Annotated in this window: 59 protein-coding genes and 2 tRNA genes (2 of these 61 cut by a window edge); 33 read left to right on the forward strand and 28 right to left on the reverse strand. The window is 62.6% G+C overall.

The features are described 5' to 3' along the window. From G6N73_RS01985 to hemE, 8 genes are all read right to left on the reverse strand, one after another. Positions 1 to 310, reverse strand: partial view of a ParB/RepB/Spo0J family partition protein gene (locus tag G6N73_RS01985; RefSeq protein ID WP_165022538.1) — the start only. Its footprint begins 566 nt before the window's first position; only the first 310 of its 876 coding nucleotides appear in the window; its start codon is at positions 308 to 310; its stop codon lies off the left edge, out of view. A gap of 33 nt (positions 311 to 343) precedes the next feature. Next, a complete protein-coding gene (locus G6N73_RS01990) occupies positions 344 to 1141 on the reverse strand; it encodes a ParA family protein (protein WP_165022541.1) in 798 nt (265 codons plus the stop codon). A 17-nt stretch (positions 1142 to 1158) separates the two neighbouring features. After that, entirely contained in the window at positions 1159 to 1815 is a 657-nt protein-coding gene (gene rsmG / locus G6N73_RS01995) for a 16S rRNA (guanine(527)-N(7))-methyltransferase RsmG (protein WP_343044530.1), read from the reverse strand. Then, entirely contained in the window at positions 1812 to 3686 is a 1875-nt protein-coding gene (gene mnmG, locus G6N73_RS02000; protein WP_165022545.1) for a tRNA uridine-5-carboxymethylaminomethyl(34) synthesis enzyme MnmG, read from the reverse strand. Before mnmG ends, rsmG begins: the two co-directional genes overlap by 4 nt. A 142-nt stretch (positions 3687 to 3828) precedes the next feature. Beyond that, positions 3829 to 5151, reverse strand: coding sequence for a tRNA uridine-5-carboxymethylaminomethyl(34) synthesis GTPase MnmE (gene mnmE / locus G6N73_RS02005; protein ID WP_165022548.1), 1323 nt, complete (start codon positions 5149 to 5151; stop codon positions 3829 to 3831). 42 nt (positions 5152 to 5193) lie between these two features. Continuing rightward, the gene (rho, locus tag G6N73_RS02010; protein ID WP_206078591.1) at positions 5194 to 6459 is read right to left on the reverse strand and encodes a transcription termination factor Rho; all 1266 of its coding nucleotides are present in this window, start codon (positions 6457 to 6459) and stop codon (positions 5194 to 5196) included. Positions 6460 to 6618: 159 nt separating this feature from the next. Further along, positions 6619 to 7155, reverse strand: coding sequence for a protoporphyrinogen oxidase HemJ (gene hemJ, locus G6N73_RS02015; protein WP_165022551.1), 537 nt, complete (start codon positions 7153 to 7155; stop codon positions 6619 to 6621). Further along, positions 7152 to 8186, reverse strand: a complete 1035-nt coding sequence (gene hemE / locus G6N73_RS02020; protein ID WP_165022554.1) for a uroporphyrinogen decarboxylase — start codon at positions 8184 to 8186, stop codon at positions 7152 to 7154. Before hemE ends, hemJ begins: the two co-directional genes overlap by 4 nt. A gap of 109 nt (positions 8187 to 8295) precedes the next feature. On the opposite strand from hemE, the gene G6N73_RS02025 reads away from it, so the two are divergent. The 6 genes from G6N73_RS02025 (at position 8296) to dnaQ (ending at position 12253) form a co-directional block, all read left to right on the forward strand. Then, positions 8296 to 8586 (forward strand): hypothetical protein, encoded by a 291-nt coding sequence (locus G6N73_RS02025; protein ID WP_165022557.1) that lies wholly within the window; start codon positions 8296 to 8298, stop codon positions 8584 to 8586. Then, complete coding sequence (locus G6N73_RS02030) at positions 8583 to 9404, forward strand: pyruvate, phosphate dikinase/phosphoenolpyruvate synthase regulator (protein ID WP_165022560.1); 822 nt, start codon at positions 8583 to 8585, stop codon at positions 9402 to 9404. Before G6N73_RS02025 ends, G6N73_RS02030 begins: the two co-directional genes overlap by 4 nt. Positions 9405 to 9432: 28 nt before the next feature. Continuing rightward, on the forward strand, positions 9433 to 10032 hold the full coding sequence (locus G6N73_RS02035) for a Maf-like protein (RefSeq protein WP_165022563.1): 600 nt from the start codon (positions 9433 to 9435) through the stop codon (positions 10030 to 10032). After that, entirely contained in the window at positions 10025 to 10867 is an 843-nt protein-coding gene (locus G6N73_RS02040) for a shikimate dehydrogenase (RefSeq protein ID WP_165022566.1), read from the forward strand. The genes G6N73_RS02035 and G6N73_RS02040 overlap by 8 nt, the downstream gene beginning before the upstream one ends. After that, on the forward strand, positions 10864 to 11460 hold the full coding sequence (gene coaE / locus G6N73_RS02045) for a dephospho-CoA kinase (protein ID WP_165022569.1): 597 nt from the start codon (positions 10864 to 10866) through the stop codon (positions 11458 to 11460). Before G6N73_RS02040 ends, coaE begins: the two co-directional genes overlap by 4 nt. Positions 11461 to 11524: 64 nt before the next feature. Continuing rightward, positions 11525 to 12253 carry a DNA polymerase III subunit epsilon gene (gene dnaQ / locus G6N73_RS02050; RefSeq protein ID WP_165022572.1) on the forward strand — a complete coding sequence of 243 codons (729 nt, stop codon included), beginning with the start codon at positions 11525 to 11527 and terminating at the stop codon, positions 12251 to 12253. Positions 12254 to 12305: 52 nt separating this feature from the next. Here dnaQ and secB read toward each other — a convergent pair whose 3' ends face one another. Both secB and G6N73_RS02060 read right to left on the reverse strand, forming a co-directional pair. Next, complete coding sequence (gene secB, locus G6N73_RS02055) at positions 12306 to 12821, reverse strand: protein-export chaperone SecB (RefSeq protein WP_165022575.1); 516 nt, start codon at positions 12819 to 12821, stop codon at positions 12306 to 12308. Between the two features lie 99 nt (positions 12822 to 12920). After that, the gene (locus G6N73_RS02060) at positions 12921 to 13409 is read right to left on the reverse strand and encodes an FxsA family protein (RefSeq protein ID WP_165022578.1); all 489 of its coding nucleotides are present in this window, start codon (positions 13407 to 13409) and stop codon (positions 12921 to 12923) included. A 199-nt stretch (positions 13410 to 13608) separates the two neighbouring features. Here G6N73_RS02060 and G6N73_RS02065 point away from each other — a divergent pair, with 199 nt between their 5' ends. Genes G6N73_RS02065 through G6N73_RS02080 form a run of 4 tightly spaced genes read left to right on the forward strand, consistent with a single transcriptional unit; the run spans position 13609 to position 16343 of the window. Further along, positions 13609 to 14313 (forward strand): Tim44/TimA family putative adaptor protein, encoded by a 705-nt coding sequence (locus G6N73_RS02065; RefSeq protein WP_165022581.1) that lies wholly within the window; start codon positions 13609 to 13611, stop codon positions 14311 to 14313. A gap of 25 nt (positions 14314 to 14338) precedes the next feature. Next, positions 14339 to 15442 (forward strand): MltA domain-containing protein, encoded by a 1104-nt coding sequence (gene mltA, locus G6N73_RS02070; RefSeq protein ID WP_165022584.1) that lies wholly within the window; start codon positions 14339 to 14341, stop codon positions 15440 to 15442. Continuing rightward, positions 15439 to 15978: a Smr/MutS family protein gene (locus tag G6N73_RS02075; protein ID WP_165022586.1), complete on the forward strand. Its 540-nt coding sequence runs from the start codon at positions 15439 to 15441 to the stop codon at positions 15976 to 15978. The genes mltA and G6N73_RS02075 overlap by 4 nt, the downstream gene beginning before the upstream one ends. Beyond that, on the forward strand, positions 15975 to 16343 hold the full coding sequence (locus G6N73_RS02080) for a helix-turn-helix domain-containing protein (RefSeq protein ID WP_165022589.1): 369 nt from the start codon (positions 15975 to 15977) through the stop codon (positions 16341 to 16343). Before G6N73_RS02075 ends, G6N73_RS02080 begins: the two co-directional genes overlap by 4 nt. Positions 16344 to 16373: 30 nt before the next feature. On the opposite strand, the gene G6N73_RS02085 is transcribed toward G6N73_RS02080, so the two are convergent. The 9 genes from G6N73_RS02085 to G6N73_RS02125 form a co-directional block, all read right to left on the reverse strand. Further along, entirely contained in the window at positions 16374 to 17333 is a 960-nt protein-coding gene (locus tag G6N73_RS02085; protein ID WP_165022592.1) for a DUF1402 family protein, read from the reverse strand. 113 nt (positions 17334 to 17446) lie between these two features. Further along, positions 17447 to 18760, reverse strand: a complete 1314-nt coding sequence (gene hslU, locus G6N73_RS02090) for an ATP-dependent protease ATPase subunit HslU (RefSeq protein WP_165022595.1) — start codon at positions 18758 to 18760, stop codon at positions 17447 to 17449. Positions 18761 to 18781: 21 nt separating this feature from the next. Then, positions 18782 to 19879 carry a hypothetical protein gene (locus G6N73_RS02095; RefSeq protein ID WP_246251563.1) on the reverse strand — a complete coding sequence of 366 codons (1098 nt, stop codon included), beginning with the start codon at positions 19877 to 19879 and terminating at the stop codon, positions 18782 to 18784. 16 nt (positions 19880 to 19895) lie between these two features. After that, positions 19896 to 20501 carry a DUF2585 domain-containing protein gene (locus tag G6N73_RS02100; protein WP_165022601.1) on the reverse strand — a complete coding sequence of 202 codons (606 nt, stop codon included), beginning with the start codon at positions 20499 to 20501 and terminating at the stop codon, positions 19896 to 19898. Next, the gene (locus G6N73_RS02105; protein WP_165022604.1) at positions 20498 to 21016 is read right to left on the reverse strand and encodes a GNAT family N-acetyltransferase; all 519 of its coding nucleotides are present in this window, start codon (positions 21014 to 21016) and stop codon (positions 20498 to 20500) included. The genes G6N73_RS02100 and G6N73_RS02105 overlap by 4 nt, the downstream gene beginning before the upstream one ends. After that, positions 21006 to 21554: an ATP-dependent protease subunit HslV gene (gene hslV / locus G6N73_RS02110; RefSeq protein ID WP_165022607.1), complete on the reverse strand. Its 549-nt coding sequence runs from the start codon at positions 21552 to 21554 to the stop codon at positions 21006 to 21008. The genes G6N73_RS02105 and hslV overlap by 11 nt, the downstream gene beginning before the upstream one ends. 911 nt (positions 21555 to 22465) lie before the next feature. Next, a complete protein-coding gene (locus tag G6N73_RS02115) occupies positions 22466 to 22879 on the reverse strand; it encodes a cupin domain-containing protein (RefSeq protein ID WP_165022610.1) in 414 nt (137 codons plus the stop codon). Next, positions 22876 to 23739 carry a phosphoenolpyruvate hydrolase family protein gene (locus G6N73_RS02120; protein WP_165022613.1) on the reverse strand — a complete coding sequence of 288 codons (864 nt, stop codon included), beginning with the start codon at positions 23737 to 23739 and terminating at the stop codon, positions 22876 to 22878. The genes G6N73_RS02115 and G6N73_RS02120 overlap by 4 nt, the downstream gene beginning before the upstream one ends. An 8-nt stretch (positions 23740 to 23747) precedes the next feature. Beyond that, positions 23748 to 24944: a Tm-1-like ATP-binding domain-containing protein gene (locus G6N73_RS02125; protein WP_165022616.1), complete on the reverse strand. Its 1197-nt coding sequence runs from the start codon at positions 24942 to 24944 to the stop codon at positions 23748 to 23750. A gap of 86 nt (positions 24945 to 25030) precedes the next feature. On the opposite strand from G6N73_RS02125, the gene G6N73_RS02130 reads away from it, so the two are divergent. From G6N73_RS02130 to G6N73_RS02160, 7 genes are all read left to right on the forward strand, one after another. Next, complete coding sequence (locus G6N73_RS02130; RefSeq protein WP_165022619.1) at positions 25031 to 25675, forward strand: TetR/AcrR family transcriptional regulator; 645 nt, start codon at positions 25031 to 25033, stop codon at positions 25673 to 25675. A gap of 359 nt (positions 25676 to 26034) precedes the next feature. After that, positions 26035 to 27345, forward strand: a complete 1311-nt coding sequence (locus tag G6N73_RS02135) for an ABC transporter substrate-binding protein (RefSeq protein WP_165022622.1) — start codon at positions 26035 to 26037, stop codon at positions 27343 to 27345. A 74-nt stretch (positions 27346 to 27419) separates the two neighbouring features. Next, a complete protein-coding gene (locus G6N73_RS02140) occupies positions 27420 to 28325 on the forward strand; it encodes a carbohydrate ABC transporter permease (RefSeq protein ID WP_165022625.1) in 906 nt (301 codons plus the stop codon). 1 nt (position 28326) lies between these two features. After that, on the forward strand, positions 28327 to 29286 hold the full coding sequence (locus G6N73_RS02145; RefSeq protein ID WP_165022628.1) for a carbohydrate ABC transporter permease: 960 nt from the start codon (positions 28327 to 28329) through the stop codon (positions 29284 to 29286). After that, positions 29283 to 29492, forward strand: a complete 210-nt coding sequence (locus G6N73_RS02150) for a hypothetical protein (protein WP_165022631.1) — start codon at positions 29283 to 29285, stop codon at positions 29490 to 29492. Before G6N73_RS02145 ends, G6N73_RS02150 begins: the two co-directional genes overlap by 4 nt. Next, the gene (locus tag G6N73_RS02155; protein ID WP_165022635.1) at positions 29489 to 30595 is read left to right on the forward strand and encodes an ABC transporter ATP-binding protein; all 1107 of its coding nucleotides are present in this window, start codon (positions 29489 to 29491) and stop codon (positions 30593 to 30595) included. The genes G6N73_RS02150 and G6N73_RS02155 overlap by 4 nt, the downstream gene beginning before the upstream one ends. A gap of 195 nt (positions 30596 to 30790) precedes the next feature. Further along, complete coding sequence (locus G6N73_RS02160; protein ID WP_165022638.1) at positions 30791 to 31876, forward strand: ABC transporter ATP-binding protein; 1086 nt, start codon at positions 30791 to 30793, stop codon at positions 31874 to 31876. A gap of 36 nt (positions 31877 to 31912) precedes the next feature. On the opposite strand, the gene G6N73_RS02165 is transcribed toward G6N73_RS02160, so the two are convergent. Beyond that, positions 31913 to 32110: a CsbD family protein gene (locus G6N73_RS02165; RefSeq protein ID WP_165022641.1), complete on the reverse strand. Its 198-nt coding sequence runs from the start codon at positions 32108 to 32110 to the stop codon at positions 31913 to 31915. A 140-nt stretch (positions 32111 to 32250) separates the two neighbouring features. Here G6N73_RS02165 and G6N73_RS02170 point away from each other — a divergent pair, with 140 nt between their 5' ends. The 4 genes from G6N73_RS02170 to G6N73_RS02185 all read left to right on the forward strand — a co-directional run bounded on the left by G6N73_RS02170 (position 32251) and on the right by G6N73_RS02185 (position 35087). Then, the gene (locus tag G6N73_RS02170; RefSeq protein ID WP_165022644.1) at positions 32251 to 32703 is read left to right on the forward strand and encodes a DoxX family protein; all 453 of its coding nucleotides are present in this window, start codon (positions 32251 to 32253) and stop codon (positions 32701 to 32703) included. A gap of 410 nt (positions 32704 to 33113) precedes the next feature. Then, a tRNA-Ile gene (locus G6N73_RS02175) sits at positions 33114 to 33206 on the forward strand. 125 nt (positions 33207 to 33331) lie between these two features. Beyond that, complete coding sequence (locus tag G6N73_RS02180; RefSeq protein WP_165022647.1) at positions 33332 to 34306, forward strand: complex I NDUFA9 subunit family protein; 975 nt, start codon at positions 33332 to 33334, stop codon at positions 34304 to 34306. A gap of 13 nt (positions 34307 to 34319) precedes the next feature. Then, a complete protein-coding gene (locus G6N73_RS02185; RefSeq protein ID WP_165022650.1) occupies positions 34320 to 35087 on the forward strand; it encodes a TSUP family transporter in 768 nt (255 codons plus the stop codon). Positions 35088 to 35089: 2 nt separating this feature from the next. On the opposite strand, the gene G6N73_RS02190 is transcribed toward G6N73_RS02185, so the two are convergent. After that, positions 35090 to 35896 (reverse strand): undecaprenyl-diphosphate phosphatase, encoded by an 807-nt coding sequence (locus G6N73_RS02190; RefSeq protein WP_165022653.1) that lies wholly within the window; start codon positions 35894 to 35896, stop codon positions 35090 to 35092. A gap of 152 nt (positions 35897 to 36048) precedes the next feature. Here G6N73_RS02190 and G6N73_RS02195 point away from each other — a divergent pair, with 152 nt between their 5' ends. The 9 genes from G6N73_RS02195 to G6N73_RS02235 all read left to right on the forward strand — a co-directional run bounded on the left by G6N73_RS02195 (position 36049) and on the right by G6N73_RS02235 (position 44898). After that, on the forward strand, positions 36049 to 36741 hold the full coding sequence (locus G6N73_RS02195; RefSeq protein ID WP_165022656.1) for a glutathione S-transferase family protein: 693 nt from the start codon (positions 36049 to 36051) through the stop codon (positions 36739 to 36741). Continuing rightward, positions 36722 to 37900 carry a tRNA epoxyqueuosine(34) reductase QueG gene (gene queG, locus G6N73_RS02200; protein ID WP_165022659.1) on the forward strand — a complete coding sequence of 393 codons (1179 nt, stop codon included), beginning with the start codon at positions 36722 to 36724 and terminating at the stop codon, positions 37898 to 37900. Before G6N73_RS02195 ends, queG begins: the two co-directional genes overlap by 20 nt. Beyond that, positions 37897 to 38808, forward strand: a complete 912-nt coding sequence (locus G6N73_RS02205) for an SDR family oxidoreductase (protein WP_165022662.1) — start codon at positions 37897 to 37899, stop codon at positions 38806 to 38808. The genes queG and G6N73_RS02205 overlap by 4 nt, the downstream gene beginning before the upstream one ends. Positions 38809 to 38919: 111 nt before the next feature. Next, positions 38920 to 39999: a penicillin-insensitive murein endopeptidase gene (gene mepA, locus G6N73_RS02210; RefSeq protein WP_165022665.1), complete on the forward strand. Its 1080-nt coding sequence runs from the start codon at positions 38920 to 38922 to the stop codon at positions 39997 to 39999. 235 nt (positions 40000 to 40234) lie between these two features. Continuing rightward, a complete protein-coding gene (locus G6N73_RS02215) occupies positions 40235 to 41260 on the forward strand; it encodes a glucokinase (protein WP_206078593.1) in 1026 nt (341 codons plus the stop codon). A gap of 130 nt (positions 41261 to 41390) precedes the next feature. Further along, a complete protein-coding gene (locus G6N73_RS02220) occupies positions 41391 to 43250 on the forward strand; it encodes an ABC transporter ATP-binding protein (protein WP_165022668.1) in 1860 nt (619 codons plus the stop codon). Then, the gene (gene dapB, locus G6N73_RS02225) at positions 43247 to 44059 is read left to right on the forward strand and encodes a 4-hydroxy-tetrahydrodipicolinate reductase (RefSeq protein ID WP_165022671.1); all 813 of its coding nucleotides are present in this window, start codon (positions 43247 to 43249) and stop codon (positions 44057 to 44059) included. The genes G6N73_RS02220 and dapB overlap by 4 nt, the downstream gene beginning before the upstream one ends. A 40-nt stretch (positions 44060 to 44099) precedes the next feature. Continuing rightward, positions 44100 to 44720 (forward strand): 2,3-bisphosphoglycerate-dependent phosphoglycerate mutase, encoded by a 621-nt coding sequence (locus G6N73_RS02230; RefSeq protein WP_165022674.1) that lies wholly within the window; start codon positions 44100 to 44102, stop codon positions 44718 to 44720. 93 nt (positions 44721 to 44813) lie between these two features. Continuing rightward, a tRNA-Leu gene (locus G6N73_RS02235) sits at positions 44814 to 44898 on the forward strand. 94 nt (positions 44899 to 44992) lie between these two features. Here G6N73_RS02235 and G6N73_RS02240 read toward each other — a convergent pair. Both G6N73_RS02240 and G6N73_RS02245 read right to left on the reverse strand, forming a co-directional pair. Beyond that, positions 44993 to 46879 carry a CHASE2 domain-containing protein gene (locus tag G6N73_RS02240; protein ID WP_165022677.1) on the reverse strand — a complete coding sequence of 629 codons (1887 nt, stop codon included), beginning with the start codon at positions 46877 to 46879 and terminating at the stop codon, positions 44993 to 44995. A 3-nt stretch (positions 46880 to 46882) separates the two neighbouring features. Then, on the reverse strand, positions 46883 to 47407 hold the full coding sequence (locus G6N73_RS02245) for a FecR domain-containing protein (protein ID WP_165022829.1): 525 nt from the start codon (positions 47405 to 47407) through the stop codon (positions 46883 to 46885). 410 nt (positions 47408 to 47817) lie between these two features. On the opposite strand from G6N73_RS02245, the gene G6N73_RS02250 reads away from it, so the two are divergent. After that, positions 47818 to 47949, forward strand: coding sequence for a hypothetical protein (locus G6N73_RS02250; RefSeq protein ID WP_343044532.1), 132 nt, complete (start codon positions 47818 to 47820; stop codon positions 47947 to 47949). A gap of 73 nt (positions 47950 to 48022) precedes the next feature. On the opposite strand, the gene G6N73_RS02255 is transcribed toward G6N73_RS02250, so the two are convergent. The 4 genes from G6N73_RS02255 to G6N73_RS02270 form a co-directional block, all read right to left on the reverse strand. Next, entirely contained in the window at positions 48023 to 49057 is a 1035-nt protein-coding gene (locus G6N73_RS02255) for an acyltransferase family protein (protein ID WP_165022679.1), read from the reverse strand. Next, positions 49054 to 50331, reverse strand: a complete 1278-nt coding sequence (locus tag G6N73_RS02260) for an O-antigen ligase family protein (RefSeq protein WP_165022682.1) — start codon at positions 50329 to 50331, stop codon at positions 49054 to 49056. Before G6N73_RS02260 ends, G6N73_RS02255 begins: the two co-directional genes overlap by 4 nt. A 26-nt stretch (positions 50332 to 50357) precedes the next feature. Beyond that, positions 50358 to 51599: a polysaccharide biosynthesis/export family protein gene (locus G6N73_RS02265; RefSeq protein WP_165022685.1), complete on the reverse strand. Its 1242-nt coding sequence runs from the start codon at positions 51597 to 51599 to the stop codon at positions 50358 to 50360. Between the two features lie 66 nt (positions 51600 to 51665). Then, positions 51666 to 52346, reverse strand: coding sequence for a sugar transferase (locus G6N73_RS02270; protein WP_246251564.1), 681 nt, complete (start codon positions 52344 to 52346; stop codon positions 51666 to 51668). 610 nt (positions 52347 to 52956) lie between these two features. Between G6N73_RS02270 and G6N73_RS02275 the strand changes: the two genes are divergently transcribed. Both G6N73_RS02275 and G6N73_RS02280 read left to right on the forward strand, forming a co-directional pair. Then, positions 52957 to 53253 (forward strand): exopolysaccharide production repressor protein, encoded by a 297-nt coding sequence (locus tag G6N73_RS02275; RefSeq protein ID WP_165022835.1) that lies wholly within the window; start codon positions 52957 to 52959, stop codon positions 53251 to 53253. A 160-nt stretch (positions 53254 to 53413) separates the two neighbouring features. Beyond that, on the forward strand, positions 53414 to 54415 hold the full coding sequence (locus G6N73_RS02280) for a glycosyltransferase family 2 protein (protein WP_165022688.1): 1002 nt from the start codon (positions 53414 to 53416) through the stop codon (positions 54413 to 54415). Here G6N73_RS02280 and G6N73_RS02285 read toward each other — a convergent pair. Beyond that, positions 54406 to 55271 carry the 3' portion of a polysaccharide pyruvyl transferase family protein gene (locus G6N73_RS02285; RefSeq protein WP_165022691.1) on the reverse strand. The gene runs 85 nt beyond the window's last position, so 866 of the gene's 951 nt are visible here — the last part of the coding sequence; the start codon falls outside the window, past its right edge; the stop codon is at positions 54406 to 54408. The two genes, G6N73_RS02280 and G6N73_RS02285, sit on opposite strands and share 10 nt — an antisense overlap.

A 55271-nucleotide genomic window follows, 5' to 3' on the forward strand; every position in this document is an offset into this window, starting at 1 on the left:
CCAGACCGGCGCGCTGGGCTGCCCGCCAGCGCCGCTCGCCGGCGATGATCTCGTAGCGCCCGGCTTCGCCCGAGGGCCGAACGACCACCGGCTGCACCACACCGTGTTCTCGAATCGACTGGGCAAGATCGGCGAGATCTGCGTCGCCAAAATTCCGGCGCGGGTTGCGCGGGTTGGGCGCAATGAACTCGATCGGCACTTGGCCGTCGGCCGGCGCCGCATGCGTTTCCACCGCCGCCGGCTTGTCCATTTCGCCGATCAGCGCGGCAAGCCCGCGTCCCAGCCTTCTTCTTGAAGGGTCGTCACTCATGGTCAGTCCAGACTGTTTCGTTCGCGAATCGGTTCATGCGGCGCGTAGTTTGCGTTCCTGGCGGATCACTTCGGATGCGAGCTGCAGATAGGCCTGGCTGCCCGAGCACTTCAAATCATAGAGGATCGCCGGCTTACCGTGCGATGGCGCTTCCGAAACACGGACATTGCGCGGAATGATCGTCTCGTAGACCTTCTCGCCCATATGGGCGCGCACATCCTCGACCACCTGGTTAGCGAGATTGTTGCGGCCGTCATACATGGTTAACACGATGCCCTGGATCGAGAGGTCCGGATTGATCGAGCCGCGCACCTGTTCGACGGTTTCAAGCAGCTGGCTCAGACCTTCGAGCGCGAAGAACTCGCACTGCAGCGGCACCAGCACCGAATCGGCAGCGGCCATCGAGTTGAGCGTGAGGAGATTAAGCGAGGGCGGGCAGTCTATCAGCACGTAGCTGTAGGTATCGGAACGCTGCGAAGAGGCCCGCACCGCGTTGCGCAGCCTGAGCACACGATCCGGCGCGCCTGCTATCTCCATTTCGACGCCTAGGAGGTCGAGCGTGGATGGAACGATTGATAGGCCCGGGACGGCCGTCGGCATGGCCGCGTCCTCCAGCGCCAGGGCCCCGGTCAGCACGTCGTAGGACGAAGAAATCCGATCGCGACGGTCTATCCCAAGTCCGGTGCTGGCATTGCCTTGCGGATCGAGATCGACGATCAGCACGCGCTCGCCGATTGCCGCCAGCGCCGTCGCCAGATTGATCGCGGTGGTGGTCTTGCCGACGCCGCCCTTCTGGTTGGCGACTGTGATGATGCGTGGGCCAGTCTTCATGATCCGATTCAATGCGTTCATTGGTTCAGGCGCGTCACGATTTTGGGAGTTAGGTCGCGAATCTCGAGAATCACGCTTTGCGGGTCGATCATGCTTCGATGTTCTAACAGGTCGAAGCGCCACTGGTGAGCGCTTTCTTCGATCTCATTGCGGTAATCCCGGCCTTTATGAAACAGCCCAGTTGCGCCCGCCGATAGCCAGGGCTCCGCCAGGCCTAGCAGTGAAAATAGCGGCGCCAGCGCACGGGCTGTCACCACATCAGGAGTGCCAAGCGAGGCGTATACGTCGCCAACACGCAGCGCGTGGACGCGCGCCGGAAGGCCAAACTGCCCGATCACCGACTGCAGGAAGGCCGCCTTTTTTCGATTGCTTTCAACGAGATCAACATGCGCGGCCGGACGTTCCGAAAGCAGAATAGCCAATACCAAGCCCGGGAAACCGCCGCCTGATCCGAGGTCGAGCCAGCGCTGCGCCTCAGGAGCAAGGCGAAGCAGTTGGGCGCTGTCAAGAATATGCCGGGACCACACATCGTTCAGTGTGGAAGGCGCGGACAGGTTTATTCGGCGCGCCCATTTCTGGAAGAGGGCCTCGAATGCAACCAGCCGCTCAAATGTTTCACGTGAAACGGGGCCTGCGACGCGGCACAGCTCTTCCCATGCTGTTGTTGTCGTCACGCCACGTCCCTGCTTGGCGCGCGCTCGACATTGCGGATATGCGAAACGATGATCGCCAGCGCAGCGGGCGTCATCCCCTCCATTCGCTCGGCGGCGGCAACGGAACGCGGCCGGCGCTCCCGCATCTTCTGCTTGAGCTCATTGGACAGGCCCGGAACTTTTGAGAAGTCAATGTCGTCGGGGATCAACCGCTGCTCTTCGCGACGCATATGGGCAACGTCCGCCATCTGGCGGTCGAGATAGACTGCATAACGCGCCTCGGTTTCGAGGCTTTCGGCTGCTTTCGGACCAATCGAGCGAAGCTCCGGCCAGATCTCGGCGAGGCGCGCCATATCCATCTCGGGATAGGCCAATAGATCATAGGCCGAGCGGCGTATCCCATCCATATTGACCTCGATGCCGTGGCGCCTGGCCTCGCTTGGCGTCAGCATCTTGGCCTTTGCCAGCTTGCGCGCATCATTCAAGCGCCCGCGGATCTCCGCAAACCGTTCCTGCCGCGCGATGGAAGCCACTCCTAGCCGAGTTGCCATCGGCGTCAGTCGCTCGTCAGCATTGTCGGCGCGCAAGGAGAGCCTGAACTCCGCCCGCGACGTGAACATGCGATAGGGCTCGCTGACGCCGCGGCTCGTCAAATCGTCCACCATCACCCCGATATAGGCTTCCGTCCGGCCGATGACGATCTGGTCATCGCCTGAAGCCCGGCGCGCGGCATTCAACCCCGCCAGCAAACCTTGCGCTGCAGCTTCTTCATAGCCGGTTGTGCCGTTAATCTGGCCAGCGAGGTAGAGGCCCGCAACACGCCTGGTCTCCAGCGTCGGGGCAAGTTCACGCGGATCGATATGGTCGTACTCGATTGCGTAGCCCGGCTGCAGCATGACTGCGTGTTCGAGCCCGGGGATAGTCTTCAGGATCTCCAGCTGCACCTCTTCGGGCAGCGAAGTTGAAATCCCGTTCGGGTAGATTGTGTGGTCGTCCAAACCCTCCGGCTCCAGGAAGATTTGATGGCCTTCACGGTCGCCGAACTTGACAATCTTGTCTTCGATCGACGGGCAGTAGCGCGGACCCACCCCCTCGATCGAGCCGGAATACATGGCCGAACGGCCGAGATTTGCACGGATAACTTCGTGCGTCGACGGCGTTGTCCTGGTGATCGCGCATTCGATCTGCGGGTTGGAAATTCGGTCCGTCATCAGCGAGAAGGGCATCGGCTCGGCATCCGCCGCCTGCTTCTCAAGCGAATCCCAGGCGATTGTCCGGCCATCGAGTCTCGGCGGTGTCCCCGTCTTCAGCCGGCCAAGCTTGAACCCGGCGCGCATCATGCTTTCCGAAAGCTTAAGTGCAACCTTTTCATTCATCCGGCCGGCTGGGATTTTGCGGTCGCCTATATGGATGAGCCCGCGAAGGAAGGTGCCGGTGGTCAGAACGAGCGCACCGCATTTGAGCGTGCGGCCGTCACCAAGTCCCAGCCCGGTAACGCGGTTGTCGCTGACTTCGAGACTGGTCACCTCGGCTTCGATCACGGTCAGCGACTTCTGCTCCCGAATCGCTGATTGCATGGCCTGGCGGTAGAGCTTGCGATCGGCCTGGGTGCGGGGACCTCGCACCGCGGGTCCTTTCTTCCGGTTCAGCAGGCGGAACTGGATGCCGGCCGCATCCGCAATTCGCCCCATGAGGCCATCAAATGCATCGATCTCGCGAACGAGATGGCCCTTGCCAAGACCGCCGATCGCTGGATTGCAGGACATTGCGCCGATCGTGTCGAAGCGAAGCGTGACGAGCGCGGTCCTGGCGCCGGCGCGCGCGGCAGCGCTGGCGGCCTCGCAACCGGCGTGACCTCCCCCGACCACAACGACGTCGTAGCTATCCAGCATGACAAAAGGCTCCGATGGAAGGCGGAGACATGTGCGCAAAGGTCGGCAGTGTCAAGGTGCGCAATAATGTTTCACGTGAAACCAGCGGCTTGTTCCGCGCCGGTGTTCCACGTGAGTCAGGCCGATGCGTGTTTCACGTGAGTCACTTCCCGATACAGAACTGGGAAAATATGACATCAAGGAGGTCTTCGACATCGACAGCGCCAGAAATTCTGCCAATGCGCTCCGAGGCAAGCCGCAGATCTTCCGCTCGCAGCTCGTAACCGGCCTGTTCCGTCGATCGCGCAGACTCTAGGAACTTCAACGCCTCCGAAAGCAACGCAACATGCCGCTCGCGCCAAGGGATCAGATCGACGCTTTCACCCAGCGCGGCTTCGGCTCTGTTCGAGATCTCCTGCAGCAACCTGTCCAGACCATAGCTGGACGCTACCGAAATACAGAGGTCAAATTCAGGATCGGCAGGCTCCGACGGAAGCAGGTCATATTTGGTGCCAACGCGGAGCAACGGAAGCCCGGCGGGCAGCTCCGTCACAAAGTTCGGATTGGTCATGTCCTCTAGAAGCAGAACCAGATCAGCGTTGCGCGCCCGGGCAATCGCCTTTTCGATGCCAATCGCTTCGACCGCTCCGCCGCCCTCGCGCAACCCGGCCGTGTCGGTTACCCGCACCTTTTGTCCATCGAGATCAAGAACAACCTCGATGAGATCGCGTGTCGTCCCCGGTTCATCCGTTACAATAGCTGCATCCCGCTTCGCCAGGGCATTCAACAGACTCGATTTTCCGGCGTTGGGCGCACCTAGAATGACCACGTCGAAGCCATCCCGGATGATTTCCGCTCTGCGGAAGCCGGCGATATGGCGTCGTATCTCACCGCTCATCCGGTCAATGTTGGTCCAAATCTGACCTGCGACAGAACCTGGGACGTCGGCTTCGTCCGAGAAATCCATCTCGGCTTCGATCATTGCCCTCGCGTGAATGAGGCGCTGGCGCCAGCCGGAGTAAAGCTCCTTGTGCCCGCCATGCGAATTGAGAACCGCAAAGCGTCGCTGTGCTTCGGTCTCGGCGCTGACCAGATCGGCGAGCGCCTCAGCCTTCAGGAGATCAACCTTGCCGTTAAGAAATGCCCGCCGGGTGAACTCTCCGGCTTCGGCCAGGCGAACGCCGTCGATAGCGCACAACGCATCCAGCAACGCCGCGACGACCGCCTTGCCGCCGTGAGCGTGCAATTCAGCGGAGTCTTCTCCGGTAAAACTGGCGGGCGCTTGAAAAAACAGCGTTATTCCGGAATCGATATGAGTACCTGCCTTGTCGGCGAAAGCCCCATAGCGAGCAGAGCGAGGTGCCGGGACCGACCCTGTAATCGTTTCGATCACGAATCGAGTCTTGGGTCCACTGATACGCACCACGGCGATGCCGGCCGGAAGCCGGCCGCTCGACAGCGCGACAATGGTGTCTCGTTCAACCATGGTAAACTGCCCGAACCAATCGTTACGGGCGCGAATCGACGATTATGTGTTCATCGAATCGAAGAAGTCGGCGTTTGTCTTAGTCTGCTTCAGCTTGTCGATCAGGAACTCGATCGCATCGGTTGTACCCATCGGCGCCAGGATGCGACGCAGCACGAAAATCTTCTGCAGATCCTGCTTGGGAACGAGCAGATCCTCCTTGCGGGTACCGGACTTGAGGATGTCCATCGCCGGGAAGATGCGCTTGTCGGCCACCTTGCGGTCAAGGACGATTTCGGAGTTGCCGGTGCCCTTGAACTCTTCAAAGATCACCTCATCCATGCGGCTGCCGGTATCGATCAGCGCCGTCGCGATGATGGTGAGCGATCCGCCTTCCTCGATGTTGCGGGCCGCGCCGAAGAAGCGCTTGGGCCGCTGCAATGCATTGGCGTCGACGCCGCCGGTCAGCACCTTGCCGGATGATGGCACGACCGTGTTGTAGGCACGGCCGAGGCGCGTGATCGAATCGAGCAGGATGACCACGTCGCGGCCATGTTCGACCAGGCGCTTGGCCTTCTCGATGACCATTTCCGCGACCTGGACGTGGCGCACGGCCGGCTCATCGAAAGTCGAGGATACGACCTCGCCCTTCACGGAGCGCTGCATGTCCGTCACTTCTTCTGGCCGCTCGTCGATCAGAAGCACGATCAGATAGCATTCCGGGTGGTTGGTCGTCACCGAATGGGCGATGTTCTGCAGAAGCACCGTCTTGCCGGTGCGCGGCTGCGCCACGATCAGGCCGCGCTGGCCCTTGCCGATCGGCGCCACCAGGTCGATGACGCGCGCCGAGATGTCCTTGCCGGTCGGGTTGTCGACTTCCATCTTCAGCCGCTCGTTCGGATAGAGCGGCGTCAGATTGTCGAAGTGGATCTTGTGGCGGATCTTCTCCGGATCGTCGAAATTGATCGTATTGACCTTGAGAAGGGCAAAATAGCGCTCGCCTTCCTTCGGGCTGCGGATCGGCCCCTCGACAGTGTCGCCGGTCTTCAGCGAAAAGCGCCGGATCTGTGAAGGCGAGATATAGATATCGTCCGGACCCGGCAGATAATTGGCGTTCGCCGAGCGCAAGAAGCCGAAACCATCCTGCAGCACCTCGACCACGCCGTCGCCGATGATCTCGACATCCTGCGCCGCGAGCTTCTTGAGGATCGCAAACATCAACTCCTGCTTGCGCATGACGCTGGCGTTTTCAACCTCGAGCGATTCGGCGAAGGCGATCAGGTCGATCGGCTTCTTGTTCTTGAACTCCTGGAGTTTCATTTCCTGCATGGACGGACTCTGAATGTGAAATGGGAAAGCTATCGGCGAATGCGATGGGCGCCGGATGCGGCCAACTCGAATTTCGGGGCGGCGCTTGGCGGAAGGGAAGACGAGTCTTCTATCGCCAAGCAACTAAAAGAGCAAGGCGGCTTTTCAGTGACGCCGGGCTCAGAACGGCTTTACGACGACAAGGATGACGATGCCGATCATAAGCACCGTCGGCACCTCGTTGACCAGGCGCCAGTGACGCGCCGATCTGTCGTTGCGATCCTCGGCGAATTTGCGCACCGCCCCAGAGAGATAGCCATGCACGCCGGACAATACAACCACCAGTGCGATCTTCGCATGCAGCCATCCTCCTGAAAAGCCGAAACCTTTCCAGGCCAGCCACAGTCCCAACACCCAGGTGACCATCATGGCCGGGTTGATGATGACCCGCAGCAGGCGCTGTTCCATCACCTTGAAGGTTTCCGACTGAACGGAGCCGGGCTCGGCGCCGGTATGGTAGATAAAAAGGCGCGGCAGATAGAGCATGCCGGCCATCCACGAGATCACCGCGATAACGTGGACCGCCTTTATCCAGAGATAGAGATTGTCCGGATCAAGCAAGAAGAGCAGCGCCGTCAGCACGACTAGGATCGCTATCGCGGCGGCCGCCCTTTTCGCCGCGTTGCGTCCAGATTGCTGCGTCTCCGGGATGTTCATCGACCCGATCCATCTCTGATTTGCCTGATCATAGCCTCGACATGCGCAATCGGTGTTTCAGGCGTGATTCCGTGACCGAGGTTGAACACCAGCGGGCCGGAGCCCAGCGCGCGCAAAATGGCGTCCACGCCCTCACGCAGCGCCGCCCCGCCCGCCACCAGCCTGAGTGGATCCAGATTGCCCTGGACGGCGCCTTGAGCCTGCAAGGCACGCGCTTGTGTCAATGGAACGGTCCAGTCGAGGCCAAGCGCGGTAACGCCGGTCTTCCGGCGATAGTCGCCATAGAGGCTGCCCGCGCCCTTCGGAAAGCCGATGATCGGCACGCCGGGATGTACGGCCCGCACTTTGTTGACGATTTCGGCCACCGGCTTGACACAGAACGCGTCGAAACAGGCCTCGTCGAGCACGCCGGACCATGAATCGAATATCTGCACAACATCGGCGCCAGCCTCGATCTGCCGGATGAGATAGTCGGCCGAGTAATCCGCGAGCGTCGCCAGCAGCTTTTTCATTGCCTGTGGCTCGCGGTAGCCAAAAAGCCTGGCCGGGGCCTGGTCCGGAGTGCCGTGACCGGCAATCATATAGGTGGCGATCGTCCATGGCGCGCCGCAAAAGCCGATCAGCGTTGTGCTTTCGGGCAGCTCGGCGCGCAGCCGCCCTACCGTCTCGTAGACCGGCGCCAGGCGATCATGGAAAACCAGGCCGTCGAGCTGTTCGACTTCCCTTGCCCTGATCGGCGTCATCACCGGCCCGCGTCCCTCCTCGAAGCGCAGGTCGCGGCCGAGCGCATGCGGCACGACCAGAATGTCGGAGAACAGGATCGAAGCGTCGAAACCGAAGCGCCTGATGGGCTGGAGGGTCACCTCGACCGCCAAATCGGGATTGTAGCAGAGATCGAGGAAACTTCCCGCCTTCCTCCTCAAATCCCTGTACTCCGGCAGATAGCGCCCAGCCTGCCGCATCATCCATATCGGAGGCGGAAACACGGTCTCGCCTCTCAGGGCGTCCAGCATGACGCGGCTTTTGGCCATCAGGGCACGTTCCTCGCTTCTGTTCTTAAATATAATTTCTATGAAAAGAGTCTTCTGATTCTAAGAGTCTGTTAAAATCGGTAATTGCTGCCTATCCCAGTGAGGCGGCTTGGCGCCAGCCAGCATTTTGTCGCGCAAAGCTGGCTGTGGGCTGGAAAAGTCTGGGGACGACCTGGAAACAGCAATCAAAACCAATAACTTGCAGGACAAGCGAATTGCGGGAGCCGACGACCGCCGGCAAGCCAGGGAGTTTATCCCCATAGTCCTCCAAACCGCATCGGCAATTCCGACAGCGCATCGAATTGTGGACAAGGCCGGTTCTGATACAGTCGCCGGCGCCGCGATGGCCGAACCGGCCAGCTTTTGCACATTTGACCACAGACCCGGGCCGATCCTGTGAACAAACCCCAGAGCTTCTTTCATCTGCACCTGATCTCCGACGCAACCGGCGAGACGCTGCTTGCCGCCGGCCGCGCGGCCTCGGCTCAATACAAGGATGCGCGCGCGATCGAGCACATTTATCCGCTCATTCGCACGGAAAAACAGCTGGCGAAGGTCTTCGAGGACATTGAGGAGGAGCCCGGCATCGTGCTTTACACGGTGGTGGATCAGCACCTCGCCGGCAAGATCGATGCGAAGGCTGCCCAGATGGGGCTGCCCTGCGTCTCGGTGCTCGAGCCGGTTCTGACCGTGTTCCAGTCCTATCTCGGCACGCCGGCCGGCCGCCGGGTGGGCGCGCAGCATGTGCTCGACGCGGAATATTTCCGCCGCATCGACGCGCTGAACTTCACCATGGAGCACGATGACGGCCAGCTGCCTTCCGACATCGAGGAAGCCGACATCGTTCTGATCGGCATATCGCGCACCTCAAAGACGCCGACCAGCATTTATCTCGCCAATCGTGGCATCAAGACCGCCAACATCCCGATCGTCCTCGGCGTGCCGCTGCCCGAGAGTCTGGCGAACGCGAAGAAGCCGCTCATCGTGGGGCTGGTGGCGACGGCGGAGCGGATTTCGCAGGTGCGCCAGAACCGGGTTCTCGGCTCGTCCGCCGGCTATGATGCCAATGGCTATGTCGACCGCGCGGCGATTGCCGAGGAACTGGCCTATGCGCGGCAGATCTGCACGAGGCACAATTGGCCGATGATCGATGTCAGCCGCCGCTCGATCGAAGAAACCGCAGCGGCGATCGTTGCCCTGCGCGGCAGGACGCGGTAGGGGCGCGTTGAAAACAAAGGCCAATCAAATGCCGGAAAAACTGATCCTCGCCTCGGGCAGTCCGTTTCGAAAATCGCTCCTCGCCAATGCCGGGATCGAATTCAGCGCGGTGCCGCCGACCGTCGACGAGCGCGCGCTTGAAGCGCCCTTGGAGGGAAGCGGCGCGACGCCGGAGGAGGTGGCCCAGATCCTGGCCGAGGCCAAGGCCGCCAATGTCAGCGAGAGCCATCCGAGTGCACTGGTTCTCGGCTGCGACCAGACCCTGTCGCTCGGCGATCGGGTGTTTCACAAGCCGCGCGACATGGAAGATGCGCGCCGGCATCTGCTCGCTCTGTCTGGCAGGACGCATCATTTGAACAGCGCCGCGGTCCTGGTGCGCGGTGGCCAGACGCTGTGGCGGCATGTCGGCATAGCGAGCCTCACCATGCGCGAACTGGACCCGGCCTTCATAGGCCGCCATCTGGCGCGGGTTGGCGTCAAAGCGCTGTCGAGCGTCGGGGCCTATCAGATCGAAGGCGAGGGCATCCAGCTGTTCCAGAAGATCGAGGGCGACTATTTCACCATAGTCGGCCTGCCACTGCTGCCCGTGCTCGCCGCTCTTCGCGAATTCGGGGCGATCGATGGCTGAGCCAGTAAAGGCCTTTGTTTGCGGGCACCCTGTCGCGCACTCGCGTTCGCCGGCCATTCACGGCCATTGGCTCGCCCGCTACGGAATCGCCGGCAGCTATATGGCGATCGACGTCGCGCCAGATGATTTCGCAGATTTTGTCCGCCATATCCGCGAAAATGGCTATGCCGGCGGCAATGTCACGATTCCGCACAAGGAAGCCGCCTGCCGGCTGGTTGAGCGTCGAGACCAGGCGGCGGAAGAAATCGGCGCGGTGAACACGCTATGGTTCGAGGCCGGCGTGCTTTGCGGCGGCAACACCGATGCGGTGGGCTTCGCCGCCAACCTTGATGAGCGCGCGCCCGGCTGGGCCGAAAACCGCGGAACCGTGGTGGTGCTCGGAGCAGGCGGAGCCGCCCGCGCCGTGCTCTTTGCGCTCAGGCAGCGCGGCTATCGCGATATCAGGGTCGTTAACCGGACGATGGCGCGCGCCGTCGAACTGGCGGACCAGTTCGGCCCCGGCGTAACGGCTCACGCTCCAGGTGCGGCGACCGAGTTGCTCGGCGATGCGGACCTGCTTGTCAACACAACCGCGCTCGGCATGTACGGCAATGCCGAGATCGCCGTCGACCCGGCAACTTTGCCCGACCGGGCGATTGTGACCGACATCGTTTATGTCCCGCTCGAAACGCCGCTGCTAGCGGCTGCACGCCGGCGCGGGCTGAAGACCGTCGATGGGCTCGGCATGTTGCTGCATCAGGCGGTTCCAGGCTTCGAACACTGGTTCGGCAGGCGACCGGAGGTCGATGCGGAGCTGCGCAGGCTGATCGTCGGCGACCTCGAGACCGCATCATGATCGTGCTCGGCCTTACCGGATCAATCGGGATGGGCAAATCGACCACCGCGAAAATGTTCAGGGAAGCCGGCGTGCCGGTGCACGATTCCGATGAAACGGTGCATCGCCTCTATACCGGCAAGGCAGCGCCGCTGATCGAGGAGGCGTTTCCGGGAACGGTGCGGGGCGGAACGGTCGATCGGGCGCAGCTCGCCGCCCAGGTTCTCGGCAGGCCGGAAGCGATGAAGAAGCTCGAGTCGATCATCCACCCGCTGGTCCGTGCCGATGCCGACGCCTTTGTCACGCGCCACCGCGACGCCAAAACGCCGCTGGTGGTGCTCGATATCCCGCTTCTGTTCGAGACCGGCGGCCGCGGCCGCGTCGAGAAGGTCGTCGTTGTCACCGCCCCGGCCGAGGTCCAGCGCGAGCGCGTACTGGCCCGGCCCGGCATGACCGAGGAAAAGCTCGACGCAATCCTGGCCAGCCAAGTTCCGGACGCCGAAAAGCGCCGGCAGGCTGATTTCATCATCGACAGCAGCCAGGGCCTGGAAGCCGCGCGGGCCGAAGTCGCCCGCATCATCGCCGACTTGACCGGGGACAAACCAACGGGCTAACAGCGCCGCCCTTGCTCAAAAAGCCCGCTGCGGCCAAGCTTGGCCGTGGAGTGATTCGGTACCAATGCGCGAAATCATATTCGATACGGAAACGACCGGGCTCGACGCGCGAGACGACCGTATCATCGAGATCGGCGGCGTCGAGCTCGTCAACCGCTTCCCCACCGGCCGCAATTTCCATGTTTTCATCAATCCGCAAGGCCGCGACGTGCATCCGGACGCGCAGGCCGTGCACGGTATCAGCAATGCCGACCTTAAGGACAAGCCGCCGTTCGCGGAGATCGCCGGCCAGTTCCTCGAATTTGTCGATGGCGCCAAGCTGGTCGCGCACAATGCCGGCTTCGACATGGGCTTCATCAATGCCGAACTGGGGCGGCTCGGCGCGCCGGCGATCGGTCCGGACCGGGTCGTCGACACTCTGGCCCTGGCGCGGCGCAAGCACCCGATGGGGCCGAATTCACTCGACGCGCTCTGCCGGCGCTACGGCATCGACAACAGCCGCCGCACCAAGCATGGCGCGCTGCTCGATTCGGAGCTTCTGGCCGAAGTCTATATCGAGCTGATCGGCGGCAAGCAGGCAGCGCTTATCCTGGACGCGGTCGCGTCAACGCCGGCAGGCGGCGCCGCAATGATTCACGTGGAACTTTCCATCCAGGCGCGGCCGGAGCCGCTGCCCTCGCGGCTGACGGACGATGAACGCGCCAACCATGCCAGGCTGGTCGCCGAGCTGGGCGAAAAGTCGATCTGGGCGCAGCTGCGCCAGGACCGGTCGGACCTGCGGGTTCAGGCGTAAAAAACCCGGCGCGAGGCCGGGTTTTTCATTTCCGTGTCCAGGTCGCCTGACGTCAGCTGACCTTGACCTTGGAGGCCGTCTTGTCCTCCGCCATCTTCTGCTGGAACATCTGCGCGAAGTCGATCGGATCGAGCATCAGCGGCGGGAAACCGCCATTGCGGGTGGCTTCGGCGATGATCTGGCGTGCGAAGGGGAACAGCAGCCGTGGGCACTCGATGAACAGCAGCGGCAGCATGTGCTCCTGCGGGAAACCCTCGATGCGGAATACGCCGCCATAGACGAGCTCGACATTGAACAGCACGTCCTTGTCGAAGGAGGCCTTGGCGTTCAGCGACAGATTGACGTCGAATTCCTTCTCCGACAGCGGATTGGCGTTGACGTTGACGCTGATGTTGATGCCCGGGGCCTTGTCGCGGCCGCGCAGTGAATTAGGCGCGCCGGGGCTCTCGAAGGAAAGATCCTTCACATATTGGGCAAGCACGTTGAGCGAAGCCTGGGTCGTTCCGGCGTTTCCGTTTCCGCTGATCGGCGTTCCGGCCGACTCGTTTTCTTTTTCTTTGCTGGCCATCAGCCACGGTCCTCTTGGTTCAGCCGCGCGGCGGCCCGTTTAAATCGAGCGTTCGCTAGCATGCGCGGCATGCCAAGACAAGGAAAAGGGCTCTTGCCGTCACTCGTCGTCTATCTGTCGCCAGGGCGATCCCGGAGACCCCCCTTTCGAATAGTCGTCGGGATCGAGGTCGATGGTGCGGCCGCGTCCCCTCCGGGCAAAGCCACCGCCCATCGTGGAAAAATCGGTTGCGAAATTGACGCGACTTTTCAGGAACCGCCAGCCGAGGTCGCGCACCTTCGGTACGAACAGCAGTATGCCGAGGATGTCGGTCAGGAAGCCAGGAATGAGCAGGAGGAAACCTGCGAGGAGGATCATGATGCCGTGGGCGAGCTCCCGCCCCGGGTCGCGCCCGGCCTCGATGTCGCGGCGGATGCGCGTCATGACCCCGAAGCCCTGGAAGCGCATCAGCATGGCGCCGGCAATGCCGGTCGCCACGATGAGCCCGAGCGTGGCGAGAACCCCGATCTGACGGCCGACCAGCACGAAGCCTGCTATTTCCAGGAGCGGAAGCACAAGCAGGAAGAGGGGGATGAAGGGAATGCGCACGAAACCGCCAGGGCTGGAGTTGGAATGGGCATGGGCCAGTCAATGCTGGCGCATCGCTCCACAGATAGGTATGCACGGCTTTAATTTGAATGATTGCGGCATGCGTTCTATATGCAGTGATTGAACAGCGCGACGCGGCGCCGGACGGCGATCTCGCCATCCCAAGCCCGCTGGGACACGGGATCGGTTGGCGGAAGACATGGAATTCTTCGATTTCGGCACGATATTTTTTCTGATCGCGGCTGTCGTGATCTTTTTTCAGCTCCGCAACGTGCTGGGCCGCCGGACCGGCAGTGAGCGGCCGCCTTTCGATCCCTATACGGCCGGCCGCGCGCGCACCAAGGATGCGGCGGCAAAACCTGAAAACGTCGTCTCCCTGCCGCGCAAGCGCACGGCTGCCGAAACCGAGGAAAGCTTCGCCGCCATCGACGCTTTCGCCAAGCCCGGAACCGAGCTGAACAAGGGGCTTCGCTCGATCAAGGAAGCCGATCCGTCCTTCGACCCCAAGAATTTCGTCGACGGCGCGAAGATGGCCTATGAGATGATCGTCATGGCCTATGCCGACGGCGACCGCAAAACGCTGAAAAACCTGCTTTCCCGGGAGGTCTATGACGGCTTCGTCGCGGCGATCGCCGACCGCGAGAAGCGCAACGAGAAAATCCAGTCTTCCTTTGTCGGCATAAACAAGGCCGACATCGTCTCGGCCGAGATGAAAAATGGCGAAGCCCACATTACGCTGCGCATTGTCAGCGAGCTGATCTCTGCGACCCGCGACAATGCCGGCGCCGTCATAGACGGCGATCCTGAAACGGTCGCCGAGGTCAAGGATGTCTGGACCTTCGCCCGTGACACGCGGTCGCGCGATCCGAACTGGAAGCTGGTCGCGACCGAAGAGGAAGACTGACGCTCGACGGCCGGGGGTCCGTTCGGTGCCGCTTTCGCCTGCCTTCCAGATTGTCTCCTTTGCCGATCTGCCGGGCTGGATCGCGGACGATCAATCCGGCGCTTTCGAAGCGTTTCGGCGCTCGGCCTTGTATGTCCTGTCGAAGCCGTATCGCTCCGGCGCGCTGGGCGTGGTTTTTTCCAGCTTTGCCGAAGCTTATGAGGCTGCGCGGGCGACGAAATCCCTGACGCATGCGGAGGCGAAAGCCTTTTTCGAGATTTACTTCGTGCCGGCCCGCATCGTGCCGGAAGATTCTGGTTCCGGTCTAGTCACCGGGTTTTACGAGCCCGAGGTCGAGGCGTCGCCGGTCCGTACGGAGCGCTTTTGCGTGCCGCTGCTTTCGCGCCCGGCAGATCTCGTTGATATCGACGATGAAAACCGCCCGGACGGAATGGACCCTTATCTCGCGTTCGCCAGGCAAACCGAAGCTGGGTTGGTCGAATATTTCGACCGCACGGCGATCGAAACCGGCGCGCTTGCCGGGCAGAACCTAGAAATCGCCTGGCTCGAGAGCAAGGTGGACGCCTTCTTCATTCACGTGCAGGGCGCAGCGCGGCTCCATATGCCCGACGGCTCGCTCCGGCGCGTCACTTATGCCGCCAAATCCGGCCAGCGCTTTTCCGGCCCGGGGAAGATGCTCGCCGACCTCGGCGAAATCCCGCTGAGCGAGGTGACCATGCAGTCGATAAGGGCATGGCTCGCGCGAAATCCGGACCGCGTCGATGAGATACTGCAGCGGAACCGCTCCTATATCTTCTTTCGCGAAGCGCCGGTCGACGACCCGGCGCTCGGCCCCATAGCTGCGGCCAAAGTGCCGCTGACGCCCGGCCGATCGATCGCCGTGGACCGGCTGCTGCACACATTCGGTACGCCTTTCTTCATCGACGCACCGTCGCTGACCTCCTTCGGCGGAAAGCCCTTCCGCCGGCTGATGATCGCGCAGGACACCGGATCGGCGATCGTCGGCGCGGCGCGCGGCGACCTTTTTGCCGGCTCCGGCGATGAAGCCGGCGAAATAGCCGGCGTGGTACGCAACGAGGCGGATTTCTTCGCGCTCATCCCCCGCGCTTTGGCCGAGGCAGCGCCATGAGCAGGCCTTCGGACAGGAGCCTGAGTGACGAAGACCGCGTCTTGTGGAATCTCGTCGCCCGCTCGGCAAAACCGCTGAAGGGCAAGCGGGCGGTCGACATTCCCGAGCCTCCTCCGGCGTCGATGGAAGACGCGATGGAAACGGTTGCACCCAAGCCCGCCGTTTCGCCTGCCGCCCGGCCGAAGCAGATCGTCTCGCATTCCCTCGACAGACCGACATACGAGAAGCTGGCGAAGGGCCGGCTGCCGATCGAGGGCCGCGTCGACCTGCACGGCATGAGCCAGGAGCAGGCTTATTCGCTGCTGCTTTCCTTCCTGCACCGGGCCCATGCCGGCGGCGTGCGCTACGTGCTGGTGATCACCGGCAAAGGCTCGTCGTCGGGAGGTGAGGGCGTGTTGCGGCGCGCCGTTCCGGCCTGGCTCTCGACCGCGCCGTTCCGGCCGCTCGTCAGCAGCCATGATCACGCCGCCCGTAACCATGGCGGCGCCGGCGCGCTCTATGTCCGGCTGCGCCGGCATCCTGCGAAAAACCCGTGACGCCGTTCGGGGCGAAGATGCGGGCGCTCAGGCGCGAGCGTGGCGTCAGCCAGAAGGACATGGCCAGGGCGCTGGGTGTCAGCGCCGCCTATTTGTCGGCGCTGGAACATGGCCGCCGCGGCGCGCCGGGATGGGCGCTGGTGCAGAAAATCATCGGCTACTTCAACGTGATCTGGGATGATGCGGAGGAGCTGGAGCGGCTGGCCGAGACGTCGCATCCGCGCGTCATCGTAGACACGTCGGGCTTGTCACCAGTCGCTACCGAACTGGCGAACCTGCTTGCGGCAAGCATAGGCCGGCTTGAACCTGATCAGATCCGCAGCCTGATCGACCAGGTTGAGGCAGCGCTGGAGAAGCGGCGGTAGCGTACGAACGGAGGTTCGGGTCGTGGAAAACTAAAACAGGGCCCTCAGCTCCGGCAGCTTCTCGTTGACGAGCCAGCCATAATAATTCTCTTCCGGAAGCCTAGGCTCTTGCCCTTCCGCGAAGCGCTTCTCGTTCTCGGCCTTGAGCGCGTAGGCGCGGGCTTCCGGATCGCCGACATTATACAGCGTCGCGGTGATGCCGGGATTTTGCGAGATGTCGAAGCCGGCGATCGTCCGGTAGGCGTCAATCGACTTTTTCAGCGTCGCCGCCACATAGGGAAGGGTCAGGTCCGGATCCATGATGGTTTCGTAGACGTGGTTCGGCTGCCCGGCGTCGAGCTTCGGCAGGCCAGAGACCTGATGCACCAGATCGCTCATCTGCAGCGCGGTCAGCGGGTTGAGCTGACCGATGCCGAAGGTCTGCCCGGCATAGAAGGGCTGGAAAAAGGTGGCGCTGAAGCGGTCGTCGGGATAGGAGACGCCGCCCACCGTCCGGCCGCGGAATTCCCGGTTCCAGACGCGCTCGCGGCAGGTCCACACCTTATAGCTGTCCGACAGGTCCGCGCAGGCTGAAAATTCCGGCCGTGCGATGAAATCGACGATGTCTTCCTCACCGTAGCTGAAGGTCAGCTGGCTGCTGAGGTAGGACACCGCCTTGACGTAGTAAGTCTGCAGCCGGTCATAGGCGTCGACATTATAAGTGTGCTCGCCGACGATCGCGCCGGCAATGTGGATGGGGTCGATGCCGTAGGCGTCGGCCGTCGCCCTGATCTTGGAGCGCAACTCCTGGTCGCTCTGCAACAGGGCATAGACTTTGCGGTACTTGGCGTCGAAGCTGGTCTTGCCGGCCTGCGTGCGCTTGGCCGACGCGCCCGGGACGCCGGGCTGTTCCGGGTACCGATTGCCCACGGGCACGATCGTTTGCGCCTGCGCAATACCGGCGCCAAGCGCCAGGATCAGCGCAACCGCCAAGGAAAATGATCTCGTCATGTGCCGCCGCAACCCCATGGCCCCACAGCCGCGCAACCTAGGTAAAGCCCGAATAGGAGTCGAGTCCCTGTTGCCCGGCGTTCTTCGCCGGCCCCCCACCCGGTGCCGGCCCTTTAAAGGATGAATCGCGACAAATCTGTGTTCTTGGACAGGTCGCCGACGTTCTTCTGGACATAGTCGGCGTCGATCGTGATCTCCGAGCCGGAGCGGTCCGGTGCGTTGTAGGAGATGTCGTCGAGCACCCGCTCCATCACCGTCTGCAGGCGGCGCGCGCCGATATTCTCCAGGCTCGCATTGAGGTCGACCGCAATTCCGGCCAGGCTGTCGATAGCGTCCTCGGTAAAGTCCAGCTTCACGCCTTCCGTATCCATCAGGGCGACGTACTGCTTGATCAGGCTTGCTTCCGGTTCGGTGAGAATGCGACGGAAATCGTCTTTTTCCAGCGCCCGCAACTCGACGCGGATGGGCAGCCGGCCCTGCAATTCCGGCAGAAGATCCGACGGCTTCGACACGTGGAAAGCGCCGGAGGCGATGAACAAGATATGGTCTGTCTTGATCGGCCCGTATTTGGTGGCGACCGTGGTGCCTTCGACCAGCGGCAGCAAATCGCGCTGCACACCTTCGCGGCTGACGCCGGCGCCCATGCCGCCGTCGCGCGCCGCGATCTTGTCGATCTCGTCGAGGAAGACGATGCCGTCGTTCTGCGCCGACTGCAGCGCCAACTGCACGACCTGGTCCTGATCGAGAAGCTTGTCGGACTCGTCGTCGATCAGGTGGGAGTAGGACTCCTTCACCGTCGTCTTGCGGGTCTTGGTGCGCTGGCCGCCCATCGCCTTGTTGAGCATGTCGCTGATGTTCATGACGCCGATATTGGCTCCGGGCATGCCGGGTATCTCGAAGCTCGGCAGGCCGCCGGTTCCGGTATCGGCCACCTCGATCTCGATCTCCTTGTCGTCGAGCTCGCCGTCGCGCAGCTTCCTGCGGAAGCTGTCGCGGGTAGCCGGGCTCGCCGTCTTGCCAACCAGCGCTTCCAGCACGCGCTCCTCCGCATTGAGATGCGCCCGAGCCTTGACTTCCTCACGCATCTTTTCACGTACGAGGCCGATGGCGACCTCGACCAGATCGCGGATGATCTGCTCGACATCGCGCCCGACATAACCGACCTCGGTGAACTTGGTCGCCTCGACCTTGATGAAGGGCGCGCCCGCCAGCCGGGCGAGGCGGCGTGAAATCTCGGTCTTGCCGACGCCGGTGGGGCCGATCATCAGGATATTCTTCGGCATCACCTCTTCGCGCATCTCGCCTTCGAGCTGCTGCCGACGCCAGCGGTTGCGCAGCGCGATGGCGACCGCGCGCTTGGCGTCCTTCTGGCCGATAATGTAGCGGTCGAGCTCGGAAACGATTTCGCGGGGGGAAAATGTGGTCATTGTAAATGCTCTTTGACTGACTCAAGTCTGCAGGTGGCGCAGATGGGAACCGGGAAGCCGCAGTGCAATAGTCGGCGGCAGCATGCCAAGCAGCAAGCCTCGCAGGCGGCGCCAGCCGGCGCTTAGAACCAGCACGATTGCGCCGAGCATGAGGATGGTAAGCGGCACGACACCGTCGATAAGCCCGCTCGCGCCGACCAGCGAGGCGAAGGCAATGCCGGCATAGGACAGTCCGGAGACCAGCACGGCGCGCCGATCGACCAGGACCGCGACGACAGCAAGCACGGAGAACACGGCGAGGATGCCCCAGGCCGAAGCCGTGCTGGTCATTTCCGATTCCGGCGCAAAGCCGCGGATCAGGGGATGCACGATCATCGGCGCCGCCAGAAGATGGAGCCAGAACGCGATGTCGGTGCGGCGTGTCACCCGCTGCGGGTCGCTCATGTCGAAGCGCATGGCGAGCGCGAACACGGCGAGACCGCAGATCAGCACGATATAGGTAGACGCATATTCGACGAAGTCCGGCGCCGCCGTGTAAAGCAGGCCAACGACGGCGCCGACAAGCGCCAGCATACCGGCTGCGATCGTAATCGGAACGCGAAAACGCCAGTAGTGCAACCCTGCGCCGGCCACCGTCACCAGCGCGGCGCCTGCGACCGCCAGCGGATCATCGAAGCGCAGTCGACCGAAGCCGAGGCCAGGGAGGAAACCCGCAGTCTGTTCGGTGAGGGTATCGAACGCATGATAGAACGCAAGGAATACCGCGGCGGTGTAGACGATCAGCAGGACGATGCTGGGCAGCGCCATGCGCCGCGCTCGGGTGAAGAATTCGGCCAGGCCCCACGCGGTCACTGCCAGAATGGCGGCTGTTCCGAAAAGGCTGAACGCCTCGTAGGCAAAATAGCTAAGGGCGCCAAGAAAGAGCGCGAGGCCGATCGTCACGAAGATATCGCCAAAGCCGCTGATGAAGCGCAGCTTCTCGTCGTCCTCCGGTTCCGATGCCGCGACCTGCACGACCTCCAGATCGCGAAGGCCCTGTGCCTGTTCGGCCGACAGCAGTCCCTGCGCTACGGCGGCCTGCAGGGTGTTTTCCGAGATGGCGCGGACGGGAATGTTCATTGCAACGGTCATGGCGTCACACAGGCCCAGATTGCCACTGCTTGATGAACTCGAATGGGTGCAGCAGCATGATCACGTTGAGGGTCAGGTTATCGCGGATGACGAGGCCCACGCCTATTTCGAAGGCGAGCGCGAGGGTCACGGTCAACCATATAGGGAGCCGCGCGGCCATGGCAAAGCCCAGCACCATCCACAGCGTGTCGGACACCGAGTTGATGACGCTGTCGCCGAAATAATCGAGCGAGATCGTCGAGTCGCGGTAGCGGTTGATGATGAAGTCGGTGTTTTCCAGAAGCTCCCAGCCAGCCTCGATCACCACGGCGAATGCCAGGCGGACGCCGACATTGACGCGCGGCATGACCAGCCAGAGCAGCCAATAGAACAGGAAGCCGTGGATGATATGCGAGAACGTGTACCAGTCGGCGAGGTGCTGACTGTTCTCGCTGCTCAGCGCCTGGCCGTGCCAGAACTTGACCGTTCCGCATTCGCAGATCGGCGGCTGGCCCATAATGTAGAGCGCGATGCCCTGCGCGGCGATCAGCGCGGCGGCCACGAGTACCCCGGCCAGGAAAATGCGCCTGTGTCCCGCGGCTTGCGGATCTACCGCCTGCGTTACGGTCATGAAAATTCCCCCTCTTCATTGTCGCGCGCCATCATCAGCGCGGGACCATAGACCGATGTGCGCTTGTCGAAGGCCTTGAAGCCGGCCTTTTCGTAGGCTCGAATCGCCCGGAGATTTGCCGGGTCCGGATCGATTATCACGCGCGGCGTCCCCTCCGCGAAGAGTTCTTCGACGAATTGCCGCACGATCGCCGATCCGTGGCCGATGCCGACCAGATCCGGGACGCCGATCGAAAGGTCGATGCCGAGCGTGCCGAAGGGCTGGTCCTGGTAGGGATGGTCGTCTTCCAGATGCGGGTCGTAGCTCTGGAGATAGCCGATCGGCCTGCCGTCGAGCTCGATGATCAGCGGTTCGACGGAGATGCTGTCGATATGCTCGCGGATCGACGCGATTTGTTCATCGGGATCGTCCCACCATTCCGCCACATGCGGTTCGGCGAGCCAGCCGGCGATCATCTCAAGATCGTCGGGCGTCACCGGCCGGAAGCTGTACCGGGGCTTCGACCTATGCGGCATCGAGGGTTTCGATGACGAAATTGCTGTTGGTGTAGACGCAGATCTCCGACGCGATCAGCATCGCCCTGCGGGCGATCTCCTCGGCATCCTTTTCGGTGTCCAGCAGCGCGCGCGCGGCCGCCAGCGCGAAATTGCCGCCGGAGCCGATCGCCATGACGCCCTGTTCGGGCTCCAGCACGTCGCCGGTGCCGGTCAGCGCGAGAGAAACATTCTTGTCGGCGACCAGCATCATCGCTTCGAGCCGCCGCAGATAGCGGTCGGTGCGCCAATCTTTGGCGAGTTCCACGCAGGCGCGCGTCAACTGGTCGGGATATTGCTCAAGCTTGGCCTCGAGGCGCTCGAGCAGGGTGAAGGCGTCGGCGGTCGCACCGGCGAAGCCGGCGATCACGTTGCCCTTGCCGAGGCGGCGCACCTTCTTGGCGTTGCCCTTCATGATGGTCTGGCCAAGGCTGACCTGGCCGTCGCCGGCGATAACGACTTTTCCGCCCTTGCGCACCGTGATGATGGTCGTGGCGTGCATGGTCAGTTCATTCGACATGTTTTGCTCCGATTTCGCGCGATTCCCATGAAGGCGAAGGGCGCGGTACGAGGGATGGTTGCGATCATATGTATGCGACGCCCTGCCGAATGCAATCCGGGGTGTGCGGCACCGTGGCCTCCAGTCCCAGACCGGCAAAGCGGCGGTTGGGGAGAGGGCAAGGTGCGTCCTTCGAGGCTCGCTTCGCTCGCACCTCATCCTTCGACAGGCTCAGGATGAAGGAGGTTGGGCGCCGACCGTCAATCTTGAAGGTTTAGCCGAACACACGATCCTCATCCTGAGGTGCGAGCCCCCGGGTCTTGCCTTTGGCAAGCCCGAGGACAGGCTCCGCGAGCCTCGAAGGACGCACTTCTCCCTTGCCACGCCCGCTCTCGCGTCTGGCCATTGAGGTAGTCGGGAAGACGGGCGGGCAGGAAAGCGCCGCACGAATTCGTAAACAAGAACAGGCACTCCCCATGCCCGCCCGCCAGGTGTCTGTCGCCACGGTCGACCGGTCACGCGCCCCGCTCCATGTTCTTTCCATGGACAATGGCGCGCGGATGATCCGCCTTCCCTCAACAAAGCATTGGCGCTTCGCTCCGGAATGCCGGCCCGTCGGACGCCCTCAGGCCCGTGGGAACCGAATCCACGGGGAGAGGTCACCGCCGCCCTACCGATCCCCGGTCCGGAACCGGTTCCCGCAAGGGCGATGCCGAGGATTATGCGGGAAGGGCAGGATGTGTGAACAAATCCGGTGCGAAGATTCTTCCCGCCGGCTGTTATGCCATTGATCCGCAACAGTTCTTTTTGCGAACGAGCCGAAATGGGGATGGATTCTATCCACAGTTGGGTGGCAGCGCCCCCTCCACCGCCTTCGGCGGTCCCCCTCCCCCGTAAACGGGGGAGGATCAACGGCGTCGTGGAGGTTCCCCTCAAGCGGCCGGCGGCACCAGTCGGAAATCGGGCAGTTCGCGCAGCGCCAGTTCCGGGCCCGCCGGCGAATAGACGACGAAAAGCTGCATCAGCCCGTCGCCGGTGTTCGTCGTCGAATGGAAGCGGCTTTCGGGCACATAGATCGTGCAGCCGGGCCCGACCTTCCGCACTACCGGATTGCCCTCTTCGTCCTCGACCATCTGCTCGCCGGTTCCGGAAATCACGAAGATGATCTCCTCCGCGCCCGGATGGTTGTGCCGGGCATGGCCCTGGCCCTTCTGCAGATCGACCACGCCGCCGGAGAACCGCGCCGCACCATTGACCTCCGGCGCCACCGTCAGCGCCAGCCTGCCCCAGTCGAAGGCGAAGGTGTCGACCTCTTTCGGATAGACGAAATTCCGTTCCCTGGTCATGCGGCTCCTCCCCTGTTTTCCGTCGGCGCCCCGAGCGCCAGCCCCTTGAATGTCTCGGTCTGACTGCGAATGGCGGTTTCGGCAGGCAGCCGCTCCATCGAGCTCGCGCCATAAAAACCGTGGCATCCGGTGCAGCGGTCGAGAATGTATTTTGCATCGCCGGGCATGGAAATCGGCCCGCCATGGCAGAGCACGAAGACGTCCTTGCGCACCGAGCGCGCCGCCTCGGCAATCGCATCGATTTCCGTGACGCAGTCGTCGAGCGACTTGGCCGAGGTTGCTCCGATCGTGCCTCCCGTCGTGACGCCCATATGCGCAACGATAACATCGGCGCCGGCGCGGGTCATGGCGCGGGCCTCTTCCGGGTTGAACACGTATGGCGTGGTCAGCAGATCGAGCTTGTGCGCCTCCGCGATCATGTCGACCTCGAGCGAAAAACCCATGCCGGTTTCCTCGAAGCTTTGCCGCATGGAGCCGTCGAACAGGCCGATGGTGGGAAAATTCTGCACGCCGGAAAAGCCCATCGCCTTCAGCTCGGCCAGCAGCAGCGGCATGATGACGAACGGATCGGTGCCGTTGACGCCGGCCAGCACCGGCGTGTGCTTCACCACCGGCAGCACCTCGTAGGCCATCTCCTTGACGATCTCGTTGGCGTTGCCATAGGCGAGCAGCCCGGCGGCCGAGCCGCGGCCCGCCATGCGGTAGCGGCCGGAATTGTAGATGATGATGAGGTCGATGCCGCCCGCTTCCTCAGCCTTGGCCGAGATGCCGGTGCCGGCGCCGCCGCCGACGATCGGCTGGCCGCGATCCACCATGGCGCGGAATTTTTCGAGAATTTGCTGGCGGGGAATTGCGGGCATTCAGGCTCTCATTGTCTGGCGATTTCACGGAACGCCGCGACAGCGGCCTCGGCGAATTGCGGGTCGTTGATGTGGAGAGGCAGCCGCTCGATCCGGCGCTGCGGCGCCTGCGTGACGGCAGCTTCGATTGCGGTGAAAATCTCTTCGTCGGCCTCCGGATCGAAGAAGGCGCCGCCTTCAATGTCGAGCGCCGAAACGCCCTTTTCGGGGATGAGAAAGCGCACCGGTCCTTCGCAGGCGTTGAGCTTGCGGCCGATCCAGGCGCCGATCTCCCGGCATTCCTCGGCGGTCGTGCGCATCAGCGTGACGTTGGGGTTGTGCTGGTAAAGCAGCCGCGCCTGCCACGGCGCCGGTACGGTTTCGGGCGCCCAGAAATTGACCATGTCGAGTGCTCCCGTCGAGCCGACGTAGGGGATTTTCGTTCGCGCAATCGCGTCGAGCCGGTCCTCGCCGGCGGGCAGCACGCCGCCGAACAGGAGGTCGCAGATCTCCGTCGTGGTGATGTCGATGACGCCCGCGAGCATGCCGGAATCGGCAAGTTTTTCCATCGTCCGCCCGCCGGTTCCGGTGGCGTGGAAGACGAGGCAGTCGTAGTCGGGGCGCAGCGCCTCGCTGATCGCCGTCACGCAGGGCGTGGTGACGCCGAACATGGTCAGGCCGAGCGCCGGCTTGCCGGCCATGACGGGCGGCGGATTGGCCGCCATCGCGACGATCGCCTGCGCCGCATTGTGCAAAATGGCGCGGCTGATGCGGTTGAGCCCGGCCATATCGGTGATCGACGGCACCATGATGATGTCGGAGACGCCGACATAAGGGGCGACGTCGCCGGAGGCGAGCGTCGAGACCATGAGCTTGGGCAGGCCGAGCGGCAGTTCGCGCATGCCGGCGGTCACGATCGAGGTGCCGCCGCCGCCGCCGATGCCGATGATGCCGCTTATGTCGTCGCGGGTTTTTATGAAGCCGGCGAAGGCGGCCGCCATCGCCGCGACGGCTCGGCCGCGATCACCCGATGAGAGATCGGATTTGATGTTGTCGGGAGCGCCGGCCACCACTTCGGCGGCGGAGATATCCGCGGGCCGCGCGGGCGTCGTGATGCCGATGTCGACCCGCAGCGGCATTCCGCCCGCAGCCGCTATCGCGGCTGTCAGGTAGTCGAGCTCTTCGCCCTTGGTGTCGGCCGTGCCGACGACGTAAATGCGCTTCACCGCGCTCCTCCGAGGCTCGTCCCGCCGCGTCGCCTGCGCCCAAAAATGAGCGTTGCAATTTTTTGAGACGCGCGTATCGTATTGATATGGATGTCTCACGTCAACAATCGACAAGCGCTGTGGATGAGGCAGAGCGCGGGCCAAAGGCGCGGACGCGCCGGCTGATGCTGGAGACCGCGACGCGCCTGATGCAGGGCGGTGCGACGCCGTCGGTCAGCGAGGCCGCCGAGGCGGCGGGCGTATCGCGAGCGACGGCCTATCGTTATTTTCCCAGCCAGGCCGCCCTGGTGCAGGCGGTCGTCGACGAGGGTCTCGGGCCTATCCTGACCTGGAGTTCGGAAAAGACCGATCCGGCGGAGCGGGTGGCCGATCTCATCGCCACTTCGCTGCCGCGCATCGAGGAATTCGAAGCCACCTTCAAGGCGGCGCTCAAGCTCTCGCTCGAACAGTGGGCAAAGCGACAGGCAGGGACACTGGGCGCGGAGCCGCAATTCACGCGCGGCCACCGCGTCGATCTGTTGCGCGATGCGCTGGCGCCGCTGCGCGGCTCGCTGCCGCCCAAACAAGTCGATCGCCTGGCGCAGGCGCTTTCACTGGTTTTCGGCGTTGAAGTCCTGATCGTTCTGAAGGACATTTGGGGTCTGGATGGCGAGCAAACGCGCGCGGTGGCCCAATGGGCGGCGGCGACGCTGGTGCGGGGAGCCGCAGGAGAACATGGGAGAGAGCATTAGGCGCTGGCCAAGGAACTGGTTCTACCAGATTGGGCCAGTTGCCAATCTGACATCCGCGGCCGGGCCCGTCAGCCTGGCGGAGTTTGCGGTGGCTTTGAAGCATAAACGAGTGACAATGAAGCCAAATCGAACCGAAAACTGCTTTCCGGCCGGCTCAACCACCGGAAGAAACAGCTTGACGACCGCTTTCGATTGGTAATACCAGATTGGAAGGAGGAGCTTGTCGGGTGTAAGCCCTAAATCGGTTCAAGAGGATGGCCTGGGAGGGTCTGAACCGCAAGCAGCGTTAAGGAGAACTACCAGGCCGGTGCGAAAAACCGGCTTGCCAACGATAGAGTGCACACAGGGAGGAACTTGTAATGCGCAAGACAGTAACCGGCATTCTTGCCGGTATCGGCTTTACTCTCGCCTGCGGAACATCGGCTTTCGCGCAGGAACTGACCATATTCTGGGCCGAATGGGATCCTGCCAACTATCTGCAGGAACTCGTCAACGAGTACGAAGCGGAAACCGGCGTCAAGGTTACCGTCGAGACCACCCCGTGGTCCGATTTCCAGACCAAGGCCTTCACCGAATTCAACGCCAAGGGATCGGCGTACGATATGGTGGTGGGCGACTCCCAGTGGATCGGCGCCGCCTCGGAAGGCGGCCACTATGTCGATCTCACCGAGTTCTTCAACAAGCACAAGCTCACCGAGGTGATGGCCCCGGCGACGGTGAAATACTACGCCGAATATCCGGCCAATTCCGGCAAGTACTGGTCCGTTCCTGCGGAAGGCGACGCCGTCGGCTGGTCCTATCGCAAGGACTGGTTCGAAGACCCGAAGGAAATGGAAGCCTTCAAGGCGAAATACGGCTACGACCTCGGCGTGCCGAAGGACTGGAAGCAGCTTCGCGACATCGCCGAATTCTTCCACCGCCCCGACGAGAAGCGCTACGGCGTCGCCATTTACACCGACAACTCCTATGACGCGCTGGTGATGGGCGTCGAGAACGCCATATTCTCCTTCGGCGGCGAGCTCGGTGACTATGCCACCTACAAAGTCGACGGCGTCGTCAACTCCGAGCAGAACATCAAGGCGCTGGAGGCGTACAAGGAACTCTACGGCTTCACGCCTCCGGGCTGGGCCAAGAGCTTCTTCATCGAGGACAACCAGGCGATCACAGAGAACCTGGCGGCGATGAGCATGAACTACTTCGCCTTCTTCCCGGCTCTCATCAACGAAGCCTCGAACCCGAACGCCAAGGGCACCGGCTTCTTCGCCAACCCGCCCGGACCGAACGGCGATCAGTACGCTGCGCTCGGCGGCCAGGGCATCTCGATCGTATCCTACTCGCAGAACCAGGAGGAGGCGTTCAAATTCCTGGAATGGTTCATCAAGGACGAGACCCAGAAGAAGTGGGCCGAGCTCGGCGGCTACACTGCCCATGCCAAGACGCTGGAATCGGAAGAGTTCCGCAAGGCGACGCCGTATAACGAAGCCTTCTACCAGACCATGTTCAAGGTGAAGGATTTCTGGGCTACGCCGGAATACGCCGAATTGCTGATCGCGATGAACCAGCGCCTCTACCCCTTCATCACCGGGGACCAGGGCACGGCCAAGGAAGCACTCGACGCCCTGGCTGCGGACTGGAACGCGACCTTCAAGAAGTACGGCCGCATGCAGTAACGGACTGAAGTCCCGGAGGGGGCGACCGCGCCCCCTCTTTTTCTTTTCCTGCGGGCTCTCAGAGGAGGAGAGTTTTGGCCACTGCCGTCATGACCACGCTGGATCCGAAATCGCGCGCCGCCTCGCGGGGCTTGAGCGACATCTCGATCCGAAACCTCTTCATCATCCCGACGATCGTTTTCCTGATCGTCTTCAACATCTTCCCGCTGCTCTATTCGCTTGGGTATTCGTTCACCGATTTCCGCGCCTCGACCAACGCGCCGGCGAATTTCGTCGGCCTCGCCAACTACCGGGCGCTGCTCAACGATCCGTTCATCTGGTCGAACTTCGCCATCACCGCGAAATACGTCATCGTCTCGGTCGCCGGACAGGTTCTTGTCGGCTTCGGCGTCGCCATGCTGTTGAACCGGGCGATCCCGTTCAAGGGGCTCATCACGACGCTGCTGCTGCTGCCGATGATGCTTTCCATGGCGGTCGTCGGCCTGTTCTGGAAGCTGCTCTACAACCCCTCCTGGGGCGTCATCAATTACGTGCTCGGCCTCGGCAATTTCGAATGGCTGTCCAACCCGGACATGGCCCTCTACGCCATCGCCATCACCGACATCTGGATGTGGTCGCCTTTCGTGATGCTGCTTTCGCTCGCCGGCCTCTCGGCCGTGCCGAAGCATCTTTACGAGGCGGCGGCGATCGACCGCGCCGGGCCGTTCTACACCTTCTTCCGAATCACTCTGCCGCTGGTAGCGCCGATCCTGATGATCGCGATCATCTTCAGGACCATGGAAGCGTTCAAGACCTTCGACCTCGCCTATATCCTGTCCAGCCAGCCGACGACCGAGGTCATCTCGATCCGGCTCTACAAAATGGCGTTCCAAGAATGGCAGACGGGCATGTCCTGCGCGCTCGCCTACATCGTGCTGATCATGGTTCTGGCCATCACCAACATCTACGTGAAGTATCTCAACAAGGTGAAGGAGCGCTGAGATGGCGGCAGTCCGCACATCGGGCGAAGTGGCGCTCAACCGGGTCGCGATCGTCGCCGTCCTGCTGATCACGCTGATCTTCCTGGCACCGATCTACTGGATTACAGCAACGGCCTTCAAGCCGCGCAATCTGGCGACCACGATCCCGCCGACCGTCGTGTTCACGCCCGAGATTTCGCCATTCGTGAAGCTTTTCACGAAGCGATCGCAACTGCGCGAAGCACCGTCGCCGGAGGAATACGAGGCGGCGCCGTGGTGGGAGCGCACGATCATGGACGGCGGCGAAAAGGTCGTTCGTTCCGGCCGCGGCGAAGTGCAGCTTTCCGGCTACCCTGACCGCTTCATGAACTCGCTGATCGTGGCGATCACCTCAACGGTGCTCGCGGTCGGCATGGGCACCTTCACTGCCTACGGTTTCTCCCGCTTCAAGGTGAAGGGCGAGGGCGACCTGCTGTTCTTCATCCTGTCGACGCGCATGCTGCCGCCGGTGGTGGTCGCGATCCCGATGTTCCTGATGTACCGCGCCGTCGGCCTCAACGACACGCATTGGGGCCTGATCATCCTCTATACGGCCTTCAACCTGTCCTTCTCGGTCTGGCTGATGAAGGGCTTCATGGACGAGATCCCGAAGGAATATGAGGAGGCGGCGCTGGTCGACGGCTATACCCGCATGCAGGCCTTCTTCAAGGTCGTGCTGCCCGAAGCCGCGACCGGCATCGCGGCTACCGCCGTATTCTGCTTCATCACCGCGTGGAACGAATACGCCTTCGCGCTGATCATGACCAACCGCCGCGCCCAGACCGCGCCGCCCTTCATCCCGAGCCAGGTAGGCTCCGGGCTGCCGGACTGGACCGTAATCGCCGCCGGCACGTTCCTGTTCCTGCTGCCGGTCGCGATCTTCACCTTCCTCCTGCGCAACCACCTGCTGCGCGGCATGTCCTTCGGAGCGATCCGCAAATGATCCGCAGCGACAAATTACAGAGGATCGCCGAAATCGTCATGGTGCTCGGCATCGTCGCGCTCTGCCAGCCATGGAATTTCTTCCTGCACCGTTACGGGCTGACCATCATCATCATCGGGCTGGTGACATTCCTGCTCACCAACTGGTTCGGCTCGAAGGTCGTGCCGGAGGATGTGGAAGCTCCAGTCAAAGAAGGTCACTCATGACCCAGATCGAGCTCAGAGGCGTCCAGAAATATTTCGGCGCGGTGCAGGTCATCAAGAACCTGAACCTGAAGATCGAGGACAATGAGTTCATCGTGCTGCTCGGCCAGTCTGGTTGCGGCAAGACCACGACGCTGCGCGCTATCGCCGGGCTGGAGACTATCGACGACGGCGACATATTGATCGACGGCGCGCCGGTGCAGCATCTCAAATGCTCGGACCGCGACATCGCGATGGTGTTCCAGTCCTTTTCGCTCTATCCGCATATGACGGTTTACGAGAACATCGCCTTTCCGCTGCGCGCTACACGTATCAGCCGGGGCGAGGTGGACAAGGAGGTGCGCGAGATCGCGAAGGTGTTGCGCATCACCGACCTCCTGGGCCGAAAGCCCTCGGCGCTTTCCGGCGGCGACATGCAGCGCGTCGCCATCGGCCGCGCGCTGGTCAGACGGCCGAAGGCGATGCTGATGGACGAGCCGATCGGCGCGCTGGACGCCAAACTGCGCGAGGAGATGCGGGCCGAGATCAAGCGGCTGCACCTGAAGCAGGGATCGACGACGATCTACGTGACGCACGACCAGATCGAGGCGATGAGCCTCGCCGACCGCATCGTCATCATGCATGAGGGCATCCTGCAGCAGGTCGGCACGCCCTCGGAAGTTTATGCCCATCCGGCCAACCTGTTCGTGGCGCAATTCGTCGGAAGCCCGGTGATGAATGTCGCCCCCGCCACCGTGTCCGAATCCGCAGGCGCGGCGCAGGTCACGGTCGAGGGCGCCGGCCAGGGCTTTGCCTTTCCGCGCGAACTGCTCTCCAGGCTGAACGGCAAGGCCTCAGCTGGCGGGCTCTCGCTGGGCATCCGGCCCGAAGGCGTCATCGTCGCGCATCAGGCCGGTGACGGCTTTCTTCCGGTTGAGGCGCACATCATCGAGCCGCTCGGCTCCTACGACATCGTCGACCTCAAGGTGGGCTCTCAGATGCTGCGCGCCCGCACCAGGAGCGGCTATGTCGCCAATGCCGGCGACCGGGTCTATGCCAAGCTCGACCCGGCGCAGGCGCACTTCTTCGACACGGAAAGCGGCAATTCGCTGGGGGTGAGGCTGTGAGGGTAGTGCTCGCCATCGTGCCCCCTCCAACATGCTTCGCATGGTCCCCCTTCCCCGCTTCGCAGGTGAGGAACCGCGAGCGTCGCCGTCTTGATCCTCCCCCGTTTACGGGGGAGGGGGACCGCCGAAGGCTGTGGAGGGGGCGAAGCATGCGCATCAAAGGCAACGCGATCTCTCGCGAGGGTGCGATCTGACATGGCCCATATCCAGCTTAAAAACATCACCAAGAAATTCGGTAACCACACCGCGCTGAAGGGGCTCGACCTTGAGATCGCCGACGGCGAATTCTTCGTACTGCTGGGCGAGACCGGCGCCGGCAAGACGACGACGCTGCGGCTCATCGCCGGGCTGGAAACGCCGACCGAGGGGCAGATTTTCATCGACGGCGTCGATGTCGGCGACTGGGGCGCGGCCGAGCGCGACGTGGCGCTGGTGCTGCAGCAATATTCGCTCTATCCGCGCTACACGGTGCGCCAGAACCTCGAATTCCCGCTGAAGTCGAAAATCCGGCGCATCGAACCGAAGGAGATCGAGGAGCGTGTCGCCCGTGCGGCAAAGACGCTGCGCATCGAGCATCTGCTGGAGCGCAAGACCGACCGGCTGTCGGGCGGCGAGATGCAGCGCGTCTCGATCGGCCGCGCCATCGTGCGCCAGCCGCGCGTCTTCCTCATGGACGAGCCGCTTTCGGCGCTCGACGCCAAACTGCGCGAGGCGCTCAGGACCGAGTTGAAAAACCTGCAAATGAATCTCGGCGAGACCTTCCTGTTCGTTACCCACGACCAGATCGAGGCGATGTCGATGGGAGACAAGATCGGCGTGCTCAACAACGGCCGTCTGGTGCAGACCGGCACGCCGAACGAGATCTACAACAACCCGCTCAACACCTTTGTCGCGCGCTCGGTCGGCTCGCCGCCGATGAACCTGCTCGACGGAAAACTGTCCGGCGGGCGGGCGATCGTGGCCCCGACGCGTTTCGAGCTGCCCTACGCCGGCGCGACCCAGGCCGGAGCGGCGGGAGAAGATCGCCCGCTCACCTTCGGCATCCGGCCCGAGGATATTTATCTGGAGCCCGGCGCTCCGGTCGAAGCCCAGGTGCATGACGTGGAAAACCACGGCGTCGAGAAGATCCTGACCTTGCGCGTCGGCGACGAGACCGTCCGGGCAACCGTGCCGGCCAGGACCGAAGTGGCCCTGGAAGAGTCGGTGCGCTTTGCCTGGAACCCGCAAAAGGTGGTGCTGTTCGATCAGGCCAGCGGCGTCAGCCTCCGTCACGCCCGCTGACGACCGCTACGATTGCGGCGGCCTGATATGCCCTGATCAGTGGCGGGTCAGCCACTCGTCGATTTCGCGCTCGGCGTCCTCTTGGGTTTTGCCGTGGGCATTCTGGATGCGCCCGGCCAGTTCCTTGCGCTTGCCGCTTATGACGTCGAGATCGTCATTGGTGAGCTTGCCCCACTTGCTCTGTACCTTGCCCTTGAACTGCTCCCAATTGCCTTCGACCTGATTCCAGTTCATCTGCGTCTCGGCTGCTCGCGGCTCGGATTCCGCGCCGGAGGACGAGCCCTCCCGGATCAAACCTTGTTGACTTGACCGTGAACGGTTCCGCTCCATTTTTTCGCACTGCAATTTCGCACTGCAATAAGGGAGCACGGGATTTGAGCATAGCGACAGAGATTTCAGGCAAGCGCCTGTTCATTCCAGCCCTGCGCGGCGTCTATGCCGGCCTGCACGACAGCGCCGAAACGCTGCTTCGCATCGTCGCCGGCGTGGCGCTTTTCACGCACGGCCTGGGCAAGATACGCGACCCCTTCGGCGCGGCCGGAATGGTCGAAGGGCTTGGGTTTTATCCCGGCACTTTCTGGTCGCCGCTGCTGTCGTTCACTGAATTCTTCGGCGGCATCCTGATCGCGATCGGCCTGCTCACCCGTCCGGCTGCCTTCGCGGCGATGATCGTCCTGCTGGTGACGGTGTGGTTCCACTGGGTCACCCAGGGCCAGGGTTATTCCGGGGCCGAAAAGTCGATCCTGTGGTCTGTGGTGTTTTTCTTCTTCGTCGTTCGCGGCGGCAATCGCCATTCGGTCGACGCCAAAATCGGCAGGGAATTCTGACAAGCACCGATCCACCGGTACAGGTCGAGAGCGTCGCCAGAACCGTTTCGCGGGGCCTTTCGTTTGAAGTACTTAGTTGAGAAGTTGCAGAACTAGGCGGGGCGAACCTGCCAAAAGAGCGCCGACGGCGAGGCCAACAAAACCGACTGCGATGGCTCCAAACCAACCATGGTGCTCCCATCCATAGGATGCACCGAACGCCGTCCCTCCGATGAGAAATGCCAGCACCCACGTGAAGCGCAATATGGCGAGCATTGGTTTCAGCATTTGTTAACTCAGCGCCCGGCCAGCACCTGGCGTTTGGCAAACGGGTCATGGTTGTGAGGGCTGGTCATTTAGTTCTATCGGTTCCTGATGTTCGCGCTGCGCCAACATACCATCCGAATACGGGTTCCGCACTCCTGAGTGCCGGCCCTGTAGTTTAACGGTAAAACACCCGTCTTATACACGGCACGTCTCCAGATTAGAGAGCGATCCCGGTTCGAACCCGGGCGGGGCCACCAGCTATCTCTTGTACTTCGCCGGCTCTTCGCATTCGGTGGCAGCGCTTGCCATGCAGCCACATCTGCGCTCTTTGCCTTTGCCGAGAAACCGATTAAAGACACGGCGAAGCCTCCCGGAGCCCGCCATGACCGAAATACTGCAAACGCCGAAGCTCGTGACCGTTTTCGGCGGCTCTGGCTTTCTGGGCCGCCATGTCGTGCAGGCTTTGGCCAGGCGGGGTTATCGGGTCCGCGTCGCCAGCCGGCGGCCGCATCTGGCGGGGCATTTGCAGCCGCTGGGCAATGTCGGGCAGATTCAGCCGATACAGGCCAATCTGCGCGTGCGCTGGTCAGTGGACCGCGCGGTGCAGGGAGCAGACCACGTCGTCAATCTGGTCGGCATTCTATACGAATCGGGCCGGCAGAAATTCTCGGCAGTGCAGGATTTCGGCGCCCGCGCAGTGGCCGAGGCGGCGCGTTCGGCAGGCGCGGGACTGACCCACGTCTCGGCGCTGGGCGCCGACATCAAAGGCGAGGCTGTCTATGCCAAGACCAAGGCGCAGGGTGAAATCGCCGTCCTCGAAACAGTTCCGGATGCGGTAATCTACCGTCCGTCGATCATATTCGGCCCGGAGGACGGTTTCTTCAACCGCTTCGCCAACATGGCGCGCTTTTCGCCTGTGCTGCCGCTGATCGGCGGCGGCGAGACGAAGTTCCAGCCGGTCTATGTCGGCGATGTCGCCGAAGCGATCGCGCGTTCGGTGGACGGTCAAGTCGGGGGCGGCACGATCTACGAACTCGGCGGGCCGCGGATCATGAGCTTCCGGCAATGCATGGAACAGATGCTCGAAACGATCGGCCGCAAGCGGCTGCTCGTGCCGGTGCCGTGGTGGCTCGCCTATATGAAGGCATCGTTCCTTGGCCTTCTGCCCAAGCCGCTCCTGACTTCGGATCAGGTGACGCTGCTCAAGACCGACAATATCGTCTCGGCTGAAGCCGAGGCGGAGCGGCGTACGCTTGCCGCCCTCGGCATACAGGGCCGTTCGACCGCAGCCATCCTGCCGACCTATCTCTGGCGCTATCGCCCGGCCGGGCAGTTCTCGCAGAAGACCGAAGCCTGACCGGGTCCGGGCGGTGGAGGCGTTCGCCGCCCTGCTGCCCGAAGGGCTGAGTGCCGCAGTTGCAGCGCTGCTGGTTGTCGCCAGCTTCTTCACTTCGGCGCTGACCGCCGCCTTCGGCGTCGGTGGCGGTGTCGCAATGCTTGCCCTGATGGGGCTGTTCGTTCCGGTCGCGGCGCTGATACCGGTGCATGGCGCGGTGCAGCTCGGCTCCAATACCGGCCGCGCCTGGCGCCAGCGCGGCAACGTCCGCATGGACGTCGCTATCCCGTTCATTGCCGGCAGCATTATCGGCGCGGTCGGCGGCGCTTTCCTTGTCGTCCAGCTTCCGGACGCGCTGCTCAAGCTGGTGCTGGGCGGCTTCATCATTGCGGTGACCTGGACGAAAATACCCGGCATCGAGCGGCTGGGGCGGGCCGGTCTCGCCGTGGCGAGTGCGGCGCTGGCGCTGATGACCATGTTCGTCGGCGCCACCGGACCACTGCTTTCGGCGGTTTTCGCGCAGATATTCGCCAATGACCGCAAGGCGCTGGTGGCCACGCATGCGGCCGGGATGACGGTGCAGCACGCGCTCAAGATTGTCGTGTTCGGTTTTGCCGGCTTCGCCTTTGGCGACTGGCTGCCCTTGATCGCGGTGATGATCGCCTCGGGCTTTCTGGGCACGCTCTACGGCACGAAGATGCTCGAGAACATGCCGGAAGAAACCTTCAAGAGATGGTTCCGCATCGGCATCACCATCCTCGCGCTCGATTTGCTGAGACGCGGGCTGGCGGGATTGTTGTGAACTCAGCCCACGAGGTAAAGCGCCGCGAGACCGGCGCCGCCGACGATCAGCCGCCACCAGCCGAACAGCGCGTAGCCATGGCTGGAGACGTAGTCGAGCAGGGAACGGACGACGACGACAGCCATGATGAAGGCCGCGATGAAACCGGCCACGATCACCGGCAGATCGGCCAATGACAGTATGTCACGGTTCTTGAAGAGGTCGTAGGCGAAGGCGCCCGCCATGGTCGGCATGGCCAGGAAGAACGAAAATTCGGCCGCCGAGCGCTTGTCGGCGCCCATCAGCAGGGAACCGACGATGGTGGCTCCCGAACGCGACGTGCCCGGGATCATGGAGAGGCATTGAACGAGGCCGATCTTGAAGCAGAGCGAGAGCGGAAATTGCTTCACGTCATGATATTTCGGCTTCAGCGTCAGGCGGTCGACCCACAACAGCACAAAGCCGCCGATGATCAGCATGATGCAGATCAGCTTCGGCGTTTCGAACAGCACGGTCTTGATGAAGCTGTGCGCCAGCGCGCCGATCACCGCGGCCGGCAGGAAGGCGACGAGGATACCGAGAACGAAACGGCGGGTTTTTGGATAATACGGCATTTCGGCCGCGATCCGCCACAGCCGGGCGGAATAGACGGTCAGGATGGCGAGAATCGCGCCAAGCTGGATCAGCACCTCGAAAGTCTTGCCGGTCGATTCGAAACCGAGGAAATGCCCGGCCAGGAGAATATGTCCCGTCGAGGACACCGGGATAAATTCGGTCAGGCCTTCGAGCATGCCAAGCAGCAGCGCTTCCACGATCGTCTGATTTTCCATCGGTCTCTCGGCTGGATGCTGTTGGCCGCTTGCTTGTCACGACGCGGAACTAACCCTATAGGTCGGGTCGACCATGACGGCCCGTCGATCGGGCGGGTCAACCTCTACCCGCGTCGCCGGCAATTGACCAGCGCACTTTTTATCGCAGGACCATGCTAACGCTTTTCCACCATCCCATGTTCGCTTCGTGCCGTTTCGTTCGTCTTGCCTTCGGCGAATATGGCGAGGAACTGGCGCTGATCGAGGAGAAGCCTTGGACGCGTCGGAAGGAATTCCTGGCGCTGAACGCGGCAGGAACGCTGCCTGTGCTGCTTGCGGAAGGCGACGTGCCGATCGTCGGCGCCAGCGTGATCGCCGAATATCTCGACGAAACCCGGGGCGTTCTGAAGCGCGAAAAGCGGCTGCTCGCCGAGGATCACATGGAGCGGGCCGAAATTCGCCGCCTGGTCGACTGGTATCTGACCAAGACCGAGAGCGAGGTGACCCGGCATCTGGTGCGCGAAAGGGTGCTGAAGCCGATGATGGCGGAGGCGCAGGGCGGCGGTTCGCCCGATTCGGGAGCCATCCGGGCCGCGCGCGCCAATATCCGCCAGCACATGAAGTACACGAACTGGCTGGCCGGAACGCGGCACTGGCTGGCTGGTCCAAGGATAACCTATGCCGACCTTGCCGCGGCCGCGGCGATTTCCGTGCTCGACTATCTCGGCGAGGTGGACTGGCGCGACCACAATGCCGCGCGCGAATGGTATACTCGCGTGAAATCGCGGCCCTCCTTCCGCCCGCTGCTGGGCGACCGGGTGCGCGGCCTTTCGCCGGTGTCTCACTATGCGGACCTCGATTTCTGAAAAGCCTCAACGGAGCGCGCGCCTGCGGCAGATGATCGACCGCGAGGCGAGGCTGGCCGGTTTCGACGCCGTCGCCGTCGTTTCGCCGGACGCGATCCCGCTAGCGCCAGTCCGCCTTGCCGAATTCGTCGCCGACGGTTTTCACGGCTCCATGGGCTGGATCGAAGAGACCATGCTGCGCCGGGCGAACCCCAGGACGCTGTGGCCCGATGTGCGCTCGATCATCGTGCTCGCCATGAATTACGGTCCCGACCGTGATCCCGGCGAGGTGCTCGAAAAGCCCGATCGCGGAGCGATCTCCGTCTATGCGCAAAACCGCGACTACCACGACGTGATGAAGGGTCGGCTGAAACAGATCGCCGGCAAGATCGCGGCGCAGGCCGGCGGCGACGTCAAGGTGTTCGTCGACACCGCACCGGTCATGGAAAAGCCTCTGGCCGAGGCGGCCGGGCTCGGCTGGCAGGGCAAGCACACAAATCTGGTCAGCCGCGAGCATGGCTCCTGGCTGTTTTTGGGCAGTATCTTCACCACCGCCGAACTTGCGCCCGACGCAAGGGAAGAAGATCATTGCGGCTCGTGTCGCGCCTGCCTCGACGCCTGCCCCACCAACGCTTTCCCGGCGCCTTACCGGCTCGATGCGCGGCGCTGCATCTCCTATCTCACCATCGAGAACAAGGGGCCGATTCCGCATGAATTCAGGCAGGCGATCGGCAACCGCATCTATGGTTGCGATGATTGCCTGGCCGCTTGCCCCTGGAACAAGTTCGCGCGCACAGCGTCGGAAGCGAAGCTCGCCGCACGCGACGACCTGCGCGAACCGGCGCTCGCGGATCTGCTGTCGCTCGACGACGCCGCTTTCAGGTCGTTTTTCTCCGGTTCGCCAATCAAGCGGATCGGGCGCGACCGCTTCCTGCGCAATGTGCTGATCGCCGCCGGCAATTCAGGCGAGGCCAGGCTGATAGAACAGTGCAAGGCACATCTCGACAAAGCTTCGGCGCTGGTGCGCGGGGCGGCGGTCTGGGCGCTTTCGCGGCTGCTGGACGCGCGGGGGTTTGCCGAACTTGCCGACGGTCGGGTGGCGGAAGAAGGCGACGCGGACGTGATCTCGGAATGGAACCAGGCGCTCGAAGCCGCCGGAAGGATCAAGAGCTACGCATGACCAGTTTCTTCATCTTCGGCGCCGGCTATTCCGGCCAGGCCTTTGCAAACACCGCCCCCGACCCGGCGCCCAAAATCGCCGGCACGACACGCTCGCCCGCGAAATTCGACCGGCTGAGGCAGGCCGGGATCGAGTCTCACCTGTTTTCAGGCCAGATGAAGCCCGAACTGGCTGACGTTCTGCGCGGCGTCAGCCATCTGATCGTCTCGATCGCGCCTGACGAAGCCGGCGACCCGGTGCTCAATGCGGCGCGCGATCTGATCGTGGCGAAAATGCCCGAACTCGAATGGATCGGATACCTCTCCACCGTTGGCGTCTATGGCGACCATGGCGGAGCATGGGTGGACGAAACAAGCGAATGCCGCCCGGTTTCGCGCCGCTCCGCATTGCGGCTAAAGGCGGAGCAGGAATGGCTGGAGTTTGGCCGTGAAGCCGGCGTTCCGGTTGCGATTCTGCGCCTTTCCGGCATTTACGGGCCCGGCCGCAACGCCTTCGTCAACCTTGCCGAAGGGACGGCGAGGCGGCTGGTGAAACCGAACCAGGTGTTCAACCGCATCCACGTGGCCGACATAGCCGGCGCGCTCTGGCATCTCGCCGGCGGCAAACAGGGCGGCGTCTTCAACGTCACCGACGACATGCCGGCGCCGCCGCAGGATGTCGTTACCTATGCGGCCGGACTGATGGGCGTCGAGCCGCCGCCGGAAATCCCCTTCGAAACCGCAGAGCTTTCGCCGATGGCGCGTTCCTTCTACGGCGAGAACAAGCGCGTCTCGAACGCTGCGATCAAGCGGACCGGCTATGCGTTCCGATTTCCGGACTACAAAGCGGCGTTCGATGCGATGTGGGCCGAAGGGAACTGGAAGGGCGCAGGGCCTCGGGATGCGCGCAGTCCAATCCGCAGGTCGTGATCGAAACGCGGCGCGCGCCATGGTATGATTTGGGACAGGGGTCGATTCACCTTTCAGTAACCAGCAGCTTTCAAGGTTGGGGTCGGGGCCTAAAATTCGCGGGAAACGCGCATGAAATCGTTATTTGGATGGGGAAAGCGCCTCGCAATTGTTGCCGCCGCAGCGCTTGCGGTGTTTTCCGCGGCGTCGCCGCAGGCCGGCGCCGAACAACTGGCCAAAATTCTTTTCGGCAGCCAGAAACTGCCGGCCGCCACGACCGCCAAATCCTACGGCTTCTATTCCAAGGGCTGCTTTTCTGGCGGTCTCGCAATCGCGACCGACGGGCCGACATGGCAGGCGATGCGGCTTTCGCGCAACCGCCGGTGGGGGCATCCGACCATGATCCGGCTGCTCGAGAAGCTCTCTCGCGACGCGGTCGCCGATGGGTGGCCGGGCCTGCTGCTCGGCGACATCTCGCAGCCGCGCGGCGGGCCGATGTTGACCGGCCATGCTTCGCACCAGATCGGCCTCGACGCGGACATCTGGCTGACTCCGATGCCCGACCGGCGGCTCTCGGCGACTGAGCGCGAGAATGTGAGCGCGATCTCGGTCATAAAAAAAGGCGGGCTGACAGTCGACGAGCGAATCTGGACCGCTGCGCATGCACGGCTGCTCAGGCGCGCCGCCAGCTACGGCGAGGTCGAACGCATTCTCGTCCATCCCGGCATCAAGAAGAAGCTCTGCGAGACCGTGAAAGGCGACCGCGGCTGGCTGCGCAAGGTGCGGCCGTTCTGGGGGCATGACTACCATTTCCACATCCGTATAGGCTGCCAGCCCGGTTCGAACGGATGCAAGCAGCAGGCTGCGACCGCGCGCGGAGACGGTTGCGACGCCTCGCTCGCCTGGTGGTTCACCGAAGAACCCTGGCGGCCCAGCAAGAACCCCGACGCGCCGAAAGCGCGCGATTTGATGACTATGAACAGCCTGCCGAAAGAATGCCGCGCGGTGCTGGAAGCGCCCGCGCCTGTTTCGGAAGCAGCAGTAACGGTCGGCGGAGGCGGTACGGCCGTAGCGGCGGCGCCTGCTGAAACCGCGCCCGCCGAAAGCATCACAATCGAGACGATCGTCGGCGCGCCGCCTATCGCCGCCAGCGCTTTTGCCCCGACACCCAATCTTGGCGTGCCGCTGCCACGTCCGCGGCCGGCGGATTAGCGGCGGTCTAGTTTCGATTCACCAGCTTGTTGAAGCGGCTGGCGCCGCAAGCGGCCCGCCTCTTTCGCGGGGACGGCTCCTCGTCTATAGGCTTCAACCGATTTAGGCCTTGGCCAAGCACGTGGGCGAGAGACAAGTTCGTTGCTCCGCCGCGGCAGATGTCGCATTAGGGAAGTCGCCGCTGGCCAGGCGGGCATCCGCCTCTCCGGCGGCTAAACAACTGGGACGCAAGAACATGCCGATTTCCGGAGACCAGGAACAAGGTTTGAAATTTCCGATCCTGATTGGCGATGTCGGCGGCACAAATGCGCGTTTCGCCATCGTTCTCGACGCAAACTCGGAGCCGAGCGAGCCAAGCATCGTGCAGACGGCGAGTTTCGCCACGATCGACGACGCCATCCGGTCGGCCGTTCTGGATAAAGCCCCGGTCAAGCCCCGCTCGGCCGTGCTGGCCATCGCCGGACCTGTCGACGGCGACGAGATCGCGCTGACCAATTGCCCCTGGATCGTGCGGCCGAAGGCGATGCTGGCCGGGCTCGGCCTCAGCGACATCGTCATCCTCAACGATTTCGAGGCTCAGGCGCTCGCCGTTGTGGCGCTCGACAAGGAGCATATGGAAAAGATCGGCGGCGGTGCGCCGGAGCCGAATGCCGGCCGCGTCGTGCTCGGCCCCGGGACCGGGCTCGGGGTTGCGGGGCTGATCCATGCCTGCGGCCGATGGATACCGGTGCCTGGCGAAGGCGGCCATATGGATATCGGTCCGCGCACGCCGCGCGACCTTCAGGTTTTTCCTCACATCGAGCCGATCGAGGGCCGCATCTCCGGTGAGCAGATCCTGTGCGGCCGCGGTCTGGTGAACGCCTACAGGGCGATCGCAAAGGCCGATGGAGTGACGGCGAAGATGTCTTCGCCGGCCGAGATCACCGCCGCCGCGCTCAGCCGGTCGGATCCGGTGGCGACGGAAGCGCTCGACCTGTTCGTCACCTGCCTGGGGCGGACCGCGGGCGATCTGGCCCTGGTGTTCAAGAGTCGGGGCGGTGTGTTCCTGACCGGGGGCATAGCGCAGAAGATCATGCCGGCGCTGAAGACCGGCAATTTCCGTGCCGCTTTCGAGGACAAGGCGCCGCACAAGGAATTGCTGAAATCCGTGCCGGTCTATGTGATCACGCATCCCTTGCCGGCGCTTGCAGGCCTGGCCGCCTATGCCCGGACGCCGGCGCTGTTCGGCGTCGAGACGGAGGGGCGGCGCTGGCGAGCGTGAGCGGCGTTGCCGCGATGTCGCACTGGCGGATGTTCCGCCGGCAGGCATAGGCAAGGCCGGTCGATGGCGCTATGAGGGTCTTTCGAATGCGGTGCGCCGCATAAAGAGCAACGCGGACGGACAGTTGAATTTGGCGGACCGAAGCAAAAGCCGGACGGATCCGGGCGAGATCGTTTCGGTCATCCGGCGGATCATATCCGAGAACGGCCGCGAATATGCCTGGCACTATGCCGGGGCGGTGCTTTGCCTGGTCTCGATAGCGGCGACAACTGCCTTCGCGGCATGGGTGATGCGCGACGTTGTCGACGAGATCTTCTACCGGCAGCGCAGCGACCTGATCGTGCTGATCTGCGTGGCAATCGTCGTGGCCTTCGCGGTTCGCGGTATGGCCACCTACGGCCAGGCGGTGATCCTGGCCAAGGTCGGCAACAATCTCGTCGCCCGCTACCAGAAGCGGATCTTCGATCATTTGATGAAGCTCGACATCGGCTTCTTCACGGAAATGCGGTCCGGTAGGCTCGCAGCACAGATCAACCAGAATGTCGGCGGCATCCGCGATCTGCTGGGCACGACGCTGACGGCGATCGCACGCGACATGGTCTCGCTCGTGGCGCTGGTGGCGGTGATGATCATTCAGGATCCCGTCCTGTCGATGATCGCTCTTCTGATCGGACCGCCGCTGGTCTTTACCGTGAATTATCTGATGCGGCGCCTGCGGGGCGTGACACGCCAGGCCGTGGAGATCAACTCGCGCCTGATCGGGGCCATGCAGGAGGCGACCCAAGGCATTGCCGTGGTCAAGGCGTTCACCATGGAGGAGCAGCTTTCGCGAAGGATAAGCAAGCTCATCGCGACGGCGGAGGTGCGCTCCAACAAGATCGCACGCGTATCGGAGCGGCTTACGCCCATAGCCGAAATGCTGGCCGGCTTCGCCATTGCCGGCGTGATCGCCTATGCCGGATACCGCGCGACCTATGGCGGGCAACTGCCCGGCGCGGTGTTTTCCTTCATCACCGCACTGCTTCTGGCCTATGACCCGGCGCGGCGGCTGGCACGGGTGCAGGTCGGGCTCGAGCGCTCGTTGGTCAACGCCCGCATGATCTACGAGATACTCGACCTCGAGCCGCAACAGGGTGACGAGCCGGGCGCGCCGGCTCTGGACGTGCAAAAGGGCGAGGTCCGTTTCAACGAAGTTTCCTTCGCCTATTCGGAGAACCTTCCGGTTCTCTATGGCGTGGACTTCGTGGCGGAGGCAGGCAAGACGACGGCGATCGTGGGCGCGTCGGGGGCCGGGAAATCGACGCTGACAGCGTTGCTCGAACGGTTCTACGACGTCGATGGCGGCTCGATCGAGATCGACGGCCAGGACATTTCGAAGGTAACGAAGCAGTCGCTGCGCGAGCAGATCGCCTATGTTTCGCAGCAGCCCTACCTGTTCGAGGGTACGATCCGCGACAACATCCGCTACGGCCGCGAATCGGCTACCGATGTCGAGATAGAGCAAGCGGCGCAACTGGCCGCGGCGGACGAGTTCATCCGCCAGCAGCCGCAAGGCTACGACACGCTGGTCGGCGAGAATGGCGTCACGCTGTCGGGCGGCCAGCGCCAGCGCATCTCGATCGCGCGCGCCATAGTGCGGAAGGCGCCGATCCTGCTTCTCGACGAAGCGACGTCGGCACTCGACAATGAATCCGAGGCGCGCGTGCAGGATGCGCTTGCAACGGTCATGGAGGGCCGCACGACGATCGTGATCGCGCACCGCCTTTCCACCGTGGTCAATGCCGATCGCATAGTGGTTCTGGAACAGGGCAGATTGGTCGAGGAAGGCACGCATCAGTCGCTGCTGGCCAATCCGCACGGCGTCTATTCACGCTTCCACCGCCTGCAGAGCGCCAAAGGCCTCGGCCTTGTCAACGACATCAAGAAGGCGGCCAAGCCGGCGTCCGCGCAGGCCAAGCCAGCCAGGATCGCACGCGGGAGAACAGCATGAGCGATATGCGCCTTGTCGTCGTCGGAGCTGCCGGCCGGATGGGGCAGACGCTGATCCGCACCATCCATTCAATTCCGGGCGTCACGGTCGCCGGCGCCATCGAACGCTCCGGCTCGCCAAACCTCGGCAAGGATGCGGGCGAACTTGCCGGCATCGGCACGCTTGGCGTTCCGATCACCGACGATCCGCTGCCGGTCTTCGCCAAGGCAGACGGCGTGCTCGATTTCAGCGTTCCGGCCGCGACCGTGGAATTTTCCGGATACGCGGCGCAGTCCCGCATCGTGCATGTGATCGGCACAACCGGCTGCTCGCCTGAGGACGATGCCAGCATCGCAGCGGCGGCGCGCCACGCGCCGATCGTCAAAAGCGGCAATATGAGCCTCGGCGTCAATCTGCTGGCCGTGCTGGTGGAGCAGGCCGCGCGCGCCCTGGATGCGGACGACTTCGACATCGAAATCCTGGAGATGCATCACCGCCACAAGGTCGATGCGCCCTCGGGCACGGCGCTGCTGCTCGGCGAAGCCGCGGCCAAGGGGCGAAGCATCGCTCTTGCCCAACACAGTGTGCGGGTGCGCGACGGGCATACCGGCGCCAGGCGCACCGGCGATATCGGCTTCGCGACGCTGCGCGGCGGCTCGGTGATCGGTGATCATTCGGTACTGCTCGCCGGCACCGGAGAGCGTATCACGCTGTCGCACAATGCCGAGGACCGTACGATCTTTGCACGGGGCGCGGTGAAGGCGGCGCTTTGGGCGCGGACCCGGAAACCGGGGCTTTATTCCATGCGCGACGTGCTCGGGCTCTCATAGGCGCCCGTCTCCACGAATCACGGCAATGAAGAGGTAAGACATGTCCGGAACACTGGTGCTCGTCCGCCACGGCCAGAGCGAATGGAATTTGAAGAACCTGTTCACTGGCTGGCGCGACGTGGATCTGAGCGAATTGGGTCATGCGGAAGCGAAGGCGGCGGGCCAGAAACTGAAGGAGCGCGGGTTTAAATTCGATATCGCCTTCACCTCGGCGCTGAAGCGCGCGCAGAAGACATGCCAGTACATCCTCGATGCCGTCGGCCAGGAAAACCTCCAGACAATCCGCGACGCCGCTCTCAACGAGCGCGACTACGGCGACCTGAACGGGCTCAACAAGGACGATGCGCGGGCCAAATGGGGCGAGGAACAGGTGCATATCTGGCGCCGCTCCTACGACACGCCGCCGCCCGGCGGCGAAAGCCTGAAGGACACGGGCGCGCGCGTCTGGCCCTATTATCTGCACGACATGCAGCCGCATGTGCTGCGCGGCGGCACCGTGCTTGTCGCAGCCCACGGCAATTCGCTGCGCGCGCTTATCATGGCGCTGGATGGAACCTCGGGCCAGGACATCGTCAAGCTGGAACTCGGCACCGGCGTGCCGATCATCTACCGGCTCAACGCCGATTCCACCGTCGCCTCGAAGGAGGTGCTCGCCGACTGATTTGAGCTGGACAACCTATCCTCCTGTTCGCGCGCAGTTTTAAGAAAATCGCGCGTTGACAGGCCAGCCGCGCCCGCTTACATCAGCGGCGCTGCCCAGATGGCGGAATTGGTAGACGCGCACGGTTCAGGTCCGTGTGCCGCGAGGCGTGGAGGTTCGAGTCCTCTTCTGGGCACCATTCCCATTTTAAGTCGTTGAACTAATCGCGCGCGACGGCTCACCAGCCAGGCGCGCCGCTGATCTCCGGATGATCGGCTAGCCCTGGTCGAGATCTATATCCGCGATGAGCAGTGGTTCGTCGCGACTTCGGCATCCTTCCAAAGCCAGACCGCGAGCGAGCCAGATCGTCCCCGAATATTCGTTTCGATCGGCCCTTGAAGGACTCCGGCCTTGTAGAGGTCGCAGTCTTTTCCGGCCACATGCAGCAACTCGTCGCTGACGGCAAGTTCGGTCCGATGGCTGGCGGCAACCTCCATCAGCCGGCTGGCGATATTGACGGTGTCGCCGGTTGCCGCAATGTGCTGGTGGCTTTCGCCACCCAGTCTCGACGCGATAACCGTGCCGAAATGCGCTCCGATTTTATAGCCCAGACGGGATGAGGTAGATGCGGGCTGGGAGGCAAGCCAATCCCTGGTGCGATGCGATAGCCTGACGCTACAGCTGGCTGCCCTCGACGCATCGTCCGCGGCAGGTTCGGGAAGGCCGAACAGGATCATCGCTCCGTCGCCCATGAAACTGGTGACGATGCCACCACACTCCGTCACTTCCTCGTCGACCAGCGTGTGAAAAGCGCTCAGCAGTTCGCGAGTGGCGTTCGGCCCCAACGTCTCGCTCAGGCCGGTGAAGCCGGACAGATCGATGAACACGACCGCCACATCTTCACGAACCGGCTCCTGAAGGAAATCGCCATGCTTTGCCAGCCACTGGCCCAGCCCCGGCGCCTGTACCCTCTGCAGCAATTTGCTCTGCGTGGCAAAATATTGCGCGCGGTTCCGGTCGCGCCAGAGCTGCACGGCTCCGAACAGGATCGCAGGAGGAGCAGCGGCTGCCATCGGCAGCGCGGCGCTCAACCAGATGCCGTTCGAAAAAGCTGTTACGTTGACTGTGGCCCAGATCAGCACCACGCCGATGACGGCTGCCAGGCCGATCGCGCTGCGCCGCCAGGCCACAAGGGCGACGAGGACCATCGGCAGGACCACGGCAAAGCCGGCATCGACAAGACGAACATACCGGTCTCTCACGATGCCGTCGCCGGACATCAGGTGGGCGATTGCCGTGGAGATCACCTCGACGCCCGGGAGCACCGGATCAAAGGGGGTTGGGAAGACATCTCCGCCTCCGGTTGCCGTTGCCCCGATCACAACAATCCGATTGCGAATTTCGCCGCCAGTCAATTGGCCCGAGAGCACGGCCGCGGCGCTGATCGTGGGTATGGTGCCGCGCGGGCCATAGAAGGCGAGAGGAAGAAGATGGCCGAGATCCGTCCGGATCAAACGCGTTCCCAAGAACAGGCGGTTGGGCTCGATCTCAGGCTCGGTTCCGATCGCCAGGGCGGCGACGCGCAAAGGGAGAGAGGCTTCCACCTGGTCTCCTGAACGAAACAGCAGCGGAACGAAGCGAGGCGTTCCGGTCTGGTCGGTGGCCACGTTCACCACGCCAACAGCGGCGGCGTCGGAAAACATTTGCAGCGGCATTAGAAATCGTTCCGCATCTGGCAATCGGACGAGGGGGCCGTCGGCTTGCGGCGGTATCCACTGTTTGCCGCCCGCGAAAACCGCGGCAGCCGCGATCACGGTCGTGCTCCCGCCAAGCGATCGCGCCAGGGCCTCGTCGCCCTTTTTTTCTTTTGGATCGACGAGCAGCAGGTCAACTGCGATTATTTTCGGATCAAAGCGCGCAATCTCATCGATGAGGCGAGACAGCGTGGCGCGGTTCAAGGGAAAACCTTCGCCTTTCGCGAGCTCGTCGTCTATCGCAACGATCGTGATCAAATCAGGTGGGCTTGCCGTCCCCCTGATGTTCGTTCGAACATCAGTCATGGTGGCTTCGATGCGATCGAGAAACCACATGTTCCCGCGCCAGTGCAAATATCCCAGACCGGCACCCCAAAGCCCCGCCAGAAGGAGTGCAATCAGGGTCGGGAGCGCCCGGCGCTTCAAGCTTTATTCTCCCAGGCGCGCCATCAATGCGGACACACGCGCCGCCGGCCAACGCCTGACGGTCAGGGGCGTTGTTCCGCGTTCGACATCGACGCCTTCGCCCGGGCCCAGCAGGACGCCGGCGCTCGCGCTTGGCCGCTGGACGCCGACGCGACCGTCAACGACAAAGACCGACGTCTTGCCGCTTTGCGCGTCGACAGCCCATTTTGTGCCTCGCACGGCGGCAATCGCCTGCGGCGTGACGACGACGAATCCAGGTGTTTGTCCAGCCGGGACCTCGAGCAGCAACGCCTTCCGCCGCAAAATGACGCCGTCGGCGTTTCCGTCCTGATTGCGGTCCGCCAGTGAATATCGAGCACCGTCTTCGGCTGTGATCCTCACACCTCCGGGGCAGCGCAGGACTTGTCTCGAAGTGCCGGCCCTTTGCTCCAAGTTGCACCCCAGGTTGGCGGATTGCGGCGATGCAACGGTCGCCCAACATACCGTCAGGAAGACGACGCTCGCGCTGCAAACGGCTCGGTGGCTCATACCCACGAAAGATACCTCCTCCTATGGTTGAAACATCTTTCCGAATCGACTGTCATTGCTACGGACTGGAGCAAAGTTGGCTCAAAGTGAATCCCCGACGAGGTATCTCCGCCGCAAATGCCGATATTTTCTGTTCAACAGTATAGCCCGGTTCCCCTGAAATGAACAATTCACCCATACCGGCGACAGGCTTCCCGGTCGCGCAAATCGCCTCCAGACAATGCTGTCGATTGGAGGGAGCGGCGGGTTCGGGTGGCGAGAGGAATGCCGGCAGCAGGGGCGAATGCCTTGACCTCGCCGAGGCAGCCCAGCACCTTGGGCTTGAACGGAGAGCCGATGGGCGCCCCGGCTAAATCCGCGAGCCGGCCGAACTGCATGAGCTCGAAGGGCACATCAACAGCGAGGCTTTCGTGAGCACAGTGCTCGCCATCTTCGACCGCTGGGTCGCGGCGGGAATCGTCCCCGCCGGCAGCGGGCGTGGTGACCAGATCGGGGACCGGGAAGTGCTGCAGGCGGCGCTCACAAGGCGACGGGGCGTTTAGCCCGCCAGTACCGACGGCCTGATCTTTGCATCAGCCTTCGCCTGCCGCCGCCCAGCAACGTCCGGCCGCTCGACTATGCGCCGCCCGAACTCGCGCCGGAGGATCTGGGTAATGGGTATTTGGCCTGGTTGGAGCTGCGAATGCCCTTGAAGGCCGCGCCGATGGGCCTTTCCAGCATTTCGTAAGCGCCGACACCGACCGCGACACCTGCCGCCACCGCAAGCATCATTGCCGGCGCAGCCGGTATCGGCAGCATCGGGGCAAGCTTGGCCACGACCGAAATCGCCAACGTGTGCCAGAGGTATATCGAATAGGAACTGTCGCCGAGATAGCGCATCGGCCGGACATGACGAATCGCGCCGGCCTTTTCCAGCGCTAGCACGCCGATCAGGAGCGCGGCGGCCAACGGACCGAAGGATAGCGGGCCGAATCCGATATAAGTCGCGCCGACGAAAGCGAAACCGAGAAGCGCGACGACGACCAGGGCAGCGCCCACGGCGGGCGATGGAATTCTGCCCTCCAGCCACAATTTGCCGATAAACGCGCCTATCAGGAATTCCAGAATGATCGGGTCGGTGTAGGTCGCGAGAACCGGGTTGCCGCTGCTGCTGATCAGACCAAATCCCGCCAGGCCAACGAAAACGGACGCCAAGGCCACCAGTCTCCTTCTCGACGGCAGGAGCAGGCAGCCGGCGAAAACCGCGTAGAAGAACATCTCGTAATTCAGCGTCCAGCCCTGGACCAGAACCGGCCAGATTTCGCCATTGCTGGGCGAACGATGCGGGACGAGGAACAACGAGCCGAACACATGGCCGAGCGTGAGCTTCATGTTGGGGAACAGTCCGGCAAGCGCGCCAGCAACCATCACGCCGGTAGCGATCCAGTAGACCGGCGCTATGCGCTCCAGGCGGTCGCGCAGAAACCGCGCCGGCGTGGCGGGCCTGCGTTGCGACAGGACCCACATAATGAAACCGCTGATGACGAAAAACACGTCAACCCCGGCGGCGCCAATGGCGAAATGCCCGCCGGTGCGTTCGGCCGCGTGAAAGACCACCACTGCAAGTGCGGCGAAGGCCCGCAGATACTGGATGCCATAAAGCCTGTTCATCGGGCGTGCCGCATATGCAGCCGCAGATCAGGGTGCGCAGGGGAGAATGCCAGGCGCCTATGCGTCGATTTCGATGCCGCGAGCAGACCGGCCGCATAGTAGAGCAGGAACGATCCGATAACGTATGGGTGGATCACATCGACTTCGAAGAATGATCGCACCAAGAGCATGAAGGCGATGCCGAACATCACATGGGAGGCCGCGTCATCGCGATCATCGAGAAGGCGCCGAAGATGGCCTACGGGAACCCGAACGATGATCAGGCCGGCCAGCAGAAGCCCTATAAAACCGAGTTCGACCAGCACTTCGATGTAGGTGTTATGGAAATGAAAGCCGCTGCGCGAGCCGATGTAGAATTCTTCCCAGAGCCGCTCGGCCTCGGAAAAACCCTGGACCCAATAGCCGTAATAGCCGACGCCGACGATCGGCGTTTGCTGCGCCGCCGCGAGCCCCTCGGCCCATAGATATGTGCGCCCAGTCAGCGTCGCATCCTTGCCGAAGGCTCCGAGCAGCAGGTCCATGCCGCCGAAATTCAACCCGACGAACGCGACGCCGAGAGCAAGCGCGATGCCGGCCGCCAGAAAGGCTTTCCTGGTGCGCGGCGCAAACAGGAGAATGAGGCTGAGGCCTATCATGACGCCCAGCGTGGCGGCAGTGGCGATGATCGATGTCGCGGACTGCGAGGCGATCAGCGCGTAGCCGGACAGGGCCGCGCCAACAAAGGCCAGAAGCCTCGCGAGGCCGCGCTCGCCCAGGATGAAAATGCAGGCAAAGGCGAAATAGATGCCGAGCGAGGCGAAAAAGCCGAGCTGATTTTTGGACGAGAAGGCGCCCACGAAGCTGTATTCGCCGTCCAGCGGATCATAGTGATAGCCGCCGAAGGCAAGTGAATAAAGGATCACAAGGCAGACGCCCGCCAGCATGCCGAGCGTCATCGTTCTCGCATTCATGGTTCTCGCCGCGATCAGCGCACAGACGATGTGGGAGAAATATTGCACGCCTGCGCGTGCGGTGACGCCGGGCGCGGCGGACCAGAACACCGACAGGCAGGCGAAAAGGCCGAAGGCAATGATCCAGTAGAATTTGAAGTAGTTCCCGAGCGAATGACGATAATCGACGAGAACCAGCGGCAGCCACAGTGCGTAATAGGCAAGAACCGAGACCTGGCCGAAACGTGCCGAGTAGGCAAGAATGAAAGCCGAGATAGCGATCGCGACGAAGCCGTACCAGAAATTGTGGTCCGGGCTGACAAGGCTTGCCTTGGCGATCTTCATGGCTGTTCCATTGCGAGCCTTGCCTGCTAGTTAGCGGGAACCGGCGCGATGCCGACCTTGATGACATCCCCGGGCAGGACCGGGGTATTCTCGTCGGCCGCCATTTCCTTCGTTTTTTCCCCTTCCTCGCGGACGATGGAAAAACTGATCGCCGGCGAGGCGTCGCCGCCCGTGCTGAGCGCGGCCTGCGGATCCTGGGCCATCGCTTCGGCCATCAGGTCCCTGTACATGGCGATCTTCAGGTTCAGCTTTTCGATTTCGGCTTCCGCGGCCTGACGCTCCTGGGCGATCTCGGCGTCCCGATCGTTCTGCAGGGTCGTGGCATCCTGGGTGGCCTTGCTTATGTCCTGCTTGGCCCGCAGGGCAGCCGTTTCCATGTCCAGAACCTTGCCTTCGAGTTCAGCAATCGCGCGCTCGATCGAAAGCACCCGGGCGTTCACCACCAGCCCCTGATCGGCAAGATTGCCGATGCCCTTCAGTTCGTTGCGGGAAAGCTCCATCTGCCGGTTCTGGCTGGCTATCTTCTTTTCCAGCGAGGCCACCTCGTTCTGAAGCAGGGATTTAAGATCCTCGATAGCGGAGAGTTGCACGCGCAGCCGCGTCTCCCGCGCCGCCTTGAAAGCGGTCTCATCCGCGATCAGTTTCCTGCCTTCGGCAGTTTCCTGGAGTTCCTTGGGAAATTCGATTTCCTCTTGTCCTGCGGCTTCGGCAATCAGCCGCGCGCGCTTGGCCAGAAGGCCGCTGCGCTCGGAGACGAAGACATCGTAGTTGCCACGGGCATTGATGAAATCGCGCTCGATGCGCTGCCCGGCATCGGCTGCGCGGCGCATTCCGCCGGCCAGGCTGACGGCCTTCAGCACGGTCAAATCGGGAGCGTAGGGATATTTGCCGGGGGTCTGCACATCGCCGGAGATGAAGACCGGCCGGAACTCGGCAAGTTCAACCGACGTGTCGGGACGATCGAGCAGCCCGAATTTCTGCTGCAGTTCCTCGCTGATCACATCGGCGATCTCGGATGTCGTCTTGCCGTTGGCAGGCATTTCGCCGACAAACGGCAACGATATGTTGCCCGAGGGGCCGACGGTATAATCGCCGCTGATCGTCGGCCAGTCGCGAACCGCGCCTTCCGCAGTCTGCCACTCCACGACGCGGATGCGGAGCTTGTCCATGGTGCCGAGCCGATATTCCTCGCTTTGCGCAGGGACCGCAGCCAATGCGGACAGCATGACGGCGAATGCCACCGCGCTTGTGAAGAGAGAACGCCCCATGCGGAGCCATGCGACGCTGGATTTTGCAACTTTGCCTATCAAGACGAGCCTTTCTGGCAGCAGGGATCAGTAGCTGCCGCGAGACGAGAAGACGGCCGGAACCGTTTTGACGATGATCTTGAGGTCGAAAATGAATGACCAGTTCTCGACATAGTGCCGGTCGAAGGCGACTCGCGTGCCATAGGAAACATCGTTGCGTCCGCTGACCTGCCAAAGTCCGGTCAGGCCCGGGCGCGATTTCAGATAATAGTCCGCGGCCGGGCCGTAGAGTTCGAGCTCATCCTTCACCACCGGCCTGGGGCCGACGATGCTCATATCGCCGCGCAGGATGTTGAACATCTGCGGCAGCTCGTCGAGGCTGAGCTTGCGCAGCACGGCTCCGACGCGGGTAACACGCGGATCGCTCTGCAGCTTGCGGGTGGCGAGCCATTCGTCGCGGCTTTGCGGGTTCCTGGCGAAGTGGGCAGCAAGAACCTCGTCCCCATTTTCCACCATGGTGCGGAATTTGAGACACTGGAAAACACCGCCGTTCCGGCCGATCCGGCTGTGGCCGTAGAATACCCGGCCGCCATCCGAAAACTTCACCAGCATCGCCAGCATGAGAAGCAGCGGGCTCAGCAGGAGAATTCCCGCCGCGGCGGTGATGATGTCGAATCCGCGTTTGATGGCTCCGCCAATCGGCGGCTGATGCTCGGAAGCCGATCGGAGCCGGTGTGATATATTGGCCAAACTGGCAGGATATTTCATTTTGCTGCTCCACGATGAAAAGCGTCGGGACAATGCGAAATGCTGCAGCGCAACATGACAAATCAATAGCGCGAGGGATGTGTCATGTCTGTGATGAAATTTGGACGATGAACTATCGGCAGATCATATTTTGTGACAATTGGTCACAAACTGGCGATGGCCAGAGATTTCTCACATCCGAGTCGTAAAATACAGATTTATTGCTGCGTCAGTTTCCATAATAAAAGTCCGAAGGTTTGTTTGAAAGGCTAAAATTGTTGTCAGGAAGAACTCGTCATTGTCCAAAATACCTGCGTATTATTCCGAATAATTCTTTCAGTTGAATTTCCTAATTTCTCTTGGGAGAGCGGTGGTTTCTAAGCCATAGTTGCGCTGCAACATGAATTGGTCTGACCGATGGGAGGCTCCGTGGAGCTCCGCAAAAGAAACGCGCCGTGTTGCCTATGCGCTTTCGGATCAATATAAATGCCCTTGCGCGGTTTGGTATTGGCGCTTGGCCCTCGAAAAATCCGGAGATTTAGATCACTGGGGGCTGGGACGCTTCGGCGGGAGGAATTTAGCGCATGATTTTGGACGCAAAACTGCGTGTGAACGGCGCGACAGGATAGAAATGTCCTTCGTGCTCTTTCTACGCGGCCTTATTGGAGTGCTGCTGGTGTTTGCGATCACTACCTATGTGATCACGCAATCGCTATGGACGACGTTTATTCAAACCTTGATCTGCGCTGTCCTGCTGCAGATCGGTTATTTCGCCGCTGTTTTATTCCTCGTGTGGCGATCTGCCGACAAGACGAAGGACGAAGCGAGCACGGCAAAGGATGAAGCCTTGCAGAGCTTGCCGAAGGAAGACCACCCTGCGGGCAAGGTGAGTCAGCTGCCCGGAGTACCGCGCTCGGGTAACCTTTAAGCCAGGCGATCTCCTAACCCTGTCATGAAATCGCCGTTCGCAGTTGCGAACAATCCGCTTTCCAGTTCAAGCCGGTAGGGTTAGTCCGCCTACTTGGTGATGCGCGGCCACCAGCTGCGTGGTCTGCACTACGTTTGGAACGGATTGATCGAGGTGTGAAATGACATTCCCCGCTACCGTATGCGTCATCATTGCCGCCAAGAATGCCTCCGGCACCATCGCGCGCGCCATCCGGTCGGGGCTGCGGGAGGGGCGTGTCGCGGAAGTTGTCGTTGTCGACGACGGATCGACCGACAGCACGGCGGAAGCGTCGCGGGCGGCCGATGACGGGAGCGGCCGCCTGCGGGTTCTGTCGCTCGAGACCAACAGGGGGCCGGCCTTTGCCAGAAACCACGCAATCGCCCATTCGTCAGCCCCGCTGATCGCCATACTGGACGCCGACGACTTCTTTCTGGCCGGTCGCTTCGACAGGCTTATCGATGGGGATGACTGGGATTTCGTCGCCGACAATATCGTTTTCATCGACGGAACGGGCAGCGTGGTTGAACCTGCCGTGCCGGAATTCGAATCGGCGCCGCGCTTTCTCGACCTTCAAGGCTTCATCGAAGGCAACATCTCAAAGCGCGGGGCCTCGCGCGGCGAGATCGGCTTCCTCAAGCCGGTCATGCGGCGATCTTTTCTCGACCGCCACGGGCTTGGCTACAAGGAAGAGCTGCGGCTGGGCGAGGACTACGACCTCTACGCGCGGGCGCTGGTGAACGGTGCGCGCTACAAGATCGTCCACGGCTGCGGCTACGGCGCGGTCGTTCGGCCTGACTCGCTAAGCGGCAGGCACAGGACGCTCGACCTGAAGCGCTTGTACGAGGCCGACCGGGCCATCCTCGCCGCGCCCGGCCTGCCGAAGGAGAGCGCAGCCGCGCTCCGCAGGCACGAACGCCACATTCGCGGGCGCTATGAACTGCGCCGTTTCCTCGACATCAAAGCCGAGGCGGGGATCTGGCGCGCGGGGCTTTACGCCCTGGCAAACCCGTCCGCTGTGCCGGCGATCGCCGGCGGCGTGGCGGCCGACAAGCTCGCCGCTTTCAAGGCGCGCCGCAAGCCTGACACGGCGGACCCCGCGGCGCTTCGCTACCTGCTGCCCGCGACCCTCGCTCAGAAATAATCGCGGCGTATTCCGGCGAGGACCTCGCGCAAGCGCTCCTTGCGCCCGGCCAGCGCGCCGTCTGCGCTCAATTGCGGCTCAGCCTTGCGCGCCTGGCGCAACGCAAATGTGGACGGCGCCGCCAACATCTGCTTTGCCGCAGTGCGAAGCGCTGACTGGCGAGGATCGGCGCGCGCCATGACGAGGCTCTCGTCGAAGCTGCGCTTGTTGGGATCGTCGGGCAGCGGCTCCCTGTTGCCGAACTCAACACCCCAAAAGCGCGCGCCCTTGGCGATCGCCTCGGCTCGGGTGGAAACCGGCACGTGGCGAGGGCTATAGGCGACGCCGACCGTTGCCGCCCAATCCTGCCATTTGAAGCTGTTGATGCTGCCCGAAGTGCTGACGGCGACCCAAGGAACGCGGAAAGCATCGGCCAGTATGGCCGCATGCATGGATTCGGCGACCACCAACCGCGATTGAGCGATTGCCCGAATCACGGATTTCGCTTCGCCGCAGGGATTGACATAGGCGAGGCCGGCAGCCTTGCAGACCTTCGGCCAGATGCCGCCGATCGCCGATTCCCAGTGCGGGATGAAGATCGCATCTTCGGTCTTGGGCAGGTTGGCGAACTCCGGCATGTCGGCGACCATGACCGCCGGATCGATGATGCCAAGGCTGGCGTCGAGACCGAGCTTGCCCGCTGTCAGCGGGCCGCGGACGCAGCGTATGTCCCATTCGGATGCTTCGGAAAAATCCGGCAGCTTGCCATATCCGAAGCCGCTGCCGACGACGAGTTTCCGTGTTCCTTTCGGCAGCAGCACCTCGTTGAGAACGGTGCCTACGCCGACAAGCAGTGTTTCGGGGTGAATCTCGCGAA

This window comes from Allomesorhizobium camelthorni (assembly GCF_011045125.1).
Classification (GTDB): Bacteria; Pseudomonadota; Alphaproteobacteria; order Rhizobiales; family Rhizobiaceae; genus Allomesorhizobium; species Allomesorhizobium camelthorni.

What these genes read in the sequence shown, in the direction of transcription:
- coaE (WP_165022569.1), top strand. Translation starts at nt 10,864, where the DNA reads ATGATCGTGCTCGGCCTTACCGGATCAATCGGGATGGGCAAATCGACC.
- G6N73_RS01990 (WP_165022541.1), bottom strand. Translation starts at nt 1,141, where the DNA reads ATGAAGACTGGCCCACGCATCATCACAGTCGCCAACCAGAAGGGCGGC.
- G6N73_RS02145 (WP_165022628.1), top strand. Translation starts at nt 28,327, where the DNA reads ATGGCGGCAGTCCGCACATCGGGCGAAGTGGCGCTCAACCGGGTCGCG.
- G6N73_RS02120 (WP_165022613.1), bottom strand. Translation starts at nt 23,739, where the DNA reads ATGCCCGCAATTCCCCGCCAGCAAATTCTCGAAAAATTCCGCGCCATG.
- G6N73_RS02280 (WP_165022688.1), top strand. Translation starts at nt 53,414, where the DNA reads ATGACATTCCCCGCTACCGTATGCGTCATCATTGCCGCCAAGAATGCC.
- G6N73_RS02265 (WP_165022685.1), bottom strand. Translation starts at nt 51,599, where the DNA reads ATGGGGCGTTCTCTCTTCACAAGCGCGGTGGCATTCGCCGTCATGCTG.
- G6N73_RS02135 (WP_165022622.1), top strand. Translation starts at nt 26,035, where the DNA reads ATGCGCAAGACAGTAACCGGCATTCTTGCCGGTATCGGCTTTACTCTC.
- G6N73_RS02215 (WP_206078593.1), top strand. Translation starts at nt 40,235, where the DNA reads ATGCCGATTTCCGGAGACCAGGAACAAGGTTTGAAATTTCCGATCCTG.
- G6N73_RS02180 (WP_165022647.1), top strand. Translation starts at nt 33,332, where the DNA reads ATGACCGAAATACTGCAAACGCCGAAGCTCGTGACCGTTTTCGGCGGC.
- G6N73_RS02075 (WP_165022586.1), top strand. Translation starts at nt 15,439, where the DNA reads ATGAGCAGGCCTTCGGACAGGAGCCTGAGTGACGAAGACCGCGTCTTG.
- mnmG (WP_165022545.1), bottom strand. Translation starts at nt 3,686, where the DNA reads ATGCTGGATAGCTACGACGTCGTTGTGGTCGGGGGAGGTCACGCCGGT.
- G6N73_RS02040 (WP_165022566.1), top strand. Translation starts at nt 10,025, where the DNA reads ATGGCTGAGCCAGTAAAGGCCTTTGTTTGCGGGCACCCTGTCGCGCAC.
- hslV (WP_165022607.1), bottom strand. Translation starts at nt 21,554, where the DNA reads ATGTCGAATGAACTGACCATGCACGCCACGACCATCATCACGGTGCGC.
- G6N73_RS02165 (WP_165022641.1), bottom strand. Translation starts at nt 32,110, where the DNA reads ATGAACTGGAATCAGGTCGAAGGCAATTGGGAGCAGTTCAAGGGCAAG.
- G6N73_RS02195 (WP_165022656.1), top strand. Translation starts at nt 36,049, where the DNA reads ATGCTAACGCTTTTCCACCATCCCATGTTCGCTTCGTGCCGTTTCGTT.
- dnaQ (WP_165022572.1), top strand. Translation starts at nt 11,525, where the DNA reads ATGCGCGAAATCATATTCGATACGGAAACGACCGGGCTCGACGCGCGA.
- mepA (WP_165022665.1), top strand. Translation starts at nt 38,920, where the DNA reads ATGAAATCGTTATTTGGATGGGGAAAGCGCCTCGCAATTGTTGCCGCC.
- hemE (WP_165022554.1), bottom strand. Translation starts at nt 8,186, where the DNA reads ATGGCCAAAAGCCGCGTCATGCTGGACGCCCTGAGAGGCGAGACCGTG.
- G6N73_RS02085 (WP_165022592.1), bottom strand. Translation starts at nt 17,333, where the DNA reads ATGACGAGATCATTTTCCTTGGCGGTTGCGCTGATCCTGGCGCTTGGC.
- G6N73_RS02065 (WP_165022581.1), top strand. Translation starts at nt 13,609, where the DNA reads ATGGAATTCTTCGATTTCGGCACGATATTTTTTCTGATCGCGGCTGTC.
- G6N73_RS02035 (WP_165022563.1), top strand. Translation starts at nt 9,433, where the DNA reads ATGCCGGAAAAACTGATCCTCGCCTCGGGCAGTCCGTTTCGAAAATCG.
- G6N73_RS02150 (WP_165022631.1), top strand. Translation starts at nt 29,283, where the DNA reads ATGATCCGCAGCGACAAATTACAGAGGATCGCCGAAATCGTCATGGTG.
- G6N73_RS02205 (WP_165022662.1), top strand. Translation starts at nt 37,897, where the DNA reads ATGACCAGTTTCTTCATCTTCGGCGCCGGCTATTCCGGCCAGGCCTTT.
- hslU (WP_165022595.1), bottom strand. Translation starts at nt 18,760, where the DNA reads ATGACCACATTTTCCCCCCGCGAAATCGTTTCCGAGCTCGACCGCTAC.
- G6N73_RS02190 (WP_165022653.1), bottom strand. Translation starts at nt 35,896, where the DNA reads ATGGAAAATCAGACGATCGTGGAAGCGCTGCTGCTTGGCATGCTCGAA.
- G6N73_RS02155 (WP_165022635.1), top strand. Translation starts at nt 29,489, where the DNA reads ATGACCCAGATCGAGCTCAGAGGCGTCCAGAAATATTTCGGCGCGGTG.
- rho (WP_206078591.1), bottom strand. Translation starts at nt 6,459, where the DNA reads ATGCAGGAAATGAAACTCCAGGAGTTCAAGAACAAGAAGCCGATCGAC.
- G6N73_RS02230 (WP_165022674.1), top strand. Translation starts at nt 44,100, where the DNA reads ATGTCCGGAACACTGGTGCTCGTCCGCCACGGCCAGAGCGAATGGAAT.
- hemJ (WP_165022551.1), bottom strand. Translation starts at nt 7,155, where the DNA reads ATGAACATCCCGGAGACGCAGCAATCTGGACGCAACGCGGCGAAAAGG.
- G6N73_RS02255 (WP_165022679.1), bottom strand. Translation starts at nt 49,057, where the DNA reads ATGAACAGGCTTTATGGCATCCAGTATCTGCGGGCCTTCGCCGCACTT.
- queG (WP_165022659.1), top strand. Translation starts at nt 36,722, where the DNA reads ATGCGGACCTCGATTTCTGAAAAGCCTCAACGGAGCGCGCGCCTGCGG.
- G6N73_RS02275 (WP_165022835.1), top strand. Translation starts at nt 52,957, where the DNA reads ATGTCCTTCGTGCTCTTTCTACGCGGCCTTATTGGAGTGCTGCTGGTG.
- G6N73_RS02130 (WP_165022619.1), top strand. Translation starts at nt 25,031, where the DNA reads ATGGATGTCTCACGTCAACAATCGACAAGCGCTGTGGATGAGGCAGAG.
- G6N73_RS02260 (WP_165022682.1), bottom strand. Translation starts at nt 50,331, where the DNA reads ATGAAGATCGCCAAGGCAAGCCTTGTCAGCCCGGACCACAATTTCTGG.
- dapB (WP_165022671.1), top strand. Translation starts at nt 43,247, where the DNA reads ATGAGCGATATGCGCCTTGTCGTCGTCGGAGCTGCCGGCCGGATGGGG.
- G6N73_RS02245 (WP_165022829.1), bottom strand. Translation starts at nt 47,407, where the DNA reads ATGAGCCACCGAGCCGTTTGCAGCGCGAGCGTCGTCTTCCTGACGGTA.
- G6N73_RS02105 (WP_165022604.1), bottom strand. Translation starts at nt 21,016, where the DNA reads ATGCCGCATAGGTCGAAGCCCCGGTACAGCTTCCGGCCGGTGACGCCC.
- G6N73_RS02095 (WP_246251563.1), bottom strand. Translation starts at nt 19,879, where the DNA reads ATGAACATTCCCGTCCGCGCCATCTCGGAAAACACCCTGCAGGCCGCC.
- mnmE (WP_165022548.1), bottom strand. Translation starts at nt 5,151, where the DNA reads ATGGTTGAACGAGACACCATTGTCGCGCTGTCGAGCGGCCGGCTTCCG.
- G6N73_RS02270 (WP_246251564.1), bottom strand. Translation starts at nt 52,346, where the DNA reads ATGAAATATCCTGCCAGTTTGGCCAATATATCACACCGGCTCCGATCG.
- G6N73_RS02160 (WP_165022638.1), top strand. Translation starts at nt 30,791, where the DNA reads ATGGCCCATATCCAGCTTAAAAACATCACCAAGAAATTCGGTAACCAC.
- G6N73_RS02115 (WP_165022610.1), bottom strand. Translation starts at nt 22,879, where the DNA reads ATGACCAGGGAACGGAATTTCGTCTATCCGAAAGAGGTCGACACCTTC.
- secB (WP_165022575.1), bottom strand. Translation starts at nt 12,821, where the DNA reads ATGGCCAGCAAAGAAAAAGAAAACGAGTCGGCCGGAACGCCGATCAGC.
- G6N73_RS02100 (WP_165022601.1), bottom strand. Translation starts at nt 20,501, where the DNA reads ATGACCGTAACGCAGGCGGTAGATCCGCAAGCCGCGGGACACAGGCGC.